Raw genomic sequence first — 57,671 nt, forward strand, 5'->3', positions numbered from 1 at the left:
CATCGTCCTCCCCATAAAGCCGGTCATTGCCGCTGCCGCCCAGAATCGTGTCATCGCCGCCCTTGCCGCGCAACAGATCGCTTGCACCTTCTCCATCAATCTTGTTGGCGCCCTCATCACCTGTCAGCGTATCGGAGGCCAGATTGGACCCAAAGACATGCTCAATACCGTCAAAGCTATCCCCATCCAGCGTATTGCCATTGCCCAGATTGATCCGCACACCGTCGCTGCTGCCCCAGTAAGAAATCGTATCTTGCCCTTCTCCACCCAGGAAAACGTCTACACCACCATCATCACGCAGGAAGTCATTGCCAGATCCGCCTTCCAGTCGGTCGTCTCCCAATCCGCCAAACAGCCGATCCGCACCGGCACCCCCCTCAAGGATATCGTCGCCATCATAGCCATACAGCGAGTCATTGCCTCCAGCTCCATCAAGGTGGTTGGTCAGGTCGTTGCCCGCCAGCCAGTCCCCCCCAGTATTGGAGCCCTGAAGGTGCTCAATGCTGTTGAAACTGTCGCCACTGGAATTGGCCCCCGTGGTGAGGTTGGCGCTTACCCCGGATCGATCTCCCCAGTAAGACACGGTGTCCTGTCCATTGCCGCCCACGAACACGTCCCGACCACTGACATCGCGCAGAAAATCATTGCCATCTCCGCCTTTGAGCGTGTCATTACCAGAGCGTCCATAGAGCCGATCATCGCCACCTGCCCCATGCAGAAGATTGTCCCCCGCATCGCCAAAGATCGTGTCATTGGCCAGGTTTGACCCATAGATGTTTTCAATGCTGTTGTACGTGTCTGAACTGTTGTTGGCCCCGGTTTCAAGATCTACGAACACCGCTGTCTGGTGCCCCCAATAAGCAGCCGTGTCGCGCCCATTGCCGCCCACAAAGTCGTCGCTGCCGCCATCATCGCGCAGATAGTCGTCGCCGTCGCCACCAACCATCTTATCGTCACCTGCGCCGCCAAAAATCCGGTCGTTGCCTGCTTTGCCTTCAAGGCGGTCATTCATGTCCCCGCCGATCAACGTGTCTTCACCAGTGCCGCCATTCAAATTGTCGCGCCCGCCGGACCCGCGGATGTAATCATCGCCGCCACTGCCGTAGATCACATCATCACCATTGCCACCGCTGAACACATCCGCAGAACTGTTCCCCATGACAACCTGCGCATGCTCAATGGTGATCTCGATAACCTCATATGGGTTCAGAGTGACCGTCAAATCAGAGACGCGATCCCCAAGTTCAAGCTGGGACACCTCAGTCAATGAGGCCGCAACATCTGTTTCCGTGGCAAAGTAGAAGTCGTCCATGCTACTCGGACGGCCAACACCGGGACGCAGATAGATATCTTCTGGTTTGGGCAGGTAGGTCAGCCACTGACTGCCGCTCAGCTTGAAAAACGACTCGTCATAGGCCTCTCCCAACACATCAATCAGTTCCGCGCGCTCAGCATCGTCCACTTTGCGGCGGGACAGCCTTGAAACGAGGTTACCGTCTTCATCATAGGCCGCATTGTCACTTTGGCCATCGGAGCTGTTGGCATCAATTCCAATCGTGCGCCCGCTCCAGCTCAGCGCGTGTGGCGCCAACAATGACAGATCAAGAGAGAACTCTTCCGCAAAGTTATCGCTATGTGAGGTCACATAGATCACACTGCGATACCCGTTGGTGTAGCCATTGACCTCCAACTCCGTTGGATCAAACCCGCCAAGGTCCACAGTGTACATCGGCGTGCTAGAGGCTCCGAGGCTCTCCGCCATCAGCTTCAGCGCCATGCCGGAGGGGGTTAATTCAATTGCCCCGGCGTCCCCACTGGCACCGGCAACGGCCGTCGTGGTGTTATGGCGGAGTGTCCAGAAATCAGCGCCATCCACGCCCAATTCCATCATATTTTGAAACTGCTCAACCACAACGCCAGCACCGCGAAGCCCCATCCAGGCCCAAGTGTTGGTTTCCACGTTCCACTCAGTCACCTGAATGTCGAGATTCTGAGGCATCATGGCTTCCCAGGTGGCAAACCGCAGATCCAGCGCCTTGATCTCAGACCGTGTTGCCACATCCGTCAGATCATAGCCCTCAACATTATCGTCATAATAGTAATGCGCAATGATCCCATCGATGCCGTTCGTCGTGGTGTCTTTCTGAAACCCATTGGTGATGTCGTGATCCGCATCAAGCTGCTCCAGCAACTCAAGATTGCCCTTGATCACACGCTGATGGAAATTGCTTAGGCCGACGTAGTATTTCTGCGCGCTCTGCCCATCCTGCCAGTCATCTGGCCGGAAGTCTGGATCCCAATGCTCCATAGCGGCGATCGCGTCAGCGTCGCTGATGGAGCCATAGCTGCCACCTTTGTAGTTGGAGGCGCCCCCCACCACGTTGGAGGTCTGCACCCAAATTTGCGGCTGATGACCATTTACCGTGACCGTGCCAAGCGCCTTGGCAATGTCATAAGCATTCTCACCATATTCAGTTTCATCAATTTCGGCCCAGAATTCATTGCCAATTTCATAACCAACAATCAGATCGGCCTTGTCGCCCATATAGGTGAGCATAAGTTCGGCCCAGTCCTGCACATCCCGGACATTGGCGTGCTGGTCGGTCAATGCAGGCAACACAAGAGTGGTGCGACTGTCGGTGTCCATCACCCAATCCAAATACGCTCTGAGATCTTCGCGCAACTGGTCGGAGCCACTTTCGCTGCGGTCCAGTTCGATGGTGTTCTCAGAGGCCGCACGTCCGCCGGGATAGCGCAATCGGGTCGCGCCCACCTCATCTACGGCATCAATATAAAGATCGTTAGGAACACCGTCTGTTTCGTTGGTCCGCCCCAGAAGGTTGGCCCCGAACATGTCCGCGCGCACCTCTACCGGTGCACTACTGTGATCCACAGTAATGGTAATAGGCATAAAACTGTCCTCAGAATCGTCAGTGGCGCGGCGTGCGGATGGTGATGTCCAGCTTCGTGGAAACGCATCCTGTGCTTCGCGACATCAGCACTTTTGCTCTGATGCGTTCAGTAGGAGAAATCTGTTTGTCTAACATAGCCTCGTCCCCACGATATGGCCCCCCACGGGCCGATACAAATCCCACATTCAGAGGTAAGTTACGTCTCTTAACGAACCAAAAACAAAGCATCAGCAACTTTACTTAAATATTATAGTAATTTGTTTTTAAATAACATTCCGCCTCAAACCCCAGTATTCATGCTGTTTTGAAGGCTGATCAAAAATTTCTCCGCTATGGGCCGATATTTTCCAAATTTTAAGAAGATGCACAGCGCCCAAAAGCTGCCACATTCTCGTCACTTGAGCGCCAAACCCAATGAAACAAGGCTGCAAAGCTGCCGCATTTGGCGCCGAGGAGGTGGTATCGATTCGCAAACAACCGACGAAGTTTCCTATCAACACAGGTCCGAATTGATCTTTGCCCGCCCGCCAAACGCACAATGAATGCACCAGTTCGCGCCGGCGCGCGCCTTGATTACCCTGCGATCAACGTACGCTGCACCGCCCGACCGGTCACGGATGTGAAGAACTCAGATCGGCTCACAAGCCAAAATCCGGCATCAGAAGTCGCCACCGCATCAGACAGCGGCACCAAACTGCCCGCTGCCAAAAGATCCTCCACAACCCCTATCCAGGCCAGAGTGGCACCTGCCCCAGTCAACGCCAGATGAAGCGCGAAACCATGGTCATTGACGGTCATTCTATCTGCTGACTGCAACTGTTCGTTGCCTGTCTGACTGCGCCATTCCTCCCAACCGATCCAGCGTTCTTCCGGATCGTCCTGCTCAATGATGGTTATCCCCCCCGTGGCATGGTCGTCCGATGTGTCTCGGAAGGTCTGTACCAAATCTGGGGATGCCACGGGACAGACAACCTCTGGCATAAGCAAGCGCCCCTCAAGACCGGACCACGGCCCTTTGCCAAAAAGGATCATGCAATCTGCGTCTTCATTCAGGATATCAGTATCCTTGACCAGAGTGACCACTTTCACCGGCAGGCCAAGCGCTTTGGAAAGCGCAGGCAGCTTCGAAGATAGCCAGTGGGTGCCAATTCCGGGGTATGTCGCAATCGTGAAGACAGATGCCTCAGAGCTTTGCCGCAATCTGTTTGATGTGCGTCGGATTGCATCAAAGGCATGCGACAGAGTCTCATACAGCTCATGGGCCGCGGCAGTCGGGATCAATCGCCCACGCTCTTTGACAAAGAGATCAACACCAAGATCACCCTCTAAGCGTTTGATTTGATAGCTTATTGCTGGCTGCTGCACATTTAACCTCTTAGCGGCCGCGGTATAGCTGCCAAGTAAAAAAGCTTCTTCAAAGGCACGCAGGCCTTTCAGGGTTGGTAGACTGTCTGCCATAAAATTTTTCAATCTCCTCCGTAATTTTTTCCTTATACCACTTACGTCATTTTCGAAATAACCAATTGATCCAAGACGCGTACATGAGATGAGGAGAGCCCATGCCCGCACCAATCGACACCATTCTCGAAGCGGCACGCAAGCACGCAGATGAGGTGATCAAACCCAATGTAAATGCTTGGAACGAAGCCGCCGTTTGGCCGCGCGATGCCTCTGACAAGGCCGCCGCGCTGGGTTTGACGGGCCTTTACGCCCCAGAAGACCTTGGCGGTCAGGGGCTGACTCTGGGTGACGGCATCCGGGTTTACGAAGAACTTGGCAAGGGAGATGGCGCTTATGCTTTCGCTCTGTCTATGCACAACATCTGCACCTTTGCCGGCTGCGGCTATGGCACAGATGCGTTCAAAGAAACATGGGCCCGCGAACTGACCTCTGGCCGCAAACTTGCGAACTTTGCCCTCACCGAACCCCAATCCGGTTCGGACGCGACCAATATGTACAGCCGTGCGGTGATCAATGACGATGGCACATGGACGATCAATGGCGCGAAGGCCTGGGTGTCTTTGGCTGGGGAAGCGGACATCTATTTCACCGTTGTGAAAACCACCGATGAACCCGGTCACCATGACATGGCCATGATTGCAATCCCGGCTGATGCAGCGGGCCTGAGCTTTGGCCCGCGCTATGACACGCCATCTTATGAGTTTTTGCCACTCTCTGAGATGTACATGAAAGACGTGGTGGTGTCGGAAGACAACATCATTCTCCCGGTTGGTCAGGGCCTGCAAGGCTCCCTGATGGCCATCGACATCGCACGGGTCTCCATTGCCTCAGGATGTTGTGGCCTGATGGAAGCCGCGCTGGACACGGCTTTGGCCTATGCCAAGAACCGCAAGATGTTTGGCGGCAAGAACCTTGATCTGGACGGCATCCAATGGATGCTTGGGGATGTGGCCACCGAATTGGAAGCCTCACGCCTTCTCTACCGCGCTGCGGCCAATGCTCTTGGCACACCTGAGGGCCCGGTTATGGCGGCCCATGCCAAACGCTTCGTGCCAGACGCCGCCGTGAAAGCGGCCAACACCTGCACACAGGTTCTTGGCGGCATGGGGCTGCTCAAACCCTATGGCATGGATCGCCTGTCGCGCCTCAGTCAGATGCTGCGCATTGTCGATGGCACGACCGAGATCAGCCGAGTTGTGATTGGCCGCAGTCTTCAAAAACGGGCAAAGTCCCTTCCAGATCTACCAGTTCCCAAGGGGTTCGGCGAAAGCTGACCCCCAACCGGGAAGCCCGGTACATCGAGAAAATCCGCATTGGTCATTTAGGGAGGAGCGACCATGCAAGAGAACTTTGACAAGTTCGAAAAGGCCACGGCCAATTTTGTGCCGCTGTCGCCAGTGTCATTTTTAAACCGCGCAGAAGCGCTGCATGGTCAGCGCACAGCTGTCATCTATGGTGATCTGCACCGCAGCTGGGCCGAGATGGCGACCCGCACGCGCGCCGTTGCGGCGGGGCTGAGGGCACAGGGTATTGCCCGGGGGGACACGGTCTCCGTACTGTGCCCCAATATTCCAGAGTTGTTTGAGCTGCATTTCGCGCTGCCAATGACCGGTGCGGTGATCAACACGCTCAACACGCGGTTAGAGCCAGAAACGATCGCCTATATTCTTGATCATGCCGATACAAAGGTTGTGATCGTGGATCGGGAGCTTATTCCTCTTCTGTCGCAAGCATTTGAGCTGCTTGGTCGCACGATCCCTGTGATCGAAATCAACGACCCCGCTGCGGCGCAGACGGCAACATTGGGCGGCCCTGACTACGAGACTTTGCTCGCGCATGGGGAAACCAACGCAGGCGCAGGCTGGCCGCAGGATGAATGGGATGCCATCGCGCTGAACTACACGTCAGGCACCTCCGGACGCCCCAAAGGCGTGGTTTACCACCACCGCGGCGCCTATCTCATGGCGCTGGGCACGGTGGCCGCATGGCAAATGCCGCATTATCCGGTCTATCTCTCGGTCGTGCCAATGTTTCACTGCAATGGCTGGGGGCACCCTTGGGTGATCGCCATGCTGGGGGGCACCATGGTGTTCACCCGCACACCCGCACCAGATCTGATTCTCAATGCCATCCGCACCCATGGCGTGACTCATTTTGGCGCAGCGCCGATTGTGTTGCAGATGCTGGCCGAGGCTGAAACAGGCGACAGTGCCCGCTTTGATCCGCCCATTCGCGTTTTGACAGCAGGTGCCCCACCGCCCCCTTCCGTATTGGAAAAAACCCGCGCCATGGGGTTTGACGTGATGCAGGTTTACGGCCTGACCGAAACCTACGGCCACATCTCCAAATGCCTCTGGCAGGAGGGCTGGGACGCGCTTGATCCCGGTCAACAGGCCGAATTGCAAGCCCAGCAGGGCATCGCGCTACCGATGGTTGAAGCGGTCTCTGTGATCGATACCGCCACGGGAAAGCCCGTGGAACGTGATGGCGCGACACAGGGGGAAATTGGCATCCGGGGCAATACGGTCATGAAAGGCTACTACAAAGACCCGGAGGCCACCGCCAAAAGCTTTGACAAAGGGTGGTTCTGGTCTGGTGACGCCGCCGTGGTGCATCCGGACGGCTACATGCAGATCCGCGACCGGCTGAAGGATGTGATCATATCGGGAGGGGAAAACATATCCTCTGTTGAAATTGAGGCTGTGCTCTATCGCCACCCTGCGGTGCAAGCAGCGGCGGTGGTTGCCATGCCACATGAGAAATGGGGCGAAACCCCCTGTGCCTTCATTGAGCTACGCCCTGAAACCGAGGCAACGGCCGAGGAGATTATCACCTTTTGCCGCGCCCATCTGGCGGGTTTCAAAGCGCCAAAGGCCGTCGTCTTTCAAGAACTGCCCAAGACTTCCACCGGAAAAATTCAGAAATTCGCGCTGCGTGATGCGGCCAAAACCATGGTACTCTAAATGGTCTACACGATCTCTCATTCCCGGCGCGTCCGCGCCACCCCTTTCACTGCCGGTGTCGAAGCCGCCGGTGTGAGCGCCTATACCGTCTACAACCGCATGCTCCTGCCCACGGTGTTTGACAGCGTGGAAAGCGACTATCGCCACCTAAAAGAACATGTGCAGGTCTGGGATGTGTCAGTGGAGCGTCAGATCGAACTGAACGGTCCTGATGCATCTCACCTGATGCAGCTGCTCACCCCGCGCGATCTGCGCAAGATGCAATCTGACCAGTGTTACTATGTCCCCATCACCGATGAAGACGGCAAGATGCTCAATGATCCTGTGGCGATCAAACACAGCGATACGCGCTGGTGGGTCTCCATCGCTGACAGTGATTTATTGTTGTGGATCAAGGGTCTTGCGGTGGGTCGCGGGCTGGACGTACGTGTGTTTGAACCCGATGTATCACCGCTTGCCATTCAAGGGCCCAAAGCCGAAACACTGATGGCCCGCGTTTTTGGGCCGCAGGTGCGCGATATTGGCTTCTTCCGCTACAAACGGCTTTTCTTTGGCAAAAGTGCTTTCATCGTGGCGCGCTCTGGCTATTCTAAGCAGGGGGGATTTGAAATCTATGTCGAAGGGGCCGAAAACGGCATGCCACTCTGGAACGCTCTGTTTGATGCGGGCCAAGATCTTCATGTGCGTCCGGGCTGCCCCAATCTCATCGAACGTATCGAAGGCGGATTGCTCAGCTATGGCAATGACATGAACATGGAAAATTCGCCTTTGGAATGCGGTCTTAGCAAATTCTGCAAACCAGCAGATGACATTGATCACATCGGCTTTGGGGCAATATCGCGCGAACGCAATACGGGTCCGCTGCGCCAGATCCGCGCCATTGCCGTGCAGGGCGCACCGCTACAGCCTGCACGCGCAGCATGGCCGCTGATGAAAGACGGCCAGCGAGTGGGCCAGATCACTTCGGCGACATGGTCGCCAGACTTTTCAACCAATGTTGCTATTGGAATGGTTGATGCGGGCCACTGGGAGGCTGGCACCGTGTTGATTGTTGAAACGCCTGAAGGGCCGCGGGAGGCCATCATAGAGGAGAAGTTCTGGATCTAACGCGCACAAGACCCGTGGCCTTGAACGCGTGAAAAGAAATACCCTAGGGAGGAACACATGGCCCAAAAGCCACCACTAATGGAATTGCCCATCAAAACAGCCGAAGGCGGCTTCTATGATGGCTTCAGCAAGGACGTGACCATCACGGCCAAGATCTTAATCGGTGCCCTGATCATCTGGGCCGTCGCATTTCCAGACAATGCCGCAAGCGTTCTCAGCACACTCAACAGCTTTCTTCTGGCCAGTTTCGCCAGTTGGTATATCTGGGTTGTTGCCTTTTTCATCATTGTCTGCGTCGTTCTTGCCATCCTGCCCTCTACCGGACGGTTGCGTATGGGGCTGCCTGATGACGAACCAGAGTTTTCAAGCTTTTCCTGGTTCTCGATGATGTTTGGTGCCGGGATCGGCATTGGCATGCTCACCTTTGCCACCGCAGAGCCGATGTACCACTTTGCCAACAACCCTGAAGTCATTAAGGGATTGGCAGAAGGCTCTTCCGCTGAAAACGTGCGCTACGCCTACAAATGGTCCTTCCTGCATTGGGGCTTTTCGGCCTGGGCTTGCTATGCACTCGTGGGCCTTTCGCTGGGCTATTTCTCCTATCGCCGCAACCTGCCGCTGACAATTCGTTCCGGCCTGTCCCCCCTGTTTGGGTCCAGCCTGTCTGGCCCATTGGGGCATGTCATCGACATCGTGGCCGTGGTGGCAACCGTGCTTGGTGTGGCGCAGACGCTTGGCTTTGGCGTTGAACAATTTGTGGCTGGCATGCACCGCATCGGTATTGGGGACTGGCTGCTCAATGATGACGGTAAGGCCACAACATCGGCCATCATCTTTGCCCTGCTGATCATCATGGGCGCGTCCACATTGTCCGCGCTTTCCGGTGTCGGCAAAGGCATCAAATGGCTCTCCAACATCAACATGGGCCTCAGCTTCTTCTTGCTGGCCTTCTTCTTGATCTTCGGCTCTGCCTTCTTTGGTCTCAAAGCGCTGTTTGTCGGCCTGTTTGACTACATCGTGGCCCTGCCAAGCCTATTGTTCACCGTGTGGCGGCCTGATGGCACCGAGGTCGGCGATGCGCTGGCGGGCTGGCAAGGCGGCTGGTCGGTCTTCTACTGGGCCTGGTGGATTGCCTTCGCACCATTCGTAGGTGTGTTCCTTGCGCGTATCTCTCGCGGACGCACCGTGCGTGAGTATGTGCTTGGCGCGATCATCATCCCATCCGTGATGTGTTTCTTCTGGTTCACAATCGTGGGTGGCACCGCCATTGACCTGACCTTGAACGGCACCGCCGGCGATGCCATTTCCGGCGCAGGCCAGCAGGCACAGCTCTTCGCCATGCTCGATGTGATCCTCTCCAGCGGTTTCGCATGGGTCATGGCGGTCATCGTGGTGGTTCTGCTGCTGACTTATCTGGTCACCTCCGCAGACAGCGCCGTTCTGATTGTGAACACCATCAACTCAGGCGGCGACGAAGGCCCCAAAGGGCGCCCGCATATCGTCTTCTGGGGTGTGGCGCTGGCGCTGGTTGTGGGCGCGCTTCTGATTATTGGAGGGCTGGGTGCAATCCAGACAGCCATGGTCATCGGTGCCCTGCCCTTCAGCCTTGTTATGGCTTTGATGGGCGTGGCACTCGTCAAGGGCATTTTACGTGACAGTCGTCGCGAAGCCCTTGGTGTACAAAGCGTGCATACTGAGTAAAAACTTGTTTCAGGTCGGGCCCTTCGGGGCCCGCCTACCCCTTCCAACTAAACGAACTGAGGCCGCATCACATGGCGCAACACCATCCCGCCTTTTCTTTTACCAATCTCACTGTCACCCAGGATCAAGAGGATGATGGTATCTGGGTCGCCACCCTCAATCGCGCGTCCAAACGCAATGCGCTGGACGCAGCGACCATTGAGGAGCTGATCGAGTTGTTTTCCAAGGCGCCACGTCTGGGTGCCAAGGCCATTGTGCTGGCAGCGGCAGGCGATCATTTCTGCGCAGGCCTCGATCTTATCGAACATCATGACGAAGACCGCAGCCCAGCCGACTTCATGCATGTCTGCCTGCGCTGGCATGAAGCCTTCAACAAAATGGAATACGGCGGCGTGCCGGTCATCGCTGCTCTGCATGGCGCAGTTGTCGGTGGCGGCCTCGAACTGGCCAGCTCCGCCCATGTCCGCGTGGCGGATGAAACCACCTATTTCGCCCTGCCAGAAGGCCAACGTGGCCTCTTTACTGGCGGCGGCGCCACCATTCGCGTCGCCGATCTCGTGGGCAAATCCCGCATGATCGACATGATGCTGACAGGCCGCGTCTATCAGGGGCAGGAAGCCATGGACGTGGGCTTGATGCAATATCTTGTGTCTGGCTCCAGCTTTGACAAAGCCATGGAACTTGCCCGCCGTGCCGCCGCCAACCTGCCACTGTCCAACTTCGCAATCTGCTCGGCCGTCAGCCATATGCAGAACATGTCGGCGCTGGATGCGGCCTATTGCGAAGCCGTGATTGCTGGCGTGGTCAACACCCAGCCTGACGCCCGCGCCCGTCTTGATGCCTTTGCCAAAAAGACCGCCGCACGGGTTCGGCCCAACGACTAAACGCGCCTTTGTCACAGCAGAAAGCACGCCATGACTTGCCATGACACCAGACCGTTCCTGCAAGCACCGCACGCGAGCCAAGGTCCCGCACATCGGTTTGTCTTTCTGCTGCTGCCAACCCATTCACCGGCGGATGTGAGCCTCGCCATAGAGACTCTGTCTGAGGCCAATGCCGCCGGTGCAAACCCGCCTTATACATGGCAAATTCTCAGCGAAGACGGCCTGCCCCTGCGCTCGCAAAGCGGCCTTTCTCTGGCTGTGGAAGGCGGTGTGGAAGAGATTGACCTCACCGCAACCATTTTCCTCTGCGGAGGCAATCGCATGGAGGCACCGGCTAGCCAGAAGCTGCTTAACCTGCTCCGCAAAGCCACTCGATATGGTGCCACTTTGGGCGCATTGGGCAGCGGCTGTGCCATTCTCGCGCAAGCGGGCCTGTTGCCCGACAAAAAGGTGGCCGCACATTGGGCCATTTCAACGTCGATACAGGAAACATTTCCTGATCTGGATGTGCGCCAACAGGTCTATGACACAAGCAGCAAATCTCTGACCTGCGCCGGTGGCCTTGCCACGGCTGACATGTTTCTCAATGTGATTGGCGCGCAACAGGGCACAAACTGCGCTCAGAAAACGGCTGCGGCCCTCGCCTGTTCCAGTATTCGTGATCAAAGCAACGCACAAACGCTCTCCGCCGCCTGTGAAATCGGTGCCAAGAGTGTTCATCTGGTCCAAGCAGTCGAGATCATGCGCGAGAACCTCGAACACCCTCTATCCCCCACTGTGATTGCCAAAACGGTCGGCGTCTCAAGTCGACAGTTGGAGCGCCTGTTTTCAAAACACCTCGGCATGTCGCCCAAAAGCTACAGCAACAAACTACGCCTCGAAAACGCAAGACGCCTCATCCAGCAAACCAAACTGAGTGTACTGGAAGTTGCCATCGCCAGCGGTTTCTCCAGCACATCGCATTTTTCCAAACAATACCGCAAACGTTTCGGGGCCACCCCAAGCAGCGAACGCGGCATACCATCTGCGTCTTAGCGGCAGCAAACTCAATCATCGGATCTGCAAGGACCGGCCTACCAGCTTTGCGCACTCAAGCGTAACCACATGTAATTCTTGAGATAATGGCGCACCTGAGAGGATTCGAACCTCTGGCCTCTGCCTTCGGAGGGCAGCGCTCTATCCAGCTGAGCTACAGGTGCCTAGGTGCGGGGTATAGCCAGTGTCGCTACGCCCCGCAATCGTAAAATGCCCACTTAGGCAAAGAGTTCATGCGCCAGTTCCAGCGCATCAACCAACACATCTACTTCATCGGTGGTGTTATAAAGGCCAAAGCTCGCACGGCAGGTGGCGGACACGCCAAGATGCTCCATCAAAGGCCCGGCACAATGATGCCCTGCCCGCACTGCGACGCCTTTCTTGTCCAGAATCGTTGAAATATCATGGGCATGCGCCGCACCGTCCAGTGTGAAGCTAAAGATCGCCGCCTTGTCCGCTGTGGTGCCCTGCACCTGCAGCCAGTTAAGGCCCGCGAGTTTCTGCACAGCATAATCGCGCAGTTTGGCCTCATGCGCGGCGATGTTTTCCATGCCGAGGTCCATCATATACTCAAGCGCAACGCCAAGCCCGATGGTCTGCACGATGCCGGGCGTGCCTGCCTCGAATTTCATCGGCGGATCGTTGTAGATCACAGCCTCCTTGCTGACTTCCTTGATCATGTCGCCGCCACCAATAAACGGCCGCATCTCAGCCATACGCGCGGCTTTGCAATAGATCGCGCCCGACCCGGAGGGTCCATAAAGCTTGTGGCCGGTAATGGCATAGAAATCACATCCGATGTCCTGCACATCCACAGGCGCATGTACCGAGCCCTGCGAGCCGTCCACCAGAACCGCAACACCTTTTTCATGGGCGGCTTTGGTGATGGTTTTCACATCCACCATTGTGCCCAGCACATTGGAGCACTGCGTGATCGCAACCAGTTTGGTTTTGGGTCCGATGGCGTCAATCACGGCTTGGGGATCCAGCGCGCCAGTGGCATCCACATCCACCCATTTGATCACCACGCCCTGACGCTCCCGCAGAAAATGCCACGGCACGATATTGGCGTGATGTTCCATCACCGACAGCACGATCTCATCGCCGGCTTCCATACGCGGCATCGCCCAGCCATAGGCCACCATATTGATGCCTTCGGTGGTGCCGGAATTCAGCACAATCTCATCTTCGCTCTTGGCATTCAGAAACTTGGCGATGATGCCACGCACGGCTTCATATTTGTCCGTTGCGAGGTTGGAAAGGTAATGCAGCCCGCGGTGCACATTGGCATATTCCTGTTCATAGGCCCGCGTGATGGCGTCGATCACCACTTTTGGCTTTTGCGCCGAGGCCCCATTGTCCAGATACACCAAAGGCTTCCCGTTAACCTCACGGCTGAGGATCGGAAAGTCCGCACGGATTTTATTTACGTCATACATCTCAGGAAGTTCCCAGAAAGAGCGACACCAGCAGGGACGCGAAGAAAGACAGACCAATCGCCAATGCCACCATCGTGGCAGCCAGCAGCATCAGAGATTTGGCAACGCTGCCAAACCCATGCAACACGTTTACGAATTGAAGGCTGATCCAGATGCCATAAAGGCTCATGCCCAACACGACAAAAGACGCGAGGTTTGAAGAGAAGACCGCCAAAAGTAGGATCCCCGCATGGACACCGGCCTGAAACATCTGCAGCCAGCCAAAACCCAAGAGCAATTCCTCAAAGCGCGCGCGCCCGCCAACGGCCTGACCGCCCCAGAAAAGCGCGGCAACCATCGCGGTCATACGGACCATCAGGATCGCGGCAAACAACAGCGGTGCCTGATCCAGCGGGGCAAAAAGCTGCGCCAGAATGGGGAAGAGCGAAATGGTGGCAAAGGTCAGAACGGTGTTGAGCAGCACGCCCAGTCCCAGAACCTGCCAGCCGATCTCACGCGGCAAGGGCCGCCCCATCACCACCAAAGCAGCTTCGCCGGGGTCCTTGAGCGTGAGCCAGAACAGAGCACTAAGTGGATGTGTCATGCAGTTGTCTTGCCCGCCTCAATCAAGCCGGAAATCCAGATCCGCAGAAAGAACACCAGCCACAACACCCCGACGATGCTGAGCGGCACGCCTTCGCCAATAAAGCCCTCAACAAGCCCAACCAGCAGATAAAGCGGACCGGTTGCCGCCATCGCCCAGAACAGCGCAATACGGGCACCAAAGGCAGTTTGCTTGCGTCCAAACGCCCTTAAAATCAGATGGCTGACAAAGGACAGCGCATAGGCAAAGAGCGGCAGAATGAACACCAAGGCAAAGAGACTGCCCCCAAGCAAGGGGTTCAGCTCCGTCTGCGTCAAATGGGCTTCACGCGCCAACGCAGGCCAGCGCGAGACAAAAATCACGATACAGGCCGCCATGAGGATCGCAAACGCGCGATCTTCCCGCTCCCCCATATCCAGCAGACCGCGCACCACAGACCGTGGTGCGCGATAGCTTGCCAAAATGTCCAGCGTGACAGACATCAGCCGCGACGACGCTCCAGCCAACCTTCCAGACGCGCCAGAACGGAGTCCTTCAGAGTTTCGCTTTCAATCTCATCCACCGCTTCTGCCACAAAGGACATCACCAGAAGATCGGTTGCGATGTCCTTTGGTACACCGCGCGCCCGCAGATAGAACAAAGCATCCTCATCAATTGCCCCAGATGTGGAGCCATGCGAACAGGCCACGTCATCGGCGTAGATTTCCAGCTCTGGCTTGGCGAGGAACTGGCTGTCTTCATCCAGCAGAAGCGATTGGCTGATCTGATAGCCATCGGTTTTCTGCGCGCCCGGCTTCACCAGGATTTTGCCCTGAAACACGCCAATGGCCCCGTTGCGCAGCACTTTCTTGAAGACCTGACGGCTTTCACAGTTCAGCGCATCATGGGTCACAAACACCGTGTCGTCATGATGGAAATCACCATCGCCAAGGCAGGCACCGGCCACATGCGCCACCGCATCGTCCCCGGTCAACTCCAGCACAGCTTCGTTGCGGGTCAGGCGACCGTTCACTGTCAGCGTGAAGGATTTGAACACGCTTTCGGTGCCCAGACGGCCAAAGATATGGGTCACTGCGCGCCGTTCATGATCACGCCCCTGCGCACGCACATGGTGGAACGCCGCACCATCGGCCACATCCACTTCCATGACCTTATTGAAGCGCGCCGCCGCCGGGCCGTTTTCCAGCACAGTCAGCTCTGCGCCCGCGTCCAGTTTGATCACATGGTGCAAGATCGCGTCAGAGGTCGTCTCTGCATGTTTGTAGATCAGGTTTACCGGCTTGCTCACCTTGCCAGTGACATGGATCACCAGACCATCGCTCGCATAAGCCGTATTCAACGCCGCCAGAGGGCGCTGCACCGGGTCCTGACCGTTCAGTTCCAGCTTGCCATAAAGGTCTTTGGCCCAGTGAATGTCTGCGCCCGCTGCGTCCTGCAACCGTTCGATCACAAGACCTTCCGCGCTCAGATCATCCGATTGCGCAGCGTCAAAAACACCATCCACAAAGACAACTTTGAGACGTTCAATCTCATCAAACAGTGGCGCTTCGCCAGTTTCAAAGGTCGCCGCCTCTGCAACGTCGCTCTGCACCAGCGTGTCCGGACGGGTGAACTTCCAGTATTCGTCACGACGCTCCGGCAGCCCCATGTCCTTGACGCGCGCCAGAGCCGCTTCGCGGGCTTCGGTGATCCACTGACCACCCGAAGGCACCGCCATCTCTGCGAGCCGCGCCACGGCGGCCTCCTGTTTCTTTGCCAAAGCTGACATTATGCCATCTCCGCCAGAATGTCGGCATAGCCGTTCTTTTCAACTTCCAGTGCCAGCTCCGGGCCACCGGTCTTGATGATGCGGCCATCGGCCATAATGTGCACCACGTCCGGTTTGATGTGATCCAGCAGACGCTGGTAGTGGGTGATGACAAGGAAACCACGGCCTTCGTCACGCAGCGCGTTCACACCCTCAGACACCAGTTTCATCGCATCCACATCCAGACCGGAGTCGGTCTCATCAAGGATGCACATCTTTGGGGCCAGCATGGCCATCTGCAGGATCTCGTTGCGCTTTTTCTCACCACCGGAGAAGCCCACGTTGACCGGACGCTTCAGCATGTCAGCGTCGATTTTCAGGGTCTTCGCCTTGGCACGCACCTCTTTGAGGAAATCCGCCGCAGAGAGCTCTTCTTCGCCGCGCGCTTTACGCTGTGCATTCACGGCGGTGCGCAGGAAGGTCATGTTGCCCACACCGGGAATTTCCACCGGATATTGAAAGGCCAGAAACAGACCAAGCGCCGCGCGCTCTTCCGCTTCCATCTCCAACAGGTCTTCACCGTCCAGCGTCGCTGCGCCGTCAGTGACCTCATAGCCGTCTTTGCCGGACAGAACATAAGACAGAGTGGATTTGCCAGAGCCGTTCGGGCCCATGATCGCATGCACCTTGCCCGCTTCCACTTTGAGATCCACACCTTTCAGGATCTGCTTGTCTTCATCTTCCAGTTTGACCTTCAGGCCTTTGATTTCCAACATTTTCTATTCCTTCGCGTTTCCTCAGGCGCGCACGCCCGGTCATATCTTGTTCGTGGCGCCCGTCGTCAGGCGCTCATATATGTGATCAGCATCATCACGCCCATTGCGACAATTCCGCAGACAGCGGAGGTCACAAAGACCGATCCGCCAATCAGACCTTCGGAGCTGCCAGAGCGCTTACGGCGCAGACCAAAGCCCACAGCAGAGCCAAGCGCGATCCCCGCGCCCACACCTGCGGATTGCTGCATCAGAGCGTGAATGGTTTCCATTTACTTTTCTTCCATCCTTCTGACCTTTGCTTTCAGAGTTGCTCGATTTTCCTGTTTCAATCGCACCAATGGTCGATGACCAAAAATCCAAGCAAGCAACAATGAAGGAAAAAGCCCCAAGAACCAAACAATCGGTTCGACAACCGAAATTCCAAAGAGCAAATCGATACCTGCTACGCCGAGCAACGCAAGAAAAGGTGCGGAAAACACTAGTTTTTTCAGCGCAAAGTTAGCTTCTTGCTGTAACATCTCGCGATGCTCGTTGATCAGGTCTTGCTCCATGGACATGCTTTACCCCACAGAGCCTTCCAGCGAGATCGCCACAAGCTGCTGTGCTTCCATGGCAAATTCCATCGGCAGCGCCTGAAGCACTTCCTTGGCAAAGCCATTCACGATCAGCGCCACGGCCTCTTCCTCGTCCATGCCGCGCTGACGGCAGTAGAACATCTGCTCATCATCCACCTTGGAGGTGGTCGCCTCATGCTCCACGCGGGAAGAGTTGTTCTTCACTTCAATATACGGCACCGTATGGGCCCCACATTTGTCGCCAATCAGCAGACTGTCACATTGCGTGTAATTCCGGCTGTTCTTGGCTTTCGGGTGCATGGACACGAGACCGCGATAGGTGTTCTGCGCCACACCTGCACTGATGCCTTTGGACACGATCCGCGACTTGGAGTTTTTGCCCAAGTGGATCATCTTGGTGCCGGTATCGGCCTGCTGGTGGTTGTTGGTGATGGCAATCGAATAGAACTCGCCCTGGCTGTCATTGCCACGCAACACGCAGGACGGATACTTCCAAGTCACCGCAGATCCGGTTTCCACCTGTGTCCACATGATCTTGGAGCGATCGCCCCGGCAATCCGCGCGTTTGGTCACAAAGTTGTAGATACCGCCTTTGCCGTTCTCATCACCGGGGAACCAGTTCTGAACGGTGGAGTATTTCACTTCGGCGTCTTCTTCGATGATGATTTCCACCACGGCGGCGTGCAGCTGGCTGGTGTCGCGCTGAGGCGCGGTGCACCCTTCCAGATAAGACACATAAGAGCCTTTGTCTGCGATGATCAGCGTGCGCTCAAACTGGCCGGTGTTTTCCGCGTTGATCCGGAAATAGGTGGACAGCTCCATCGGGCAGCGCACACCCGGCGGTACGTAAACAAACGAACCGTCAGAGAAGACAGCGCTGTTGAGCGTCGCATAGAAGTTGTCACTCACCGGCACAACAGAGCCGAGGTATTTCTTCACCAGCTCGGGATGCTCACGGATCGCCTCGGAGATCGAGCAGAAGATCACGCCCGCCTCTTTCAGCTCTTTCTGGAAGGTTGTGCCCACGGAAACGGAGTCAAACACCGCATCCACAGCCACCTTGCGGCCTTCCGCAGGCGCATCCTCGGCACCTTCAACACCCGCCAAAATCATCTGCTCTTTCAGAGGGATACCAAGCTTTTCGTAAGTTGCCAGAAGCTTGGGGTCCACCTCATCCAGAGACTTGGGCTTTTCTTCCATGCTCTTGGGGCGCGCATAGTAGTACTGATCCTGAAAATCCACCTCAGGATAGTCCAGCATCGCCCAATCGGGTTCTTCCTTGGTCAGCCAGCGCTGATACGCCTCCAGCCGCCATTCGGTCATCCATTCCGGCTCTTCATTCTTTTCGGAAATCAGGCGCACAATATCCGGCGTCAGCCCCTTGGGGGCATATTCCATCTCAATTTCGGTTTCCCAACCGTATTTGTATTTGCCGCCCATTTCGCGGACGGCATCCACGGTCTCCTGATCGACGCCTTCTTTTACTTGCGTCTGGTCGATTGCGGCCATGAGCTACTCCTGTATGTTCGCTAGGCTCACACGCTCTTATGCGGAGCGGGCAAGATGTTTCCCGTGAATGGACAGCCATTTGTCGGCAAATCCCATCACGTCCTGTTCTGTAGTTACGGGTCCAAGACTGACCCGGATCGCGCTTGCGGCTGTGGTTTCATCAAACCCCATTGCGGTCAAAACCTTGCTCGCCCGGACTTTGCCGGAGGAACAGGCTGACCCGGCAGACACCGCATAGCCTGCCAAATCCATTTGCATCACCTGCGTTTCCCCTTTCCAACCGGGGGTGGCAATGCAGCTTGTGTTGGGAAGACGCTTGGCGCCCTGTCCCACAAAGATGGTGTTGCCCGCGCCCTCTGCAAGGCGGGCTTCCAACATATCGCGCAATTGGGCGACACGGTCCCACACCCCATCAGCCAGATCGCGCGCCGCCGCCGTCGCCGCCGCGGCAAACCCTGCTGCGCCAATGATATTTTCGGTGCCAGCACGGCGGCCCATCTCTTGGCCACCGCCGCGCAGCTGCGCCGCAATATCGGTGCCACGCTTCACCACCAGCGCGCCAATGCCTTTGGGGCCGCCCAGCTTATGCGCTGAGATCAGCGCCATCTGCGCCCCGCTCCAGTTAAAGGCCACCGGCAGCTTGCCAAACGCCTGCGTCATGTCGCTCACCGCGATCCCTTCGGGCAGCTTTTGCACCACACCGGTTTCGGAGTTCGCCAATTGCACACAGCTCGCCGCAGGGGCGCTGATCACAATTGCGCCATCACGGCCCACCGCAAGATCCGGGGTCACCCAGGCCCCAACTGCATCGTGCTCCACATCTGCCGCATGCAGCTCGCGCCCACGCAATGCAAGCGCCGCAGACTCCGTCGCGCTGGAGGTGAAAATCACATCCGCCCCATCTGCGCCAAACGCGCTGGCGATCTCTGCGCGCGCCTTCTCAAGCAGGCTCTTGGCCGCACGCCCTTCCGCATGCACCGAAGACGGGTTGCCCGCCACATCCATGGCCGCAATCATCGCATCTCGGGCTTCCGGTCTCAGCGGCGTTGTCGCGTTATGATCAAGGTAGACGCGCATCACCCTTCTTCGTCGACAACGGCAAACAACGTTGGCACAGCCGGACAAGGCGCCAGATCATTCTGCACGATGTCAGACAGGCGGGTCTGATGCAAAAACACATAAACATGTGCAGACAGCCCCTCCCACAGACGGTTCGCCATGGATTGTGCCCGTGATCCGCTAGAGCCGCCACTTGCACCCGCGCCAGTGTGCAGCGCAGAGACGGTTTCATCAACGGCCGCCAGAATATCCGCCGTCCGAATCTCAGAGGCCGCTCGCGCCAAACGGTAGCCCCCCCCCGGTCCGCGCACCGATTCAACCAACCCCGCACGGCGCAGCTTCACAAAAAGCTGCTCAAGGTAGGGCAAGGAAATATCCTGTCGCTTGGCAATTTCATTCAGGCTCACGAGGTTCTCAGGGGGCTGAAGTGCAATATCAGCCAATGCAACGACCGCGTAGCGGCCTTTTGTTGACAGTTTCATCACACTCCCCTTCGAATTGATTGACCTCAGCCATCACTGTGCTTAAGTCGCTAAGACCCGTTTCACGCATCCGCAGGAAACGATTTAGAAGCGTTCTAAGATGACTGCGCAAATTCGTCAAGAATAGCAGGCCATCTTTTCAGGGAGAAAAGCGACAAACATGCCTGAGGTGATTTTTCCAGGACCAGAAGGCCGCCTCGAAGGCCGTTACCACCCACAAAAAGAGCGGGACGCGCCGATTGCCATCGTGCTGCATCCGCATCCGCAATTTGGCGGCACCATGAATAACAAGGTGGTCTACAACCTTCACTATGCGTTCTACAATATGGGGTTCACCGTTCTGCGGTTCAACTTCCGTGGCGTGGGCCGTTCACAAGGCGAGTATGATCAGGGCGTTGGTGAACTGTCTGATGCGGCATCCGCACTCGATTACCTGCAATCCATGAACAACAACTCCAAGCACTGCTGGGTTGCCGGTTTCTCCTTTGGGGCTTGGATTGGCATGCAGCTGCTGATGCGGCGTCCGGAAATCACGGGGTTCATCTCGATTGCGCCTCCGGCCAATATGTATGACTTCTCCTTCCTGGCCCCCTGCCCCAGCTCCGGTCTGATCCTCAACGGCACCAATGACCGTGTGGCCCCGCCAGCGGAGACCCACAATCTCGTCGGTAAGCTGCATGAGCAGAAGGGCATCACAATCACCCATACGGAGATTGAAGGTGCAGGTCACTTCTTTGAGACCGAAGAGCATATGGACCAGATGACAGGCCACGTCACCGACTACGTGAAACGCCGCCTGACGGAGAACAGCCGCTGATGAGCACATTGGAGGCGCTGGCCGCCAAGCTTGCCGAAGACACCATGAAAGCTCAGAAAGAGCTGGGTGACGAACGCCTGTTCGTCGAGGTGGGCAACATTCTGGCCGCGTCCTCTCAATCACTCGAAGAGGCCTATCTCACAGAGGTTCGCGTGCGCATGTCCGAAGAGAAGGCGCGCGCGTTTCTCATCAACAAAGTCAAAGCGGCCCGCGCCGCCAAAGCCGCCACAGACACCCCATGACAGATCGCCTTGATCGCCAACTGGCGTTTCTGACAGAAGCAGACAAGCTCAAATCCGTATATCGCGCCACGAAAGTGCTGGATGGCCACCGCAAAGAAGACAGCGGCAGCCACAGCTGGCACATCGCGCTCTATGCGCTCATCCTTCAGGAACATGCCAATCGCGACATCAACATCGACCGCGTCATTCGCATGCTGTTGATCCATGATCTGGTGGAAATTGACGTCGGCGACAGCCCAATCCACGGCGATCATGACATCGCTGCCATGGAAGCCGCAGAAAGCGCGGCAGCGGATCGGCTGTTTGGCCTGTTGCCGGAGGATCAAAGCCGGGATCTGCGCGCGCTCTGGGAAGAGTTTGAAGCGGCAGAAAGCGACGATGCCGTCTTTGCCAAATCCATCGACCGTGTGCAGCCGGTGATTGGCAATCTGGAAACTGATGGCGGCACTTGGCCGGAATACAATGTCACACGTGAACAGCTCGAAGACCGCGTCGGATGGAAAGTTGCCAAAGGCGCGCCTGCGATCTGGGACCATCTGAAAGCCCGCATCGCCACGTGGTTTGCCGCGCGCAGCTAGTTTTACTGCGCGCCCAAGCCATCTCTCAGCAACAAGCCCTCACCAACAACCATTACCAACACTGGGGCCAGCCATAGCCCCAGCGCCATGACAGCCCTGAACAGGGCAATCCGCCAAGGCGTACCGCATCATACATGCGATCCGCCGTAAAGCTGATTGCGGCCTGCACGGTTGCCTCTGACCAGTCATATTGCACAGCCAGCGCCGCGCTGTCCGCTTCCCCCACATCGCGCACGCACTGACGCAGCGCCTCATCCGCCGTCAGCCTAGCAAAATAGCTTGCCTCCGGCGTCGGGTCAGCCCCGCCCAGATGATAGGCCTGATCATGCACCACACAGCAGTCATGCCAAGGCGCTTGGTTTTCAAACACCTCATAAAACCCCGGAAACTGCAGCGCCAGCGCCTCCCAAGCGGCCGACATGCCGCCGGAACAGCCATCTGTTGTGAACGGCAGCAGTGACACGCCTGCTTCGGTGCGCGTGGCTTCCAGCCGGCTGTGCCGCCAAATCTCCACCTTCGCAGCCAGCGGCTGGGCCTCACGCGCCTCCGCAGACACCATCTGCACAGGCATCACAACGCCCAGACATGCCAGAAGGACAGCCAGATCAGCTTTCACTGTCATCACGCTCTGGCAAATCAAGACCAATCCGTCCGGCCAGTCCCAGCACAAGCCGCTCAACCCCGCTCAGCGTGCGTCGATCCGCCAGCACTTGACGCGCCAGCGCAGGTTCATCGGTGATCAGCCCATCCACGCCAAAGGACAACATGCCAGACATCGACAAGGCGTCATTCACAGTCCAGACATAGACTTTCTTGCCAACCTCCTGCGATGAGCGCACCAACCGCGTGGAGATGGTCGCGCTGTTCACCGCAAGGAAGTCTGCATCCAGCTTCCACATATTTCCCAGCGAGGCCGAGGCCAGCAGGCCAATGGTCCAATCCGGGCGCAGGGTGCGCATTTTCTGCACCGCATCATATTTCAGGGACATGATCTTCACCTGATCCTGCATCCCGGTTTCCTCAACAATGTCCACCACCCGCTGCTCCAGCATCTCGTCGTGGCCATAGTATTTCAGCTCAATGACAACGCCCGCCTTATCCTTCGCGGCCAGCAAAACGTCTTTCAAAAGCGGCGTGCGCTCCGCAGCATAAGCGGGGTCATACCAACTGCCGATGTCGATCTCTTCCAGATCCGTGAGCGTGGCATCCCAGATTTTCAGCGGGTTGCCTGCCACTTTCATAAAATCGCTGTCGTGGATCACCACAACCGCGCCATCACGCGTTTCCTGAACGTCGATTTCAACCCAATCCGTCTGATCTTCGATCGCCTTGAGCACAGAGGCCATGGTGTTTTCAGGGCGCGCGCCAGCGGCCCCGCGATGGGCGATCACCGCCACCGGCCGTGCGCTGTCAACAGCCATGACACCCGCAACACCCAAGCCACCCAGCACGCTGACACCCAGCGCAAGCATCACGCACATGATGAGCAGTACACGCGGCATCCGCGCCGCCTTCTGCACACCAGAGCGTGGCCAATCTGCCTCTTCCATAAAGCTCACCGCCAGCGCACCGGTTGTGAAAGCAGTCAAAAAGAGGTTCAAAAGCGCCCACACACCTGTCGACAAAAGCAAGAAAACCGCCACACCACGCAGGCCAAAGGGCATAAATTCAAGCCCCAGTTGCAACAGCATGCCAACTGCGGCCAGCAGCAACAGGCTGATCACCCCGCCCATCGCGGCCCAGATCACCAATTTGCTCAGAAACTGCACCCTGCGCCCCTGCATGCGCTGCTGACTTTCACGGATCGCCTCACGCGGAGACAGCCCGTCAAATACAACCAGCGGCACAGACAGCACCCACCCCAGACTGCGCCAGATCAGCAAAACAGTCAAAGCGGCCAAAGCCCCGCCAATCACCATCACCGCCTGCCGAAACTCCGGCGGATGCTGGCTGAGGTAATAGTTGATGTCATGCTCTGTCAGCCAATAGACAAACGCCGCACCGGCAATCGCCAGAAACGGCACCGCCATCACCAAGACGCGCAGCGCAAGCTGCACCCCAACCCCAAAAACCGCAGGCAACCGCGGCAAAACCAGAGACACACCGTCCCAGAGATCATGCGACTTGGCTTGATGATCGCGCAGCGCAACCGCCATCATCAAAGACACATCCAAAACCAGAAGCACAATAAACAGGCCAGCCATGGTCAACCCAGCGAGCAGCCCCACAGGCGACAGCAGAAACACGGCAATGTCAAAATCCGCCAGCGCAGGTTTGCCGGACAGTTTTAAGGCCACAAAAACCGTCAGCGCCATCAATGGCGCAAAGATCGAAGCCATAAGAATATTGAAGATCACATGCGTCTTCACAAATGGCAGTCGCAATCGCCAGGCCAGTTTGTAGTGCTGTAAAACGTCAGAAACAGTATGGGCCATAAGATCCTCAAAAATATACAGTTGGCACAACCCTACCGGCAGTTGACACCGGGGTCGAGCCATCACCCGCTCTCGCCTGCCCCGCGTCCCGAAAATCGCACCGCTCCAAAACGGGCAATCGGTTGTTAACCTCCCATCAGTAAGCCAACGTCAACCACAAGGACAACAATTCGGTATACAATCGCATACATTGCTTTCCTTTCTGTTGAATTTCCCTTAGGACACCCTCACTGACTCGGTGCACAGGAGACCCCCATGACCAAGATCAAAGTTGAAAACCCCATCGTCGAAATGGACGGCGATGAGATGACCCGCATCATGTGGCAGTTCATTAAAGAGAAGCTGATCCTGCCCTATCTTGACCTCGATCTGCTGTATTATGATCTGGGCATCGAGGAGCGTGACCGCACCGAAGATCAGATCACCATCGACGCCGCCGAGAAAACCAAAGAGGTCGGCGTGGCGGTGAAATGCGCCACCATTACCCCCGATGAGCAGCGCGTCGAAGAATTCGGCCTCAAGAAGATGTGGCGCAGCCCCAATGGCACCATCCGCAACATCCTTGGCGGCGTTGTCTTTCGCCAGCCGATCATCTGTCAAAACGTGCCCCGTCTTGTGCCCGGCTGGACCTCCCCCATCGTCGTGGGCCGCCACGCCTTTGGCGATCAGTACAAAGCCACCGATTTCACTTTCCCCGGCGCGGGCAAGCTGACCATGAAATTTGTCGGCGAAGACGGCACCGTGATCGAAAAAGAGGTCTATGACGCCCCATCCGCCGGTGTCTATCAAGCGATGTACAACCTCGACAGCTCGATCATCGACTTTGCACGCGCCTCGCTCAACTACGGCCTCAACCTTGGCTGGCCGGTCTATCTCTCCACCAAGAACACCATCCTGAAAGCCTACGACGGCCGCTTCAAGGATCTGTTCCAGAAGGTCTATGAGGAAGAGTTTGAAGAGAAATTCAAAGCCGCCGGCATCTGGTATGAGCACCGCCTGATCGACGACATGGTCGCCTGCGCCATGAAGTGGAACGGCAAATTTGTCTGGGCCTGCAAAAACTACGATGGCGATGTGCAGTCTGACACCGTTGCACAGGGCTTTGGCTCGCTCGGTCTGATGACCAGCCAACTGATGACGCCGGATGGCAAGATCGTGGAAGCGGAGGCCGCCCATGGCACCGTCACCCGCCACTATCGTCAGCACCAAAAAGGCGAAGCCACCTCGACCAACTCGATCGCCTCCATCTACGCATGGACCGGCGGTCTGAAGCACCGCGCCAAACTCGACAACAACGCCCCCCTGCGCACCTTTGCTGAGACACTGGAACATGTGATCATTCAAACCGTGGAGAGCGGCCATATGACCAAAGATCTGGCTTTGTTGGTTGGCCCGGATCAGGGCTGGCTCACCACCATGGGCTTCCTTGAAAAGGTCGATGAAAACCTCAACAAGGCGCTCGCGGGCTAAGCCCATAGTCCGAAGTCCATGCAGGGCGCCCTTCTCGGGCGCCTCGCTATTCCCCGACCAGCTCAAACTTCAGTCAAAGTCGCAGCTTTGAGCTATTCTCATAGCTGCTATGCGCCTCACGCACTGGACACCCTGCCCCTCGCTGTCGCACATGCTCCCTATGGTTAGCTTTCTGGACTCCCCCACCCCCGAACATCACAGCCTGTTTGAAGACATTCAGGGGCTGATCGTTGGCACGCTGCTGGTGTCGCTCGCGGTCACCTTTCTGCAAAACAGCAGCCTGTTCACCGGACAGATCGCTGGCTTGGCTCTGGTGGCCAGCAAAGCCCTCGGCGTGCCTTTTTCCGCGCTCTTCTTTCTATTCAACCTGCCCTTCTATGTCATCGCTTACGTTCGGATGGGGTTGGCCTTTACACTGAAAACCTTCCTTGCGGTGGGGCTCATGTCTCTGTGGACCTATCTGATCCCCAGTTTTCTGACCATTTCCCAACTGACCCCACTGGTCGCTGCCATCCTCGCTGGCGTGACCGCTGGCTCCGGTCTGATCGCCCTCTTTCGCCACGGCGCCACATTGGGCGGCGTTGGCATCGTGGCGGTCTGGCTGCAAGACACCAAAGGCATCAAAGCCGGATGGGTGCAACTTGGGTTTGATTTTTGCGTCTTCGCGCTCGCCTTGTCGTTTTTTGACATGCACGCAGTCGTCTTTTCGCTGATTGGTGCGGCAATCACCAATATCATGATTGCAACAAATCACCGGCGCGATCGCTATATCGCGCGCTGACTTTCAGGACGCCCAATGCCCAAAGCCTATCTGATCCTCATGATCGCCGTTGTGTTTGAAACCATCGGCACTGCCGCGCTTCAGGCCAGTCAGCAATTCACTAAACCGATCCCCTCCATCATTGTGGTGGTCGGCTATGGTCTGGCCTTTTACATGATGGCGCTCACCCTGAAGTTCTTGCCGGTGGGCATCACCTACGCGGTCTGGTCCGGGCTTGGCATCATCTCGATTTCCGTGATCGCCTATTTTGCTTTTGGTCAAAAGCTCGACTTGCCTGCCGTGCTCGGTCTGGGCCTCATTGTTGCCGGGATCCTCATCATCAACCTGTTTTCCAAAACCGCTGTGCACTAAAGCGCATTAAAGGGCTGGCCTTTTGCACCAACCCACGTTAGGGCGGGCCCGAACAGGAAAGGCTGCCCTTATGGATCTTCGCAATATCGCCATCATCGCCCACGTTGACCACGGCAAAACCACCCTCGTGGATGAGCTGCTGAAGCAATCCGGGGCATTCCGTGAAAACCAGGAAGTGGCCGAGCGCGCCATGGACAGCAACGATCTGGAGCGCGAACGCGGCATCACGATCTTTGCCAAGCCCACCTCCGTGGAGTGGAAAGGCACCCGCATCAACATCGTGGACACCCCCGGCCACGCCGACTTTGGCGGCGAAGTGGAGCGTATCCTGAGCATGGTGGACGGTGTGGTTCTGCTTGTGGACGCGGCCGAAGGCCCGATGCCACAAACCAAATTTGTGACCTCCAAAGCGCTCGCGCTGGGTTTGCGCCCCATTGTCGTTCTGAACAAAGTCGACAAGCCAGACGCCGAGCCGGATCGCGCGCTGGACGAGTGTTTTGACCTCTTTGCCTCGCTCGATGCAAACGACGATCAGCTCGACTTCCCGCACATGTACGCCTCTGGCCGCAATGGCTGGGCAGATGCAGAGCTTGATGGCCCGCGCAAAGACCTTCATGCGCTTTTCAACCTGATCGTGAACCACGTCCCTGCGCCCAAGCAGGTGACCCGTCAGGACGAAGACTTCCGCATGCTGGCCACCACGCTGGGCGCGGACCCCTTTGTGGGCCGCATCCTCACCGGTCGTGTGGAATCTGGCACTTTGAAAGTGGGCGCAACCGTTCAGGCGATCTCCCGCATCGGCCAGAAAATCGAACAGTTCCGCGTCACCAAAATTCAGGCCTTCCGCGGTCTGGCGCAGCAGGACATCGAAGAAGCCCAGGCAGGCGACATCGTCTCCATCGCGGGCATGGCGAAAGCCACCGTGGCCGACACCATCTGTGCGCTGGCCGTGGATGAGCCGCTTGAAGCGCAACCAATCGATCCGCCCACCATCACCGTGACCTTCGGCATCAACGACAGCCCTCTGGCTGGTCGCGACGGCAAAAAGGTACAGTCCCGTGTGATCCGGGATCGTCTCTACAAAGAAGCCGAGTCAAACGTCGCGATCAAAATCGCTGACACGCCCGGTGGTGAAGCCTTTGAGGTGTCTGGCCGTGGCGAACTTCAGATGGGCGTTCTGATCGAAAACATGCGCCGCGAAGGCTTTGAGCTGTCGATCTCCCGTCCGCAAGTGATCATGCGCGAAGAAAACGGCGTGCGCATGGAGCCGGTTGAAGAAGCCACCATCGACGTGGATGACGAATACTCTGGCGCGGTGATCGAAAAACTCACCGGCGCCCGCAAAGGCGAGCTGGTTGAAATGCGCCCAGCCGGTGCTGGCAAAACCCGCATCATCGCCCATGTGCCGTCCCGTGGCCTGATCGGCTACCACGGTGAATTCCTCACCGACACCCGCGGCACCGGCGTTCTGAACCGCGTGTTCCACGGTTGGACAGAATTCAAAGGCGCCATCCCGGGCCGTCGTGCAGGCGTGCTGATCTCCATGGAAAACGGCACCTCCGTGGCCTATGCGCTGTGGAACCTCGAAGATCGCGGCAAGATGATGATCGGCGCTCAGGCGGATGTCTATACTGGCATGATCATCGGCGAGCACTCCCGCGACAACGATCTCGAAGTGAACCCACTCAAAGGCAAAAAGCTCACCAACGTGCGCGCCTCCGGCTCTGACGACGCCGTGCGTCTGACCACGCCAATGGTGCTGTCTCTGGAAGAGGCCATCGCCTATATCAACGACGACGAACTGGTGGAGGTCACCCCCAACAACGTGCGTCTGCGCAAACGCTACCTCGACCCGCACGAGCGTAAGCGGATGGCCAAAACCTTCCAATAAATGAGAAAGCCCCGACATGCGTCGGGGCTTTTCTTTTTGCACATTTAAAACTTCCTGTTGAGCACAGCGAGAATTTCGCTGAACATCGAAATCACATCTTTTGGTCCGGTGATTGAGGTTGCGATGTTTGTTCGAATAGTCCTTTTCGTCCTTGGTCTTATGGCCGCCACCGTCTCAAGTGCTCAGGCACAGACCGAGGGCTTTGGACACGACCACAGCTTAGAACACTTATCGCCTATAGCCGAACCGCAGAAAGTGGGCGTTGGTATCCAGATCGATCAGGTCACATTTGTAGATCAGCAATCCGAAAATTTCGGCGTCGTCGGAACGCTTTTTCTAAAAGTCGACTACCCGGAATTCGCGTTTGATCCCGAAACCTACGGCTCAGAGTATAAATCATACAGCCTCGACGCCTTTCGCGCGCTTTTGCAGGATCAGGGAGTGCTGGCACCCTATTTTATCTTGCGCAATCAGCAAGGCCGCCGCTTCACCCAACAAACCTCCGTGCTGGTGAAAAGCACAGGGCGCATCACCTATGCGGAACGCTTCACCGCGACACTGCAAGCGCCGCATTTCAATTTCAGACGCTATCCCTTTGATACACAAGAATTCTATATTGAGGTCTCGTCCCTTTTGCCCAGCGAATTTGTTGAATTCTATCCACTCGAAGAAGAAACCGGCATGGGCGATCTGCTTGGCGAAGAAGAATGGATCCTCCGTAACCCCAGCAGTGCCGCCTCAATTGTGCCCGGTATTGCGCAACGTGACACCTCTATGGTCGCGCTGCGGTTTGAAGGCACACGCCATGTGCAATACTATATTCTCCGCATCATTCTGCCTTTGGTGATCATCCTCTTCGTCACCTGGGCCACCTTCTTTCTCGAAGAATACCGCCGCCGGATTGATATGGCCTCAGCCAATCTGCTGGTCTTCGTGGCCTTCAACTTCGCCATCTCCACCATGCTGCCCAAACTCGGCTATCTGACGTTCATGGATTCGCTTCTCGTAGGCATGTTTGTCATCACAGGATCCACCGTGCTCGTGAACATCCTGCTGCGCCGCATGAAAACCACAGGGCGTGAGGCTCTGGCGCGTAAGATAGACACCTATTTGGTGATCTGGGTCTATCCCATCCTCCATGCCGTGTTCTTATTCTGGGCCGTGAAGTTCTTCCTGCTCTAACCTTTAGAGCAACGCCTCAAAACGCTCGATCTCAAAGCTGCCGTCTTTGTGGAACCGGCAGAAAGACCCAGCCGGGATCGCCTCCCAACCATCCTCTGCCGCCACCAGCGGCTCACTGACCACTGCGCGGCCTTTGCGGCTATCACTTTCACGATGATAGATCGTGGGTGCCCGCTCATCGGACGCATAGCGCACCGCATAAAGCGTCTCGCCATCCGAAAAAGCCGCCGCAAGCCGCATATGAGGCGTTGTACCCCGCTCCCGGCTCATGCGCTGTAAAATGCCAACGGCAATCTGCATGGCCTCTTTCGGATTGTCCTGAAGACCTTCCGTAAGCCCAAGCAGGAACAGCACTTCACTGTCCGTGGCGCCCTTGCGCTCCTGATACAGGCTATCGGGGATCAGCATATCCGCGCGACGGCGGAAAAGTTCAAAGCCGCCCACCTGCCCATTGTGCATGAAAGACCAGTTGCGCACCGCAAAAGGATGGCAATTGTTGCGACTGGTCGCCGTACCTGTTGAGGCCCGCACATGGGCCAGAAACAATCCGGATTTCACCTGCGCTGTGATCGATCGCAAATTGGGATCAGACCAGGCTGGGTGGGTATCGCGATAGATCCCCGGCTCGGGGCGACTGTCATACCACGCCAGACCAACGCCATCGCCGTTGGTCTGGGTTTTGCATTCCGTCGCCTGAATGCTTTGCTGGATCAGAGAATGATCTGGCCGTGTGACAACATCTTCAAGATAACAAGGTGCCCCAATATAGGCGGCCCAACGACACATGCGGCCTCACTCCTCTGGTCTTAGTCGGTGGTTTCCACCACCATCAATTCGCGCTCACTTGCGCCACGCGCATGGTTCAGCGCCTCTTGGTATTCCGGGCTGTGGTAACAGGCCACGGCAGTATCCACATCGGGGAATTTCGCCACCACATTGCGGGGGCGTTCCTTGCCTTCCAGCTGCACAAATTTGCCGCCACGGGCAATGAACTCACCGCCATGTTTGGCAATGGCTGGCCCAGCAAGTTCAGCATATTTTCCATAAGCGTCCGCGTCTGTCACGGTCACATGTGCAATCCAAAGGGCACCCATCTGGCTCTCCAATTCTGTTGTCCTGCGCGACACTCTAAACGAAGTGCCGCACAGGCCAAGCATTATTGACCAAATGGTCAGCCTGCGATCACCGCTTCGGCAGCCGCAAAGGCTTCCTCTGCTTTGGAGGCATCTTTGGCACCGCCCTGCGCCATATCCGGACGGCCACCGCCGCCCTTGCCACCCAAGGCCCCCACGGCCGCGCGCACCAGATCCACGGCGCTCAGGTCGCCTTTCAGATCATCGGTCACGCCCGCAGCCACAGCCACTTTGCCATCTGTGTCCGCAATCAAGAGCACCGCACCGCTTTCCAGACGCGCCTTATGCTCGTCAATCAGCGGCGGCAGGTCTTTGCCAGACACGCCAGAGAGCACCTGTGCAAAGAATTTCACACCGTTGATCTCTTTGGCTTCCGGGCCCGCGCCCTGACCAGCACCGCCAGACATCGCCAGTTCACGGCGCAGGGTCGCCACCTCGTTTTGCAGCGCTTTACGCTCATCCAGAAGCGCTTTCACACGGTCCACGATGTCAGCAGGCTGTGCCTTCAATGTGCCGGCCACTTCGGCCACCCGTTTGGCTTCACGCTCCAGATGGGCAAAGGCCACTTCACCGGTCAGCGCTTCGATCCGGCGCACACCCGCAGAGGACGCGCTGTCAGACAGCAGCACAAACACACCGATGTCGCCGGTCTGTTTCACATGGGTGCCGCCGCAAAGCTCCAGCGAGTAGGTGTCGCCGTTCAGCCCTTTGCCGGTCAGCGCCTGCCCCATAGAGACCACACGCACCTCATCGCCATATTTCTCGCCAAACAGAGCCTGTGCGCCCATTTCGCGCGCATCATCGGGCGTCATGATCCGGGTTTCTACAGCCGTGTTCTGGCGAATATAGGCATTCACCTCAAGGCCAACCTTGCTCAGTTCCTCTGCGCTCAACGCCTTGTTGTGGCTGAAGTCAAAGCGCAGACGATCATCAGCATTCAAAGAGCCGCGCTGCGCCACATGCTCGCCAAGCGCATTGCGCAGCGCCTCATGCAGCAAGTGTGTCGCCGAGTGGTTGGCACGGATAGACGTGCGACGGCTGTGATCGACGATCATCGCCACCGGATCCCCTTTGGAAACCCCGCCACGCGCCACGGTCACCTTATGGGCAATCAACTTGCCGTCGGCAAACTTCTGAACATCAGAGACATGCGCGAGGTGATCGCGGTTTTCCAGACGCTCCACCAGACCATGGTCCGCCACCTGACCGCCGCTTTCGGCATAAAACGGCGTCTGGTTCATCACCAGCCAGCCCTCTTCGCCTTCCGCCAGCGCATCCACCAGCGCCCCGTCTTTCAGGATCGCCTGCACCTGACCTTCGGCGGTCTCGGTGTCATATCCTAGGAACTCAGACGCGCCATTGTCCTCAGCAATATCAAACCAAATCGCATCTTCGGCCACATCACCGGAGCCCACATGCGCCGCACGCGCCTTGGCCTTCTGCTCTGCCATCGCCGCATCAAACCCGTCGGTATCCACCGCGCGGCCCTTTTCGCGCAGCGCATCCTGCGTCAGATCCAGCGGGAAGCCATAGGTGTCATACAGTTTGAAGGCCGCCGCACCAGAGAGCGGCGCACCGTCGTCCAGCCCGTCCAGCTCATCATCCAGCAGCTTCAGACCACGGTCCAGCGTCGCTTTGAACTTGGTCTCTTCCTGCTTCAGCGTCTCTTCGATCAGCGCCTGTGCCTGACCCAGCTCTGGATAGGCTTGGCCCATCTGCTGCACCAGCGATGGCACCAGCTGATGCATCACAGGATCTTTTGCCCCGAGCAGGTGCGCATGGCGCATCGCGCGGCGCATGATGCGGCGCAGCACATAGCCACGGCCATCGTTGGACGGCATCACACCATCCGCCATCAGGAAGGAGGTGGAGCGCAGATGGTCCGCAATCACGCGGTGGTGCACATTCTGCTCGCCATAAGGATCAGTCGAGGTCACATTGGCGGAGGCCTCAATCAGCGCTTTGAACAGATCGGTGTCATAGTTGTCGTGGCTGCCCTGCAGCAACGCGCCGATCCGCTCCAGCCCCATGCCGGTGTCGATCGACTGCATGTCCAGCGCTTTCATCGAGCCGTCTTCAAACTGCTCGTTCTGCATAAACACCACGTTCCAGATCTCGATGAACCGGTCACCATCTTCCTCAGGGGAGCCGGGAGGGCCGCCCCAGATGTGCTCGCCGTGGTCATAGAAGATCTCGGTGCAGGGGCCACAAGGGCCAGTTGGCCCCATCTGCCAGAAGTTGTCGTGTGTCGGAATACGGATGATCCGATCCTCAGCCACGCCCATTTTCTTCCAGATCTCAAAGGCTTCATCGTCTGTATGATAGACAGTGGTGTAAAGCTTATCCTTCGGAATTTCGAATTCCTTGGTGATCAGCTCCCAGGCAAAGGGGATCGCCTCTTCCTTGAAGTAGTCCCCAAAGGAGAAGTTGCCGAGCATTTCAAAGAAGGTGTGGTGGCGTGCGGTGTAGCCCACATTGTCCAGATCGTTGTGCTTGCCGCCGGCGCGCACACATTTCTGCGACGTGGTCGCGCGTTGATAGTCGCGCTTTTCCACCCCGGTGAAGAGGTTTTTAAACTGCACCATCCCCGAGTTGGTGAACATCAGCGTCGGGTCATTGCGCGGCACCAATGGGCTTGAGGCCACAATCTCATGGCCCTGTTTGGCGAAGTAATTCAAAAAGGTCGACCGAATGTCGTTTAAGCTGGCCATGGGGGTCTCTCAACCTGTGCGTTTTGATATCGCAGCGGGTTTATAACCCCCACGCCCGCCTGTCCACATGTCAAAGCCCGCTTGGCAGCATTGGCCTCATATCTGGTCGATTTTCCGCATCACATCCCCGCTGCGCACAACACCGTCCTGTTCGATGCTGCACAAAATACTGCGCAGGCGGTATTTGCGATGCTCTGGTGCACGCACCCAGTCATAGACATCCGCACCATAGCGGGCCTTCCATTTCACGCAGCCATCATTGAACACTTCAGAGACCCGCAACACAGCCGTGCCGACCGACAAAAGCTGCCCCTCTGGCAAGTTTGCCTCGGTCATATCCAGATCAGCGGCAAAGGTATCACCGGGGTGCAACACATCTTCATCGGACGTCCACACCAAATCCAGCACCCGTTTGGGGATCACACAGACCTGAATGCCCGGATGCGGCTCCCCCGCTTCGGTGCGCATCCAGGGCTGCGTCATCCAGCGCTCCCCCGGAATACCCGCGGCCTTGGTCAGGGTGATTTCATCGACAAACCTGCGCGTGTTGCGCTCCGGGCGCAGACACAGATGCGAAATGGCCGCCCCATCCTTGGGAGCGGCCAATACATGCGGCAAAGCCCGCATTAAGTCTTCACGTGACGGGATCACTCTTCCAAAAGCTCCTCATCCCCCGGGGGCATGTCAAAATCCAGACCATGGGCCGCGCGGATCTTATCTTCGATTTCAAGCGCCATGCGGGTATTTTCACGCAGGAAGGTTTTCGCGTTTTCACGCCCCTGCCCGATCCGCTCATCGCCATAGCTGAACCAGCTGCCGGATTTGTCCACCACGCCGGCTTTCACGCCCAGATCCAGCAGTTCCCCCATTTTGGAGATGCCTTCACCATACATGATGTCAAATTCCACCTGCTTGAACGGTGGCGCCACCTTGTTTTTCACCACTTTCACGCGGGTTGCGTTGCCAACGATTTCGTCACGGTCTTTCAGGGCCCCAATGCGGCGGATGTCCAGACGCACAGAGCTGTAGAATTTCAATGCGTTACCGCCGGTTGTTGTTTCCGGACTGCCAAACATCACGCCGATTTTCATCCGGATCTGGTTGATGAAAATCACCATACAGTTGGAGCGCGCAATCGAGCCGGTCAGCTTGCGCATTGCCTGACTCATCAGACGCGCCTGCACGCCCACATTGCTGTCCCCCATGTCGCCTTCAAGCTCTGACTTTGGTGTCAGCGCGGCAACGGAGTCGACCACAACCATGTTCACAGCCCCCGAACGCACCAGCGTATCGGTGATCTCAAGCGCCTGCTCCCCGGTGTCTGGCTGTGAAATCAGCAGTTCATCAAGGTTCACGCCCAGCTTCTTGGCGTATTGCGGATCCAGCGCATGCTCCGCATCCACAAAGGCGCACACGCCACCCTTTTTCTGCTCTTCTGCAATACAGTGCAGCGTGAGCGTGGTTTTACCGGAGCTTTCCGGGCCATAGATTTCAATAATCCGCCCCTTGGGCAGACCACCGATGCCCAGAGCAATGTCGAGGCTCAGAGAGCCGGTAGAGGTCGCCTCAATCTCTTGCGCGGGGTTGTCCGCGCCCAGTTTCATGATCGAGCCCTTGCCGAACTGCCGCTCGATCTGTGCCAGCGCGCTGTCGAGCGCCTTTTGTTTGTCCGGGGATGAGGATTTCTTGGAGGTCATTGTCAAAAGATCTGCCGTTGCCATTTGCTTGCTTCCTTATTCCACACCCGCACGCGGGCGGCAATCACTGCCTGTGTTCACCTCTTGTTCCCACTCCTTATGAGATCAAAACAAGAACAAATCAATAGAAAAGAATGAGAACATCTTCCTCTTGAGTGGGTTAACAAGTAGTTTACGAAGTAATAATAGCTTTAGCTAAAACCATATGAGGCTGCGCAGATGCTTGTTTTCTGGAAGAAAAAACTGGTGTTTCTTTCCGTGCCCAAAACAGGCACCACCGCCATCGAGGCCGCATTGGCCCCTGTGGCGGATATGGTGATTTCGAATCCCCCCGAGTTGAAACACGCGCCGGTCTATCGCTACAATCGGTTCTTCCGCCCGATGTTTGAACGTGCCTGCAACGTTGACGATATGGAACTGATGGCGGTAATGCGCGAACCGATCAGCTGGTTGGCAAGCTGGTATCGGTATCGTCAGCGCGACGCCATGCGCGGACATCGCAATGCCACCCACCATGTAAGCTTCGAAGAATTTGTCTTAGAATACATGAAAGGCGACAAGAAAGCCGCCTTCGCCAATGTCGGCAGTCAGGCCAAATTTTTGGAACCACGCCCCAATGGCGTGAAGGTCACCCATCTCTTCCCCTATGAGGATCAGCCCCGCCTGATCCGCTTTCTGGAAGAGCGACTGGAGCAGCCCATCAACCTCGCACAGCACAACCGCTCCCCTCAAATGGATCTGGAATTGTCGCTGGACACACAGCGCAAACTGCGCCGCAAATTCAGCGCCGATTTTGACCTGCACGAAAGTCTGCTCTAAGCGCGCCGCCTTGGGAGGCGCGCAACGCATTCACTGCCCCGTCTTAGGCTTTACCAACCCGGGCCTGCACCGCCTCGGTCAGATCCCCAAGCGAGAAAGGCTTAGGCAGGAAGCTTGAATTCTCAATCTGTGCCTGATCATCGGAGAAACTGTCCTCCGCATAACCGGAGACAAAGATCACCGGCACCTCGGGATAAACGTCTCTGGCCTGACGGATCCAGCTTGGGCCATCAATTCCGGGCATGATCACATCGCTGACAAACACATCAACCCGCGGTTTTTCCGACGCCAGAAGCTCGAGCGCATCTTCCCCCGATGCCGCCTCCAGCACCGTAAAGCCCCGCATTTTCAATGCACGCGCCGCAAAAGAGCGCACCGGTGCCTCATCTTCCACCAAAAGCACCACACCGCTGTGTTCCACCGCAGGCAAATCCGGGCGCGCCACTGTTTCAGGTGCCGCAACAAAGGCTTCCGCTGCGCCATGGGCCGGGAACATCAGCGTGAATGTGGTGCCCACACCCTCTGTGCTGTCCACAAAAATATAGCCACCGGTCTGTTTGATGATGCCATAGGCCGTGCTGAGGCCAAGGCCTGTGCCCTCCCCGGTGCGCTTGGTGGTAAAGAAAGGTTCAAACACCTTCTGAATCTTGTCCGGCGCAATACCGATCCCTTCGTCACGCACGGCAACAGAAACATATTTGCCCACCGGCACCACCACACGGTCCCGCTCCAGCGGTTCAGACAATTCCACGCCTTCGGTGATGATCTGAATTTCGCCCCCCTCCGGCATCGCGTCGCGCGCGTTCACCACAAGGTTCATCAACACCTGTTCCAACTGGCGTTTGTCCGCGCGAATGGCCGGCAGCACCGGATCATTATTAAGATTAAGCGACACACGCTCGCCCACCAGCCGATTGAGAAGATGAGTCAAATCCGCCAACGTATTGCGCAGATCCAGCACCTCTGGGCGCAGGTTCTGTTTGCGCGAGAACGCCAGCAACTGCCCCACCAGCGCGGCGGCGCGGTTGGCGTTCTGATTGATCTGGATAAGATCAGCATAGTCGCCATCGCCCTGGTCATGACGCAGCAACAACAAATCACAATGACCGGAAATGGCGGTCAGCAGATTGTTGAAATCATGCGCAACACCGCCTGCCAACTGTCCAATCGCCTGCATCTTCTGGCTTTGCACAAACTGTGCCTCCAGCGACTTCAGCTCCGTGGCATCGCTCAAAACCGCAATCAATGCCGCGCCGCTGCCCTCAACCACACGGTTGAGGCTGACCTGCACGATCACCTCTTTGTCTTCCCGTTTCAGACGCAGGAATTCGCTGAGATTGGCCGTCTTCCCATCCGCTGCATCCACCAGCCAATCGCGAATCGACCGGCCCAGCCCCTCCATCAGATCGCTCATCACCGTTTCGGCGGAGAGCTCCTGTTGCAAGAGATTGCGCGCGGCCCGGTTGGCCAGAATGACGCGCCCCTCCGGCTCAAGCTTGAGAAGCGCCACGGGCAGCTCATCAAACTGCACTTCGCCATCGCGCACAGCCTGCGTTTCCGTTGGCAGAATATAGACCTCGCGCCGCCCGGCCGTGGTATCATATTCTGCCACAAGGCACTGTTGCTCCCCTGTCGCCGTATGCACCAGATTGGCATTCTTAAGATCATCGGCGCCCGCACCGAAGATATCCACCAAAGTCTTTTTCCGCTCCCCCAGCAATTGCCGCGCGGCCGCATTCATAAACAAAATCGTTCCAGAACGCCCAACGGTCAGCATGGGCAAACGGGTATTCCCAGCGCTGGCGGAAGTATCAGAAACCACCTGAACTTTTTGAACTTCCCAGACCAGAATCCCTGCCTCAACCACTTGAGCTTTGAGCTTCACCGTGCTGTTTCGAAGGTTAATTTCTTCCTCGAAACGCCCAGACGTCTTACAGGCCTCAATGGCATCTGCCACTTTGGTTTCTGCATCCAGCACCTGCCCGGCCAGCACATCGATCATAAGGTCATGGGCACCGTCACCTGCGTCATGCGCAGCCTTGTTGGCGTAAAGCAAACGCCCATCACCATCGGTGGCAAACACCTTGTCATCCGCCTGCTCCTGCAGACGCTGCAACAGGTCCAGCACAGCGCGACGCCCCGCCGCTTTCTTGAGGGCAAATAAAACTGTGGCAGCCCAAGCGCCCCCCAAAAGGCCACTGGCCAAAATCATGGCAAGCCGCAGCATGCCCTGGTCCAGAACCAAAGCCGTGACCGCCATGGCAATGGCTGCCACGGCAAGTATTCCTGCGTGATGAGAGGGCGCTATTTGTAAGCGGGGCAAGGGCCGTGCGGCCTCGGACGGATGGGTCACGTCTGCACCTTTTAATCTTCTTCGCGAGTAGTTTACGTAGAATTATCTTAATTGCGCATTAACGAATGCTGAAAAGTGCTTTGGTTTTTCACGCGCGCCGCAAAACAGCGCCAAAAAAACCATCACCGCCATCATCAAATCCGTAACTGCGCTGCCATTCCAGCGTAAACTCCGGGTGACGCTGCATAAACGCGTCAATCTGATCCGTGTTCTCCGCCCGCAAAAACGAACATGTGGCATAACACAGCGCGCCGCCCTTTTTGACCAAAGCCTGTGACGCATCCAAGATCTCTGCCTGCACCGCAACCAGATCCCGCAACGCCTCTTCCGTAAAGCGCCATTTGGCATCCGGCGTGCGCCGCCATGTACCGCTGCCAGAACAAGGTGCGTCACACAACACCAGATCAAAAGGTGCCGCCTCAACGGGTGCATTCAGCAAACCTATCTTTGCCCCTGCCCGTTTGGAGCGTGGAGCAATATCCTGCATGCGATTGGCATCCACATCATGCGCAAAATACGTCGCGCGCGGAACGCGCCCCGCCATGGCCAAAGATTTACCACCGCCCCCGGCGCAATAATCCAGCACCTTCATCCCGTCACGCAAAGGCAAAGCCGCCACCATGGCCTGACTTGCCCCATCCTGAAGCTCTACCAGACCCTCCAGAAAGGCCTTGGATTGTTTGATCCGCCGCGCCCCTTCCAAAACGTTGAGAGCTGTCTCCACCATCGCCATGGGTGCGGTGAGAATACCCTCGGATTCAAGCGCGTGTTGCGCATGCGTCACCGACGTCTTTGCCAAATTGACACGCAGCACAATGGGCGCACGGTGCCGCATGCCTTCTGCGGTGCGCTCAAACGCCGCCCCCAGACTCTCCTGTAACGGGTCAATGAGCCAATCCGGCAGATCAAGCGGTGCCTCGCCCGCTGGGGCAATGGCTTCACCGGCTTGCAATACCGCCGGCGCATAAGCTGCACCGCTAAACACCTCCTCCAAGGTCTCCCCCTTGGCGCGCAGCACCCCCAACATCAAAGCGCGGCCATCCGACCCGCGGCCCAGAAAGCCCGCAGAGTTGCGCTGGCGCAGCGCGTCAAACACATGGTCGCGAATGGCAGCTCGGTCCTTTGATCCCGCAAAGCGGCTCTTGCGCGCCCAATTGGTCAGAGCGCGCTCCGCAACCGTGCCCGCCTGCACCTGATCCAAAATCTCAATTGCCGCCTGAACGCGTGCTGCTGGTGTCATCGGACCTTCCCCTGAGTGTGCACCAGCCGCACCTACCGCACCTTGCCACGCCTCCGCAAGCGAGACAGTACTGCCCAAAAAACACGCAGACGCACCAAAACCAGCTGAATATGCTCCGATACTCTCTCGTCGAGCGGGAAAACACCCATCTGCCGCAAGGAAAAGCACCAGACATAAGAGTTCCTTAAGTGTGCGTCCGGAAACATTCAGGCCAGACCTTATAAAACCAAGAGATACGTTTGTTATGCCTGCCTTCCTGACTAAGATTTCTGCCCGTATCACGGCACTTGCTGTCGTTGCGCTGGCCCTCTCCATCACTCTGACAGTTTTGATGCAGAACCATATGCGCAACACTGCTGAGAGCATGTATAACAAAGGTCTTTTGGAACTGACCGAAGTTGCGACCTCTCTTCTGGTCAACCTTGAGGCTGGAGTACAGGACGGCAAATACACTCTGGAAGCGGCTCAGGAAATGGCACGCGACCAGCTGGAAGCCCTCTCTTACGGCCAATCTGGATACATGTACGCGTTTGATCTCGACTTCAAAATGCGTGCCCACCCGCATCGCCCTCAGTGGATCGGAGAAAGCCAGCAAGCGCTGGAGGACGTCAACGGCGTTAAAATTTTTGAGGAAATGAAAAAGGTCGCCGTCGAAAACGGCAGCGGCACCATCGTATATCATTTCCAGAAACCAGACAGCGATATTCAGGAGGCCAAGGTAGGCTTTGCCTATCTGTATGAGCCTTGGGGCTGGATCATTGGGACGGGCGCATACCTTTCCGATATCGAAGCGGAGATGGCAAAAATCCGCAACAAGGCTCTGATGATCCTTGGCGGCATCTTGGTGGTGCTGGCAATGTCGGCCTTTTTCATCACGCGCAGCGTCACAGGACCGATGGGCGCGCTGCGCACACGTATGGATAATCTGGCCAAAGGAGATACCGCCTCTGACATCCCATTCACCGACGCCAAGAACGAATTGGGGGATATGGCCCGCACCCTGGATGTTTTCAAAGATGCGCTGGTGCGTCAAAAGGAGCTGGAGGAGCATCAAAAAGCCGCTGCGGCCGAGCAGAACTCGGTGGTACAAACGCTCTCTGAACACCTCTCGACCCTGTCCAAGGGCGATCTGACCGCCAAAATCGACACAACTTTCCCAACCGCCTACGAAAAGCTGCGCACGGACTTCAACGACCTGTTGACCAACCTTAGCGAGACCCTCAGCGACGTTGTGGATGCTGCAAAGTCAATCAACAGCGGCGCTACAGAGATCAGCCATGCCTCTGATGAGCTGTCCCAACGCACCGAAGGCCAGGCCGCAACACTCGAAGAAACCGCTGCCGCGCTCAACGATCTCACCACCTCCGTGAAAGCCGCGGCCGACGGCGCACGCAACGTGGAAACCACTATGCAGGAGGCCAAACAGGAGGCCGAAGAAAGCGGCGAAGTGGTGCGCAACGCTGTTGATGCCATGACCGAAATTGAGAACAGTTCTTCGCATATTTCACAGATTATCTCCGTGATTGATGACATCGCCTTCCAAACCAACCTTCTGGCCCTAAACGCAGGCGTGGAAGCCGCCCGCGCGGGCGATGCGGGCCGGGGCTTTGCGGTTGTGGCCTCTGAAGTGCGCAAACTCGCACAAAGCTCCTCTGAGGCCGCCAATGAGATCAAAACCCTGATCAGCGATTCCTCAAAACACGTAGAACGTGGGGTTGTGCTTGTGGGGCAGACCGGCAAAGCGCTGACCAAAATCGTCGACCGCGTGGTGCATATCTCTCAGATGGTCTCTGACATTGCCGAGGGAGCAGCTGAACAGTCCCTTGGCCTCGGAGAGATCAATTCCGGCGTGACCCAGCTTGATCAGGTGACCCAGAAAAACGCTGCCATGGTCGAAGAGGCCACCGCCGCCACCCACCTGCTGAAATCGGATGCCACCAGCATGACGGATCTGGTCAATCACTTCACTCTGGACAAACGCACAGCTGCCAAGCCAACCAACGCCACCGCCCCTGAGGTTTCCGAGCAGGACTGGCATGAGGACAAGGCAAAGGACAGCAGCGCCGAACAAAAGGCACAGCCTGCGCCAAAACAACCAACGGTGCAAAAATCTGTGCCAATCGTCACTGATAGCAATGCTGCAGAGGAGCTTTGGACAGACTTCTAAGCGCGACATTCAAAGCAAAAGGGCTGACCCACATGGGCCAGCCCTTTTTTCCGTAACGCGGCACCGCCAAAGGCGCCAAGTATTCAGCCAATACGATAATTTGGCGCTTCCCGCGTGATCTGCACGTCATGCACATGGCTCTCTTTGAGCCCCGCCCCGGTGATTTTCACAAATTTGCTGTTCTTGCGCATCTCTTCAACCGTGGCATTGCCGGTGTAGCCCATCGCCGCGCGCAGACCACCCACCAGTTGGTGCACCACAGTGCCAGCTGGACCCTTGTAAGGCACCTGCCCCTCAATGCCTTCCGGCACCAGCTTGTCGCTGGCCGCGTCCTTCTGGAAGTAGCGATCCGCCGAACCACGCGCCATGGCGCCAAGGCTGCCCATACCGCGATATGATTTGAACGACCGGCCCTGATAAAGGATCACCTCGCCGGGGCTTTCATCGGTGCCCGCAATCATCGAGCCAACCATGGCACAGCTGGCACCGGCCGCAATCGCTTTGGCAAAGTCGCCGGAGAATTTGATGCCGCCATCCGCAATCACCGGCACATCACCGGCGGCGGTCGCACAGTCATCAATCGCGGTCAGCTGGGGCACACCCACACCGGCCACCATGCGTGTGGTACAGATCGAGCCCGGCCCGATGCCCACTTTCACCGCATCCGCACCCGCATCAATCAAAGCACGTGTGGCCTCACCGGTGGCAACGTTACCCGCAATCACCTGCACGGCAGTGCTCTGCGCTTTGATGCGCTTCACCGCCTCAATCACGCCTGCGGAGTGCCCATGCGCCGTGTCGACAACAACAATATCAACCCCTGCGTCAATCAGCATCTCAGAGCGCGCAAAGCCGCTGTCGCCCACAGAGGACGCCGCCGCAACCCGCAAACGGCCCAGATCATCTTTACAGGCGGTTGGGTTCAACACAGCCTGCTCGGTGTCCTTCAGCGTCAAAAGACCGGTCAGCTTGCCCTGCCCATCATGCACCAGAAGTTTTTCAATGCGCCGCGCGCGCATCAGGCTCTTGGCTTCTTCCAGATCCGCAGGCTCTGCCAGCATGGCCAGATCATTGGATGTCATCATGGCATGAACCGGCGTATCATCCGCTTGCGCAAACCGCATGTCACGGTTGGTCACGATGCCCACCACGCGCCCTTGCTCATCCACCACGGGGAATCCGGTAAAGCGATAGCGCTCGATCAACGCTTTGGCATCTGCCAGCGTCTGATTGGGGGTCAGCGTGACCGGGTTATAGACAATCCCGCTCTCAAAGCGTTTCACACGACGCACTTCGCGCGCCTGCTCATCCGCAGTCAGGTTCTTGTGGATCACACCCATGCCACCGGCCTGCGCCATGGCAATAGCCATCCGGCTTTCGGTCACCGTATCCATCGCCGAACTCAGCAGCGGAATGTTGAGATCAATGGATTTTGTGACCTTGGTGCGCGTATCCGCCGTTGCCGGCAACACCGACGACGCCGCCGGCACCAGTAGAACATCATCAAAAGTGAGGGCCTCACGAATCTCCATCGCACATCTCCAGTTGCGGGTCATCATTTGGCACGTCCCTATCGCACGGCCTTGACCTGCGGAAAACCCCTAATCCGCCCGCTGCGAAGCGCAGGGGCAAAAACTTCGCCAAACACACAGCCAGACGGGGCAAAACCCACCGCAACAGGCGGCGCTGTGGCTGCGCAGCCCCTGCGGCAAAATCTCCTTCATGCCGCCCCTGTGTTAATCCATGCCGCTCTTTGGCTTTAACTCCCCAGACAGACAGCTATGTTGAGCCCCAAGCGAACAGACCCGAGGCAGACTGATGAGCAGTGACCCACTTGTGATCTTCACCCCTTCCGGAAAACGTGGAAATTTCCCGGTTGGCACCCCCATTCTGACCGCCGCGCGCCAGCTTGGCGTAGATCTGGACTCGGTCTGTGGCGGGCGTGGCATCTGCTCCAAATGTCAGGTCACGCCTTCTTATGGTGAATTCCCCAAACATGGCGTCACCGTCTCCGAAGACGCGCTCTCCGACTGGAACGCGGTTGAGCAGCGCTATGATGACAAACGTGGCCTCACCAAGGGGCGCCGCCTTGGCTGTCAGGCCACCGTGCAGGGCGATGTGGTCATCGATGTGCCCGCCGAAAGCCAGGTCCACAAACAGGTGGTGCGCAAACGTGCCGAAGTGCGGGACATCACCCTCAACAGCACCGTACAGCTGGCCTATGTCGAGGTGGAAGAACCCGACATGCACAAACCCTCTGGTGATCTTGAACGGCTCATCACCGCGCTCAAGGCCAGCACGGGGTTTGCAGAAATAGAGATAGACACCCACCTACTGCGCCCATTGCAGCCGATTTTGCGCAAAGGTGGATGGAAAGTCACCGCCGCGCTGCATCAGGATCACAAGGCACAGACCCCGCGCATCATCGCGCTTTGGCCGGGCTATTTTGAAGGCCCGCTTTATGGCCTCGCCGTTGATCTGGGCTCCACCACCATCGCAGGCCACCTCTGCAATCTTGCCACAGGCGAAGTGGTTGCCTCTTCGGGCCTCATGAACCCTCAGATCCGCTTTGGCGAAGACCTCATGAGCCGCGTCAGCTATGCCATGATGAACAAAGGCGGCGATCTGGAAATGACAGAGGCCGTGCGCGAAGGTCTCAACCAACTTGTGATCGACATCGCAAAAGACGCCGAGGTCGACCCTGCGCATATCCTCGATGCAGTTTTTGTGATGAACCCGGTCATGCACCACCTGTTCCTTGGCATTGATCCGTTTGAACTGGGTCAGGCCCCCTTTGCGCTGGCCACCTCCGATGCGCTCTCACTTGCAGTTTCTGATCTGGGCCTCACCATTGCGCCGGGCACCCGCGCCTATCTGCTGCCCTGTATCGCAGGTCACGTGGGGGCGGATGCCGCAGGCGTTGCGCTCTCCGAGGCACCGGACAAATCCGAAGACCTCGCCCTTGTGGTCGATGTGGGCACCAATGCCGAGATCCTGCTCGGCGACAAAAACGGCGTGCTCGCCTGTTCTTCGCCCACCGGCCCCGCCTTTGAGGGCGCACAGATCAGCGCGGGCCAACGCGCCGCCCCCGGTGCCATTGAACGCGTGGAAATTGATCCCGTCACCAAAGAGCCCCGCTTCCGCGTCATCGGCTGTGAGCTCTGGTCTGATGAAGACGGCTTTGCTGCGGCTGTTGCAGGCACCGGCATCACCGGCATCTGCGGCTCCGGCATCATCGAAGTGATCGCCGAGATGCGCATCGCAGGCATCGTGGATGCCTCTGGCCTGATCGGCTCCGCGGAACAGACCGGCTCCGCCCGCTGCTTCCTTGATGGGCGCACCAATTCCTACACCCTCTGGGAGGGCGACGCCGATCAGAAGCCCATCACCGTGACCAACGGCGATATCCGCGCCATTCAGATGGCCAAGGCCGCGCTGTATTCCGGCGCGCGCCTGCTGATGGACAAGCGCGGTGTGACAGAGGTGGATCGTGTGGTGCTGGCCGGGGCCTTTGGCGCACATATCTCCGCCAAACACGCCATGGTGTTGGGCATGATCCCTGATTGTCCGCTGGAAAAAGTCACCTCCGCCGGCAACGCAGCAGGAACAGGCGCACGCATCGCCTTGCTCAACAAAGACGCCCGCAACAGCATCGAAACGCTCGTGCGCAAGATCGAGAAAATCGAAACCGCCGTCGAGCCGCGCTTTCAGGAGCATTTTGTCAACGCCTCTGCCCTGCCCAACTCCGCAGATCCCTTCCCGATCCTGCGCGAGGTCGTGACCCTGCCAGAGGTCAGCTTCAACACCGGCGGCGGCGACAGTGATGCATCTGGCGGTCGCCGCAGACGACGCCGGGGCTAACACAGGCACCTACATCCCTGCGGCAAGCCTAATGGCCGCGGGGATAGCAAGGTATCTCATTCCAGAATTGTCCCGCACCCCCTTCAGCCCTAGGATTGCGGCGCTTGAGGGAGTGGACTGAATGGCGCGCAAACTGATCATCTGTCTGGACGGCACGGGCAACGAAGTCGAGAAAAACGAAAGCAACATTCTCCGTATTTATAAATGCCTCAAACATGACAATCAGCAACTGGTCTACTACGAGCCCGGTGTTGGCACACTCTCCACCAGACCTTTCGCGCGCGGCTATTTTTCAAAAATCAAACTGCTTTTAGGGCTGGCCGCAGGCCTTGGCCTGCATCAGAATGTCCTGCATGCCTATGCTTTTCTCTGTGAGAATTACCAAGACGGCGATCAGCTTTATTTCTTTGGCTATTCCCGCGGGGCTTATACCGCGCGTGTGCTGGCAGGTTTTATCAATGATTTTGGGCTGGTTGCCCCGCATGAGCTGCATCTGGTCGGTCCGGTCTTCAAAGCCTGGCGCAAACTGCACACAGACAGCACCTCAAAAGACTATGCGACATTGCGTATCTCCGAACAGTTCTTTCATATGCGCCACCCTTCCATCCGCTTTCTTGGCCTCTGGGACACGGTCAGTTCCATGATCCGCATCCGCCTGCGATGGGGCAGCCTGATCGAATTTGGCAGCCATTCGAGCGTCGATGAAAATCCCAGCGTCAAGGCGGTGCGCCATGTACTCGCCATCGACGAAACCCGCCGCTTCTTTCGACATCAGTTCTGGAAACCCGGACAAAAATACTATGGCAACCGCTTCAAAAAGAAATCAGATCCACCAGATCAAGATGTCAAACAGGTCTGGTTTGCCGGCACCCACACAGATGTGGCTGGCTCAGTCCCCGAAACAGAGGCTGGATTGGCCAAAATCACCATGCAATGGATGCGAGAGGAGTTGGACGCGCTCGACAGTGACAGCGCTCTTGTGTTCCGAGATATTTTCTACAACCGCTATGTGCTGGGCAAAGAGGATGAGGTCACCAAACGCATGGGGCTCGCAATCTCGCCTCCCGATGCCAAAGCGCCGCTTCACAGCCAGATGAAATTGCATAAATTCTGGCCCCTTCTGGAGATCTTTCCCCGTCGTGCCAGCCGTAGCCGGTATCCCGACCAAAAAGACTGGCTTGGATATTATCTCCCTCTCGCCCAGCCGCGCTACATTGCGGCGGGCTCACACATCCATCCCACTGTGGCGGAACGCCAATCCGACCCAGCCACCCCCTATGATCCGCCCAACTTGCCGTGATCTCAATAAAACGCACGCCCTTTAATTGGCACCTAAAATATTCCCCAGAGACCCACTTGACCTTCCCTCTGGTTAAAAGTAGCTCTTCAGCCCAGAGCGCGGGTATGGTGAAATGGTATCATGCGAGCTTCCCAAGCTTAAGGTGAGGGTTCGATTCCCTCTACCCGCTCCACCTCCTCCAAAAATACCGGATTTCCAAAGCGACGCGGCGCGCAGCGCGATGTTGCGTAAGGTCATGTTTGCCGCATAGCTGACGTGAAGGTAAAGTTTCAGGCAAATTGCCTAATCAATGAGCCTTCCATGTCAATCGTCACCTATGAAACCCGCGGCAAAACTGCCCTGCTGACCCTCAACAACGGGGAAAACCGCCAGAACCCCGCCTTTGCTCAGGCCATGCTCGCGGCCCTGCAACAAGCGGAAGAGGACAAGTCCATCCGCTCCGTGGTGATCACCTCAAGTGATGAGAAGAACTGGTCGCAGGGCGTGGATCTCAACTGGTTGATGGCCGCCAAACAGGCGGGCAATCTCGATGATATGCGCGGCTTCATGAATGACATGAACGAAGTCTTTGCTCGGCTGCTCACTTTCCCGATGCCGGTGATTGCCGCCATCACCGGACACGCCTTTGGCAATGGCGCCATGCTGGCCTGTGCCTGTGATTTCCGCTTCATGCGCGCCGATCGCGGCTATTTCTGTTTCCCCGAAGTGGACATCAATATCCCCTTCCTGCCCTCCATGATTGCCTATGTGCGCAAGGCCATTCCAGAATACCGCTTCAATGAGCTGAAACTCACCGGGCGTCGCGCAACCGCAACCGAGTTGGAAGCAGATCATGTGCTGACGGCGGCTCCTGATGCCGAGGCCACCTTGGAGGCCGCGCTGGCGTTCGCCGCCACCTTCTCCAAAGGGCGTGGCATTTTTGGCGAACACAAACGCCGGATGTACAAAGACATTCTGGACACAATGGCGCGCGATGATGCGCCGCTCATTGCCGAACTCAAGCTGACGGTCTGACCTCAGCTCTGAAAGCTGCGAATATACGTCAGAAGCGCCTTTGTGGATGCAGAGGCCGCTTCTGGCGCCTGCCCACTGGCCACAGCCTCAAGCAGACCTCCGGCCAGCTCCTTGCCCAGCTCCACCCCCCATTGGTCAAAGGAGTTGATGCCATAAATCACCCCTTCCACAAACACCCGATGCTCATAAAGCGCCACAAGCTGTCCCAGAACAAAAGGCGTCAGCCTTGGGTAAACCAATGTCGTGGACGGGCGGTTGCCGCTGAAAACCCGGTGCTTCGCCAATTGATCCAAAGCATCCCCTGACAGACCTTTGTCCGCCAGTTGCGCCCGCGCCTCCGCCTCACTGCGCCCTTTCAAAAGCGCCTCAGACTGCGCCAGACAATTTGCCACCAGCGCGCGGTGATGCTCCCCAAGGGCAGGTTCATGCCCCTCCGCCCCCACAAGGAACTCACAGGGCACAACCTGTTGTCCCTGATGGATCAACTGATAAAACGCATGTTGCCCATTGGTGCCCGGCTCGCCCCAAACCACAGGCCCCGCGACACGGTCAAGCGGGCGGCCATCCATCGCCACGCCCTTGCCGTTGCTCTCCATTTCCAGCTGCTGCAAATAGGCCGGAAGCCGCGCCAGCCGCTGCTCATATGGCAGAACCGCCCGCGTGCCATGGCCACAGACCTGCTGGTTCCAGATCCCGACCAGCGCCAGCATCACTGGCAGATTGTCGGCAAAATCAGCGCTCTGAAAATGCAGGTCCATCGCCTGCCCGCCTTCCAGAAAGCCCTCAAAGGCCGTCGGCCCAATCGCCAGCATCAGTGAAAATCCAATCGGGCCCCAGACCGAATAGCGGCCCCCGACCCAATCCTCAAAACCAAAGACCCGCTCCGCCGGAATGCCAAACTCCGCACAGCGCGCCTCAGCCGTAGAGATCGCCACAAACCGGTCCAGTGCCTCTGCACCCCCGGCCCAAGCCAGGGCTGTGCGCGCATTCATCATGGTTTCCTGCGTGGTGAAGGTCTTGGAGGCGACAATCACCAAAGTGGTGTCCGGATCCAGCCCCTCCAACGTATCGGTCGCATCCGCGCCATCCACATTGGAAATGAAATGGCATTTGGGCCCGTCGTGATAAGGGGCCAGCGCCAACACCGCCATCAGGGGGCCAAGATCTGATCCGCCAATGCCAATATTGACCACATCGGTGATGCGCCGCCCATCGCCCGGATAGCTGCCATCGCGCACCGCTGCGGCAAACCGTGCCATGCGGGCGCGGGTTTCGCGGATCTCAGGCAGAACATCCTGCCCCTCCACCAACACCGGCGTCTCCCCCAGATTGCGCAGCGCCGTATGCAGCACCGCGCGCCCTTCGGTCTGATTGATCTTTTCGCCTGCAAACATGGCAGCGCGTTTTTCCACCAGCCCCGCCGCCTCCGCCAGCGCAATCAGAGCTGTCCGCCCTGCGGTATCGATGGATGTCTTACTGTAATCAAACCGCAGCCCCTCTGCGGTGATGGCAAACCCCGTGGCCCGCTCTGCATCCTGCGCAAACAAATCGGCAATCTCGCGCGATTGCGCTGCGGTGCGCATCCCATCCAAGGTGGTCCACATCACTCGTTACTCCGTCCAATGCACGTCTGCGCCAGAACACACTGCCTTAACAGGCGCTTCTGTCGCTTTCAAATTCTGTGCGGCGTTCAGCGCCTCGCGTTTGTCCGCACCCTTAATCAAAATATGCTTTCGCATGGCCCCATCTAACACACGTGCAGAGAGGGTAATACGAATATCTGGCAAATCCTCCCGGCGCACCGGTATCAAGATCGGCGCATCCGCAGCCAAAGCATCTTCCAAGCCATCGGATCCCGGAAACAGCGAGGCCGTATGCATATCTGCCCCCATGCCAAGCAGCGCCACATCCAACGGCAAAGCCCCGGCAATCACGCTCTCAAGCTCGGCAAGCACCGCTTCTGGCGCCTGTGCAGGCGCATAAAGCGGCAGATACCGCGCCGCAACCGCCCGATTGGTCAACAACCGCGCCTTCACCAGAGCGGAATTGGAGCGGTCATGATCTTCCGGCACCCAGCGCTCATCGGTCAGCACCACATCCACCCGGTCCCAGTCCAGATCCACGGCACTCAGAACGTCAAAGATCGGCCCCGGCGTGGTGCCACCGGGCACCGCCAGCACAACCCGGTCTTTCTGATGCAGCGCTTCGGCCAGATCGTCGGCAATCACATTGGCCACATCAATGGCCATCATTTCTGTATCCGGGTAGGTGTTGAAATTCATTTGTCCAATCCTCTCCATTCACGCCCATCCCGGCGCATCATCACAACCGCATCATCCGGCCCATCGGCGAAGGCATCATAGGGTTTGGGCACATCCCCGCGCGCTTCCCAGCCATGGATGATCGGATCTGTCCAGGCCCAGGCCGCCTCGACCTCATCATCGCGCATAAACAGCGTCTGATTGCCCCGGATCACATCCATGATCAGCCGCTCATAGGCATCAGAAGAGCCCTGCACCTTGGGCCCCAGCGCTTCGGCAAAGCTCATATCCAGCGGCACATCCACAAGCCGCATGCCACCGGGGCCCGGCTCCTTGATGGTCACATTCAGTGTGATACCTTCATTGGGTTGCAGCTGAATGTTGAGTTCATTGCGATGCCGCCCGGCTTCGGGACCAAAAATCGAATGGGGCGTGTCTTTGAACACCACCGTGATTTCACTGTCGCGCGCACTCAAGCGCTTGCCGGTGCGCAGATAAAACGGCGTACCCGCCCATCGCCAGTTGTTGACCTGACACTTCAGCGCCACGAAGCTTTCTGTCTTGGAACGTGGATTGTCCACGTCCTCACGATAGGCCGCCGCGCCATCCGCCGCCGTATATTGGCCACGCACAATGTGATGGGGCTGCACCGCATCCAGCGCGCGAATGACCTTGAGCTTTTCATCGCGCACCGCGTCGGGCTCAAACTGCGCGGGCGGCTCCATGGCAATCAGGCACAAAAGCTGCATCAGATGATTTTGCACCATATCCCGCATGGCGCCGGACTTTTCATAATAATCTCCGCGCCCGGCCACCCCCACGGTTTCGGCCACGGTGATCTGAATGTGATCAATATATTGCGCATTCCACAGCGGCTCAAAAAGCATATTGCCAAAGCGCACCGCCATCAGGTTCTGCACCGTCTCCTTGCCCAGATAGTGGTCAATGCGGTAAATCTGGCTCTCGTCAAAATGCTGCGCCAATTCCCGGTTCAGCGCCTGCGCCGTCTCCAGATCATGACCAAAGGGTTTCTCCACCACTATCCGCGTCTCAGGCCCCACAAGACCATGACGTTCAAGTCCACGCGCCAGATCTGAATACACCCCCGGCCCAACGGAAAAATAGAAAGCGCGCACCGCCCCCGGTGACAATTCCGCCGCCAGCGCAGACCAGCCTGTCTCTCCACGCGCATCAACAGAGACATAATGCACATGCTCACAAAAGGCGCGCACCGTCTCCGCATCAGAGGCGATGTCGCCCACAAACTCCAGCAGGGCCTCTGCCACCAATGCGCGGTAGGCTTGCGTGGTAAGGTCAGAGCGCGCCGCGCCGATCAATTTACTGCCATCAGGCACCTGCCCAGAACAGAACCGTTTGAACAAAGCTGGCAGAATCTTGCGCCGTGCCAGATCACCCGTGCCGCCAAAAATCACCAGATCAAATGTTTCCACCGGAATAATACGAGACACCATCCGTATAAGCCCTTTGCCCTCTAAGCCTTGTGCTGCCTAAGCTCTCCGTATCGCGCCGGATGCCATCAGTATTCCGTTAGCGCTACCGAAGCCCTAACACCGCAACCATATCATCGCAACCATGCATCACAACTGTGTCAGAAGATAAACACAAACCTTGGCCATGGCGGTAAACTTTCGGTATGACCGCTGAGGTACCCAAAAATCGGCAGTCTCATGAAAGATCACGCAAATCTCGGCAAGTTTGAAAACCCCTTTGTCACCGCAAAGGGGGAGACACGCGCCCATGTCAAACTCAGTGATCCGCAGACGCTCTGGTTCAACACTGGCACGCTCTGCAACATTCAGTGTGAGAACTGCTATATTCTCTCCTCGCCCACCAATGACGCGCTGCTTTACATCACCGCCGATGAGGTCAGCGACTACCTTGATCAATTGGACGCGCGCGCCTGGAATGTGGGCGAAATCGCCTTCACTGGCGGCGAGCCGTTCATGAACCCCGAGATGATCGAGATCACCCGCCGCGCGCTGGAGCGTGGCTATGAGGTGCTGATCCTCACCAACGCGATGCAGCCGCTTATGCGCAAGCGCGTTCAGCAGGGCCTGCTGGAGCTGCGTGAAACCTACCGTGACAAACTCACCTTCCGCATTTCCATCGATCATTGGAATCCTGACAACCATAATGCCGAACGTGGCGCAGGATCTTTTGCCAAAATGCTGGAAGGCATGCAGTGGCTGCGCGATGAAGGCTTTCAGATGAAAGTCGCGGGCCGCACGCTCTGGGGGGAAACCGATGCGGACTCCCGCGCAGGCTACGCCGCCCTGTTTGAGGCCCACAACTTTCCCATTGATGCGCATAACCCCGGCCAGACCATCCTGTTTCCCGAAATGGACGAAACCGTGGAAGTGCCTGAAATCACAACCGAATGTTGGGGAATTCTGAACAAATCTCCCAATGAGGTCATGTGCGCCAGCTCCCGCATGGTCGTGCGCCGCAAAGGCTCTGATCATGCCTCCGTCGTGGCCTGCACCCTTTTGCCTTATGTGGAAGAGTTTGATCTTGGCCCCACGCTTAAAGACGCGGAAAAACCGGTGCTTCTCAACCACCCGCATTGCGCCAAATTCTGCGTTCTGGGCGGCGCGAGCTGCTCCGCCTGAGGACAGGAATTACTTTTGCTGAGCTGCGCTTCTTGCCTTGAGCGCAGCGGCAATATCACTAGCAGTGATTGAGGTGTCATCGACAAATCGATATACTATTTTGCCCTTTTCATTCCTCAATTTCTTAATCTTATAAACAGCATACTCCACGATAGCTGGAGTAGTGCCGCCTTCAAATTTATTGAAGCTCGACGCAGTCACCTCAACTTCGATTGTTCCCTTTACGGTCTCTACCGGAAAGGACGTACCGATTGTTGCAGCGGTCCCATAAAAAATCTCAGCACTTTCTGCAGTCAGTGATCGCGTGATCTTGAGATAACGTAATTTTGCTTCTGGATTGAGAGCGTCTTCCAGTTGCCATTGCACCTTGTATTCATCACCGTCTTCACCATTTAAGTCCCTATGCAGTTCTGTCTTTGGTTCCTTAGTTTTATTTTCTGAAAAAACATTGAGCTGCAAATAGGCATTTTGGGCAATCTCAGACGCGATGGCCGCCTCCTTTCCCGCCGCACGACCTGTGGCCTTCACACCAATGTTTGTTATCCCCCCAGCTGCAAAACTGGTTCCACTCCCTACGGCGCGACAACAGCTCTTTGGATCTGATCCTGTTTCCAGCTCACTAATCGTACCAGACTTCATATCCCAAAGGTAAAATGAAGACAGGCTGTGCAAGCCCGAATTTACAACACCAGCATTGGTCAAAGCATAATTGGCGTCCACCGTCGCTCTACAACCGCAAACACATCCAAGCCCTAAAACAAGATAAAACACAGAAAACTTCATTTCAAAAACCTCAAAGCAATCAAACGATACCAATCGTTGCATATTGGGCCCAATGAAGCAATTTTAGCAATACACGCACATCACCCCACGTCCCTTCAATGTACGCTCTTGCTCATTCTCTCAAATTCACCATGCCCATTGCACCCCACATGTCGCCTCTGATATAAGCGTGTTAACAACATATGGACCGCCAATAAGAAGCGAGATCGGGACTTGAGCGACACGCCGGAAACCCCTGAAAACGAAGACGAAAACACGCATGAGCGGATGATCCACGACGGTCCTTCTGTGACCATCGAGGAGGAAATGCGCGCCAGCTATCTCGACTACGCCATGAGCGTGATCGTCAGCCGCGCCATTCCGGACCTGCGGGATGGCCTCAAACCGGTGCACCGCCGCATTCTTTATGCAATGCATGAAACCGGCAACACCCATGAGAAAGCCTACCGCAAATCGGCGCGTCCGGTTGGCGATGTGATGGGTAAATACCACCCCCACGGTGATGGCGCGATCTATGACGCGCTTGTGCGGATGGCACAGGATTTCTCCATGTCGCTGCCGCTTCTGGATGGTCAGGGCAACTTCGGCTCCATGGACGGCGACAACCCGGCGGCCATGCGTTACACCGAAGTGCGCATGGACAAACCGGCGGCTGCACTGCTGGCCGATATCGACAAAGAAACCGTTGATTTCCAAGACAACTATGATGGCAAAGACCAGGAGCCAACCGTGCTCCCTGCGCGCTTCCCCAACATGCTTGTCAACGGCGCGGGCGGTATTGCCGTTGGTATGGCCACCAACATTCCGCCGCACAATCTGGGCGAAGTGATCGACGCCACGCTGGCGCTGATCGAAGAGCCGGATCTGACCTCTGAGCAGCTCATTGACTATGTGCCCGGCCCTGATTTCCCAACCGGCGGTATCCTGCTGGGCCGGTCTGGCGCGCGCAAAGCCTATCTTGAAGGCCGCGGCAGCGTTGTGATCCGTTCCAAAACCCGCGTCGAGGAAATCCGCAAAGATCGCTATGCCATCATCATCGACGAGATCCCCTATCAGGTGAACAAGGCGTCGATGATCGAAAAAATCGCCGAAGCCGCGCGGGATAAGCGCATCGAGGGCATTGCCCATGTGCAGGATGAGTCCGACCGGGACGGCGTGCGCGTGGTGGTGGAGCTGAAACGCGACGCCACCGCCGAAGTGGTGCTCAATCAGCTCTTCCGCTTCACCCCAATGCAAACGCATTTTGGCTGCAATATGCTGGCTCTGAACGGTGGGCGCCCTGAGCAGCTCACTCTGCGCCGCTTCCTGACCTCCTTCATCGACTTCCGCGAAGATGTGGTCGCGCGCCGCACAGCCCATCTGTTGCGCAAAGCGCGTGAACGCAGCCACATCCTCTGTGGTCTGGCCGTGGCCGTGACCAACGTTGATGAAGTTGTGGCAACCATCCGCAGCTCTGCAGATGCCGCAGAAGCCCGTCAAAAGCTGATGACGCGCCGCTGGCCTGCTGCTGAAATCGCCGGCTACATCCGTCTCATCGACGATCCGACCCACACCATGAACGAGGATGGCACCTACAACCTGTCCGAAACACAGGCCCGCGCCATTCTGGAGCTGCGTCTGCAACGCCTCACCCAGATTGGTGTGAAAGAGGTCACCGACGAGCTCGAAGAACTCGCTGCCAAGATCAAGGAATACCTTGAAATCCTCGGCTCGCGTGAGCGCATCATGGGCATCATCAGCGATGAGCTGCGCGAAGTGCGTGACAATTTCGCCGTTGAGCGCCGCACCGAAATCGTCGACTGGTCTGGCGACATGGACGACGAAGACCTGATCGAGCGTGAAGACATGGTCGTGACGGTCACCTCCGGTGGCTACATCAAACGCACCCCGCTGGCCGACTTCCGCGCCCAGAAACGCGGGGGCAAGGGCATCTCGGGCATGCAGACCAAAGAAGAGGATGTCGTCACCACCCTCTTTGTGGCCAACACCCATACGCAGCTCTTGTTCTTTACCACCGATGGCATGGCCTATAAGCTCAAGACCTGGCGCCTGCCGCTGGGTGGGCGCACCGCCAAAGGCAAGGCCATCGTGAACATCCTGCCAATTCCACAGGGCGTTTCTGTCGCGGCCATCATGCCGGTGGATCGCCCCGAGGATGAATGGGACGATCTACAAATCATGTTTGCGACTTCTGCGGGCACTGTGCGCCGCAACCGCCTGTCTGATTTCACCAATGTGAAAGCCAACGGCAAGATCGCCATGAAGTTTGAGGATGACCACGCCGACACCAAGCTGATCAACGCCCGCATCTGTACCGAAGAGGACGATGTGATGCTGGTCACCAACTCGGGCCGGGCGATCCGCTTCCCCACCACCGAAGTGCGCGTGTTCAACTCCCGCGCCTCCACCGGTGTGCGCGGCATCAAGCTCAACGGCGATGATGAAGTGGTTTCGATGTCCATCATCCGCCACTTCCGTGCCGAAAGCGAAGAGCGGGCAGCCTATCTCAAGATGCGCCGCGCGGTTGCTGGCCTGACTGACGACGGTGGCGACGACGAAGACGCCCCAGCAGGGGAACTCTCGCAAGAGCGCTACGCCGAAATGTCGGCCGCCGAGAACATGATCCTTACGATCACCAAAGGCGGCGCAGGCAAACTCAGCTCCAGCCATGACTATCCGGTCCGTGGACGCGGTGGTCAGGGTGTGGCCGCGATGGACAAAGCCATGCGCGGTGGTGCACTGGTGGCCTCCTTCCCAGTCGAGCTAGGCGATCAGATCATGCTGGCCACCTCCACCGGACAGTCGATCCGCGTGCCTGTGGATGGCATCTCTTTCCGCTCCCGCAATGCGGGCGGCGTGCGGGTGTTCAACACCGGCAAGAACGAAGAAGTGGTCTCCGTCGCTTGGATTGCCGAGCAGGATGAAGACGACACAGCCGAGAGCTGACGTTTCGTAAAGCGCACAAACAGGGGGAGAAATCCCCCTGTTTTTCGCCGATCTGGCACGGTTTCAAAAAACAATTTGACTTAAAAACGCATAATGAATTCCTATGTAAGGCATAGGAAAGTGTGAATTGTTGACAGTATTAACGAAACAACAATCACCCACGACCCAGCACTTTCATCGCTAGGAATAAGGCCGTTTTTCTTTGTGCCGCTCAATTTCGGGCGGTCTGAAAGGCGGTTTGCACTGACCGAAATTTTCCACCTACCACAAGACACCACTCACTTAGTTTTTTATTTAAATGGTATGGTTCTCATGATGAACGCCCACGACCTGAATTGGGACGACCTGCGCGTCCTGTCAGCCGTCATTGACACAAAAAGCCTCTCTGGGGCCGCAAAAAACCTTGGGATTGACCCGGCCACCGTCTCTCGCCGTATGACCCGCCTCACCGAGACCCTCGGCCTACCTGTCTACAGCAAGCATGTTGATGGCTGGCGCCCCAATCCGGATATGGCACAGTTCCTGGATCTTGTGGCCGGATTTCACACGCAACTGGACAAAGCCCTTAGCGAGCTACACGCAACGTCGCTTAACCCGTCTGGCCCCATCAGCGTGGAGGCACCCGCCTGCATTGTCACCGGCATCCTGTTGCCAAACTTCAAAAATCTGACCACCTCGGCCCCAGAACTTAACGTCACTCTGCACCGTTCCGCCGCCACCACAGGATTGGGCAAGAATGATATCATCATCACCTCAGTCCAACCCGAACAAGGCCG

Annotated in this window: 48 protein-coding genes and 2 tRNA genes (2 of these 50 running past the window's edge); 23 read left to right on the forward strand and 27 right to left on the reverse strand. The window is 57.2% G+C overall.

Annotated elements, in window-relative coordinates; genetic code table 11:
* Positions 1–2,911: the 5' portion of a calcium-binding protein gene (locus J7382_RS05910; RefSeq protein WP_209067963.1), read on the reverse strand. Its footprint begins 602 nt before the window's first position; the window shows 2,911 of its 3,513 coding nt (coding positions 1–2,911); the start codon lies at positions 2,909–2,911; the stop codon falls past the left edge of the window.
* A 574-nt stretch (positions 2,912–3,485) separates the two neighbouring features.
* Positions 3,486–4,370, reverse strand: coding sequence for a LysR family transcriptional regulator (locus J7382_RS05915; RefSeq protein WP_209067964.1), 885 nt, complete (start codon positions 4,368–4,370; stop codon positions 3,486–3,488).
* A 101-nt stretch (positions 4,371–4,471) separates the two neighbouring features.
* Here J7382_RS05915 and J7382_RS05920 point away from each other — a divergent pair, with 101 nt between their 5' ends.
* From J7382_RS05920 to J7382_RS05945, 6 genes are all read left to right on the forward strand, one after another.
* Positions 4,472–5,647 (forward strand): acyl-CoA dehydrogenase family protein, encoded by a 1,176-nt coding sequence (locus tag J7382_RS05920; protein WP_209067965.1) that lies wholly within the window; start codon positions 4,472–4,474, stop codon positions 5,645–5,647.
* Between the two features lie 63 nt (positions 5,648–5,710).
* Positions 5,711–7,336 carry an AMP-binding protein gene (locus J7382_RS05925; RefSeq protein ID WP_209067966.1) on the forward strand — a complete coding sequence of 542 codons (1,626 nt, stop codon included), beginning with the start codon at positions 5,711–5,713 and terminating at the stop codon, positions 7,334–7,336.
* Positions 7,337–8,443 carry a dimethylsulfoniopropionate demethylase gene (locus tag J7382_RS05930; RefSeq protein WP_209067967.1) on the forward strand — a complete coding sequence of 369 codons (1,107 nt, stop codon included), beginning with the start codon at positions 7,337–7,339 and terminating at the stop codon, positions 8,441–8,443. It begins immediately after the preceding gene.
* 57 nt (positions 8,444–8,500) lie between these two features.
* Positions 8,501–10,144 carry a BCCT family transporter gene (locus J7382_RS05935; protein ID WP_209067969.1) on the forward strand — a complete coding sequence of 548 codons (1,644 nt, stop codon included), beginning with the start codon at positions 8,501–8,503 and terminating at the stop codon, positions 10,142–10,144.
* Between the two features lie 71 nt (positions 10,145–10,215).
* Positions 10,216–11,028 (forward strand): crotonase/enoyl-CoA hydratase family protein, encoded by an 813-nt coding sequence (locus J7382_RS05940; protein ID WP_209067971.1) that lies wholly within the window; start codon positions 10,216–10,218, stop codon positions 11,026–11,028.
* 30 nt (positions 11,029–11,058) lie between these two features.
* On the forward strand, positions 11,059–12,063 hold the full coding sequence (locus J7382_RS05945; RefSeq protein WP_209067973.1) for a GlxA family transcriptional regulator: 1,005 nt from the start codon (positions 11,059–11,061) through the stop codon (positions 12,061–12,063).
* 87 nt (positions 12,064–12,150) lie between these two features.
* On the opposite strand, the gene J7382_RS05950 is transcribed toward J7382_RS05945, so the two are convergent.
* The 11 genes from J7382_RS05950 to J7382_RS06000 form a co-directional block, all read right to left on the reverse strand.
* Positions 12,151–12,227: transfer RNA gene (locus tag J7382_RS05950), tRNA-Arg, on the reverse strand.
* Positions 12,228–12,281: 54 nt separating this feature from the next.
* Positions 12,282–13,502 carry a cysteine desulfurase gene (locus J7382_RS05955; protein WP_209067974.1) on the reverse strand — a complete coding sequence of 407 codons (1,221 nt, stop codon included), beginning with the start codon at positions 13,500–13,502 and terminating at the stop codon, positions 12,282–12,284.
* A 1-nt stretch (position 13,503) separates the two neighbouring features.
* Positions 13,504–14,085 (reverse strand): hypothetical protein, encoded by a 582-nt coding sequence (locus J7382_RS05960; protein WP_209067975.1) that lies wholly within the window; start codon positions 14,083–14,085, stop codon positions 13,504–13,506.
* The gene (locus tag J7382_RS05965) at positions 14,082–14,567 is read right to left on the reverse strand and encodes a YIP1 family protein (protein ID WP_209067976.1); all 486 of its coding nucleotides are present in this window, start codon (positions 14,565–14,567) and stop codon (positions 14,082–14,084) included. Before J7382_RS05965 ends, J7382_RS05960 begins: the two co-directional genes overlap by 4 nt.
* A complete protein-coding gene (gene sufD, locus J7382_RS05970; protein WP_209067977.1) occupies positions 14,567–15,853 on the reverse strand; it encodes a Fe-S cluster assembly protein SufD in 1,287 nt (428 codons plus the stop codon). Before sufD ends, J7382_RS05965 begins: the two co-directional genes overlap by 1 nt.
* Entirely contained in the window at positions 15,853–16,608 is a 756-nt protein-coding gene (gene sufC, locus J7382_RS05975) for a Fe-S cluster assembly ATPase SufC (RefSeq protein WP_209067978.1), read from the reverse strand. The genes sufD and sufC overlap by 1 nt, the downstream gene beginning before the upstream one ends.
* Before the next feature lie 65 nt (positions 16,609–16,673).
* Positions 16,674–16,877, reverse strand: a complete 204-nt coding sequence (locus tag J7382_RS05980; RefSeq protein ID WP_209067979.1) for a hypothetical protein — start codon at positions 16,875–16,877, stop codon at positions 16,674–16,676.
* Complete coding sequence (locus tag J7382_RS05985; protein ID WP_209067981.1) at positions 16,878–17,165, reverse strand: hypothetical protein; 288 nt, start codon at positions 17,163–17,165, stop codon at positions 16,878–16,880. It lies immediately after the preceding gene.
* A 3-nt stretch (positions 17,166–17,168) separates the two neighbouring features.
* Positions 17,169–18,692 (reverse strand): Fe-S cluster assembly protein SufB, encoded by a 1,524-nt coding sequence (gene sufB / locus J7382_RS05990; RefSeq protein ID WP_209067983.1) that lies wholly within the window; start codon positions 18,690–18,692, stop codon positions 17,169–17,171.
* 36 nt (positions 18,693–18,728) lie between these two features.
* A complete protein-coding gene (locus tag J7382_RS05995; RefSeq protein ID WP_209067985.1) occupies positions 18,729–19,772 on the reverse strand; it encodes a cysteine desulfurase family protein in 1,044 nt (347 codons plus the stop codon).
* Entirely contained in the window at positions 19,769–20,233 is a 465-nt protein-coding gene (locus tag J7382_RS06000) for an Rrf2 family transcriptional regulator (protein WP_209067987.1), read from the reverse strand. The genes J7382_RS05995 and J7382_RS06000 overlap by 4 nt, the downstream gene beginning before the upstream one ends.
* A 160-nt stretch (positions 20,234–20,393) precedes the next feature.
* Here J7382_RS06000 and J7382_RS06005 point away from each other — a divergent pair, with 160 nt between their 5' ends.
* Genes J7382_RS06005 through J7382_RS06015 form a run of 3 tightly spaced genes read left to right on the forward strand, consistent with a single transcriptional unit; the run spans position 20,394 to position 21,870 of the window.
* Positions 20,394–21,050: an alpha/beta hydrolase gene (locus tag J7382_RS06005; RefSeq protein ID WP_058240859.1), complete on the forward strand. Its 657-nt coding sequence runs from the start codon at positions 20,394–20,396 to the stop codon at positions 21,048–21,050.
* Positions 21,050–21,292, forward strand: coding sequence for a hypothetical protein (locus J7382_RS06010; RefSeq protein WP_209067989.1), 243 nt, complete (start codon positions 21,050–21,052; stop codon positions 21,290–21,292). The genes J7382_RS06005 and J7382_RS06010 overlap by 1 nt, the downstream gene beginning before the upstream one ends.
* On the forward strand, positions 21,289–21,870 hold the full coding sequence (locus J7382_RS06015; protein ID WP_209067991.1) for an HD domain-containing protein: 582 nt from the start codon (positions 21,289–21,291) through the stop codon (positions 21,868–21,870). The genes J7382_RS06010 and J7382_RS06015 overlap by 4 nt, the downstream gene beginning before the upstream one ends.
* A 52-nt stretch (positions 21,871–21,922) precedes the next feature.
* Here J7382_RS06015 and J7382_RS06020 read toward each other — a convergent pair whose 3' ends face one another.
* Positions 21,923–22,492, reverse strand: a complete 570-nt coding sequence (locus tag J7382_RS06020; RefSeq protein WP_247744862.1) for a hypothetical protein — start codon at positions 22,490–22,492, stop codon at positions 21,923–21,925.
* The gene (locus J7382_RS06025; protein ID WP_209067993.1) at positions 22,476–24,305 is read right to left on the reverse strand and encodes a glycerophosphodiester phosphodiesterase family protein; all 1,830 of its coding nucleotides are present in this window, start codon (positions 24,303–24,305) and stop codon (positions 22,476–22,478) included. Before J7382_RS06025 ends, J7382_RS06020 begins: the two co-directional genes overlap by 17 nt.
* Positions 24,306–24,560: 255 nt before the next feature.
* Between J7382_RS06025 and J7382_RS06030 the strand changes: the two genes are divergently transcribed.
* From J7382_RS06030 to J7382_RS06050, 5 genes are all read left to right on the forward strand, one after another.
* The gene (locus J7382_RS06030; RefSeq protein WP_209067995.1) at positions 24,561–25,775 is read left to right on the forward strand and encodes an NADP-dependent isocitrate dehydrogenase; all 1,215 of its coding nucleotides are present in this window, start codon (positions 24,561–24,563) and stop codon (positions 25,773–25,775) included.
* A gap of 151 nt (positions 25,776–25,926) precedes the next feature.
* On the forward strand, positions 25,927–26,556 hold the full coding sequence (locus tag J7382_RS06035) for a YitT family protein (protein ID WP_247744863.1): 630 nt from the start codon (positions 25,927–25,929) through the stop codon (positions 26,554–26,556).
* A gap of 15 nt (positions 26,557–26,571) precedes the next feature.
* The gene (locus tag J7382_RS06040) at positions 26,572–26,907 is read left to right on the forward strand and encodes an SMR family transporter (RefSeq protein ID WP_209067997.1); all 336 of its coding nucleotides are present in this window, start codon (positions 26,572–26,574) and stop codon (positions 26,905–26,907) included.
* 70 nt (positions 26,908–26,977) lie between these two features.
* On the forward strand, positions 26,978–28,798 hold the full coding sequence (typA, locus tag J7382_RS06045; RefSeq protein WP_209067999.1) for a translational GTPase TypA: 1,821 nt from the start codon (positions 26,978–26,980) through the stop codon (positions 28,796–28,798).
* Between the two features lie 57 nt (positions 28,799–28,855).
* Positions 28,856–29,980 (forward strand): hypothetical protein, encoded by a 1,125-nt coding sequence (locus J7382_RS06050; protein ID WP_209068001.1) that lies wholly within the window; start codon positions 28,856–28,858, stop codon positions 29,978–29,980.
* A 3-nt stretch (positions 29,981–29,983) separates the two neighbouring features.
* On the opposite strand, the gene J7382_RS06055 is transcribed toward J7382_RS06050, so the two are convergent.
* The 5 genes from J7382_RS06055 to recA all read right to left on the reverse strand — a co-directional run bounded on the left by J7382_RS06055 (position 29,984) and on the right by recA (position 35,545).
* A complete protein-coding gene (locus tag J7382_RS06055; RefSeq protein WP_209068003.1) occupies positions 29,984–30,766 on the reverse strand; it encodes a class II glutamine amidotransferase in 783 nt (260 codons plus the stop codon).
* A 20-nt stretch (positions 30,767–30,786) separates the two neighbouring features.
* On the reverse strand, positions 30,787–31,074 hold the full coding sequence (locus J7382_RS06060) for a DUF1330 domain-containing protein (protein ID WP_058240869.1): 288 nt from the start codon (positions 31,072–31,074) through the stop codon (positions 30,787–30,789).
* A gap of 77 nt (positions 31,075–31,151) precedes the next feature.
* Positions 31,152–33,824 carry an alanine--tRNA ligase gene (gene alaS, locus J7382_RS06065; RefSeq protein ID WP_209068005.1) on the reverse strand — a complete coding sequence of 891 codons (2,673 nt, stop codon included), beginning with the start codon at positions 33,822–33,824 and terminating at the stop codon, positions 31,152–31,154.
* A 96-nt stretch (positions 33,825–33,920) separates the two neighbouring features.
* Positions 33,921–34,475 carry a hypothetical protein gene (locus J7382_RS06070; RefSeq protein WP_348540009.1) on the reverse strand — a complete coding sequence of 185 codons (555 nt, stop codon included), beginning with the start codon at positions 34,473–34,475 and terminating at the stop codon, positions 33,921–33,923.
* Positions 34,472–35,545: a recombinase RecA gene (gene recA / locus J7382_RS06075; RefSeq protein WP_058240872.1), complete on the reverse strand. Its 1,074-nt coding sequence runs from the start codon at positions 35,543–35,545 to the stop codon at positions 34,472–34,474. The genes J7382_RS06070 and recA overlap by 4 nt, the downstream gene beginning before the upstream one ends.
* Before the next feature lie 195 nt (positions 35,546–35,740).
* On the opposite strand from recA, the gene J7382_RS06080 reads away from it, so the two are divergent.
* A complete protein-coding gene (locus J7382_RS06080) occupies positions 35,741–36,340 on the forward strand; it encodes a sulfotransferase family 2 domain-containing protein (protein ID WP_209068007.1) in 600 nt (199 codons plus the stop codon).
* A gap of 43 nt (positions 36,341–36,383) precedes the next feature.
* Here the strand turns inward: J7382_RS06080 and J7382_RS06085 are convergent, their stop codons facing one another.
* Together J7382_RS06085 and J7382_RS06090 are read right to left on the reverse strand one after the other, a co-directional pair.
* Positions 36,384–38,615: an ATP-binding protein gene (locus tag J7382_RS06085; RefSeq protein ID WP_348540010.1), complete on the reverse strand. Its 2,232-nt coding sequence runs from the start codon at positions 38,613–38,615 to the stop codon at positions 36,384–36,386.
* Between the two features lie 166 nt (positions 38,616–38,781).
* Positions 38,782–39,933 carry an RsmB/NOP family class I SAM-dependent RNA methyltransferase gene (locus tag J7382_RS06090; protein WP_209068009.1) on the reverse strand — a complete coding sequence of 384 codons (1,152 nt, stop codon included), beginning with the start codon at positions 39,931–39,933 and terminating at the stop codon, positions 38,782–38,784.
* Positions 39,934–40,177: 244 nt separating this feature from the next.
* Here J7382_RS06090 and J7382_RS06095 point away from each other — a divergent pair, with 244 nt between their 5' ends.
* Entirely contained in the window at positions 40,178–42,100 is a 1,923-nt protein-coding gene (locus tag J7382_RS06095; RefSeq protein WP_209068011.1) for a methyl-accepting chemotaxis protein, read from the forward strand.
* A gap of 83 nt (positions 42,101–42,183) precedes the next feature.
* Here J7382_RS06095 and guaB read toward each other — a convergent pair whose 3' ends face one another.
* A complete protein-coding gene (gene guaB / locus J7382_RS06100) occupies positions 42,184–43,632 on the reverse strand; it encodes an IMP dehydrogenase (RefSeq protein WP_209068013.1) in 1,449 nt (482 codons plus the stop codon).
* 286 nt (positions 43,633–43,918) lie between these two features.
* Here guaB and J7382_RS06105 point away from each other — a divergent pair, with 286 nt between their 5' ends.
* The 4 genes from J7382_RS06105 to J7382_RS06120 all read left to right on the forward strand — a co-directional run bounded on the left by J7382_RS06105 (position 43,919) and on the right by J7382_RS06120 (position 48,275).
* The gene (locus J7382_RS06105) at positions 43,919–45,961 is read left to right on the forward strand and encodes an ASKHA domain-containing protein (protein WP_209068015.1); all 2,043 of its coding nucleotides are present in this window, start codon (positions 43,919–43,921) and stop codon (positions 45,959–45,961) included.
* 121 nt (positions 45,962–46,082) lie between these two features.
* A complete protein-coding gene (locus J7382_RS06110) occupies positions 46,083–47,261 on the forward strand; it encodes a DUF2235 domain-containing protein (protein ID WP_209068017.1) in 1,179 nt (392 codons plus the stop codon).
* 98 nt (positions 47,262–47,359) lie between these two features.
* Positions 47,360–47,433, forward strand: a tRNA-Gly gene (locus tag J7382_RS06115).
* 128 nt (positions 47,434–47,561) lie between these two features.
* Positions 47,562–48,275, forward strand: a complete 714-nt coding sequence (locus tag J7382_RS06120; RefSeq protein WP_209068018.1) for an enoyl-CoA hydratase/isomerase family protein — start codon at positions 47,562–47,564, stop codon at positions 48,273–48,275.
* A gap of 2 nt (positions 48,276–48,277) precedes the next feature.
* Here the strand turns inward: J7382_RS06120 and pgi are convergent, their stop codons facing one another.
* Genes pgi through zwf form a run of 3 tightly spaced genes read right to left on the reverse strand, consistent with a single transcriptional unit; the run spans position 48,278 to position 52,008 of the window.
* Positions 48,278–49,879: a glucose-6-phosphate isomerase gene (gene pgi, locus J7382_RS06125; RefSeq protein WP_209068019.1), complete on the reverse strand. Its 1,602-nt coding sequence runs from the start codon at positions 49,877–49,879 to the stop codon at positions 48,278–48,280.
* Between the two features lie 6 nt (positions 49,880–49,885).
* On the reverse strand, positions 49,886–50,557 hold the full coding sequence (pgl, locus tag J7382_RS06130) for a 6-phosphogluconolactonase (protein ID WP_209068020.1): 672 nt from the start codon (positions 50,555–50,557) through the stop codon (positions 49,886–49,888).
* Positions 50,554–52,008, reverse strand: a complete 1,455-nt coding sequence (gene zwf, locus J7382_RS06135) for a glucose-6-phosphate dehydrogenase (RefSeq protein ID WP_209068021.1) — start codon at positions 52,006–52,008, stop codon at positions 50,554–50,556. The genes pgl and zwf overlap by 4 nt, the downstream gene beginning before the upstream one ends.
* Before the next feature lie 216 nt (positions 52,009–52,224).
* Between zwf and J7382_RS06140 the strand changes: the two genes are divergently transcribed.
* A complete protein-coding gene (locus J7382_RS06140; RefSeq protein WP_209068022.1) occupies positions 52,225–53,166 on the forward strand; it encodes a radical SAM protein in 942 nt (313 codons plus the stop codon).
* Positions 53,167–53,175: 9 nt separating this feature from the next.
* On the opposite strand, the gene J7382_RS06145 is transcribed toward J7382_RS06140, so the two are convergent.
* Positions 53,176–53,991 carry a hypothetical protein gene (locus tag J7382_RS06145; protein WP_209068023.1) on the reverse strand — a complete coding sequence of 272 codons (816 nt, stop codon included), beginning with the start codon at positions 53,989–53,991 and terminating at the stop codon, positions 53,176–53,178.
* A gap of 171 nt (positions 53,992–54,162) precedes the next feature.
* On the opposite strand from J7382_RS06145, the gene gyrA reads away from it, so the two are divergent.
* Both gyrA and J7382_RS06155 read left to right on the forward strand, forming a co-directional pair.
* Positions 54,163–56,895, forward strand: coding sequence for a DNA gyrase subunit A (gene gyrA / locus J7382_RS06150; RefSeq protein WP_209068024.1), 2,733 nt, complete (start codon positions 54,163–54,165; stop codon positions 56,893–56,895).
* Between the two features lie 315 nt (positions 56,896–57,210).
* Positions 57,211–57,671: the 5' portion of a LysR family transcriptional regulator gene (locus J7382_RS06155; protein WP_209068025.1), read on the forward strand. The gene runs 421 nt beyond the window's last position; only the first 461 of its 882 coding nucleotides appear in the window; it begins with the start codon at positions 57,211–57,213; its stop codon lies beyond the right edge, outside the window.

The organism is Shimia sp. R11_0, from assembly GCF_017744035.1.
Lineage (GTDB): Bacteria > Pseudomonadota > Alphaproteobacteria > Rhodobacterales > Rhodobacteraceae > Shimia > Shimia marina.

What these genes read in the sequence shown, in the direction of transcription:
- J7382_RS05915 (WP_209067964.1), bottom strand. Translation starts at nt 4,370, where the DNA reads ATGGCAGACAGTCTACCAACCCTGAAAGGCCTGCGTGCCTTTGAAGAA.
- J7382_RS05920 (WP_209067965.1), top strand. Translation starts at nt 4,472, where the DNA reads ATGCCCGCACCAATCGACACCATTCTCGAAGCGGCACGCAAGCACGCA.
- J7382_RS05925 (WP_209067966.1), top strand. Translation starts at nt 5,711, where the DNA reads ATGCAAGAGAACTTTGACAAGTTCGAAAAGGCCACGGCCAATTTTGTG.
- J7382_RS05930 (WP_209067967.1), top strand. Translation starts at nt 7,337, where the DNA reads ATGGTCTACACGATCTCTCATTCCCGGCGCGTCCGCGCCACCCCTTTC.
- J7382_RS05935 (WP_209067969.1), top strand. Translation starts at nt 8,501, where the DNA reads ATGGCCCAAAAGCCACCACTAATGGAATTGCCCATCAAAACAGCCGAA.
- J7382_RS05940 (WP_209067971.1), top strand. Translation starts at nt 10,216, where the DNA reads ATGGCGCAACACCATCCCGCCTTTTCTTTTACCAATCTCACTGTCACC.
- J7382_RS05945 (WP_209067973.1), top strand. Translation starts at nt 11,059, where the DNA reads ATGACTTGCCATGACACCAGACCGTTCCTGCAAGCACCGCACGCGAGC.
- J7382_RS05955 (WP_209067974.1), bottom strand. Translation starts at nt 13,502, where the DNA reads ATGTATGACGTAAATAAAATCCGTGCGGACTTTCCGATCCTCAGCCGT.
- J7382_RS05960 (WP_209067975.1), bottom strand. Translation starts at nt 14,085, where the DNA reads ATGACACATCCACTTAGTGCTCTGTTCTGGCTCACGCTCAAGGACCCC.
- J7382_RS05965 (WP_209067976.1), bottom strand. Translation starts at nt 14,567, where the DNA reads ATGTCTGTCACGCTGGACATTTTGGCAAGCTATCGCGCACCACGGTCT.
- sufD (WP_209067977.1), bottom strand. Translation starts at nt 15,853, where the DNA reads ATGTCAGCTTTGGCAAAGAAACAGGAGGCCGCCGTGGCGCGGCTCGCA.
- sufC (WP_209067978.1), bottom strand. Translation starts at nt 16,608, where the DNA reads ATGTTGGAAATCAAAGGCCTGAAGGTCAAACTGGAAGATGAAGACAAG.
- J7382_RS05980 (WP_209067979.1), bottom strand. Translation starts at nt 16,877, where the DNA reads ATGGAAACCATTCACGCTCTGATGCAGCAATCCGCAGGTGTGGGCGCG.
- J7382_RS05985 (WP_209067981.1), bottom strand. Translation starts at nt 17,165, where the DNA reads ATGTCCATGGAGCAAGACCTGATCAACGAGCATCGCGAGATGTTACAG.
- sufB (WP_209067983.1), bottom strand. Translation starts at nt 18,692, where the DNA reads ATGGCCGCAATCGACCAGACGCAAGTAAAAGAAGGCGTCGATCAGGAG.
- J7382_RS06000 (WP_209067987.1), bottom strand. Translation starts at nt 20,233, where the DNA reads ATGAAACTGTCAACAAAAGGCCGCTACGCGGTCGTTGCATTGGCTGAT.
- J7382_RS06005 (WP_058240859.1), top strand. Translation starts at nt 20,394, where the DNA reads ATGCCTGAGGTGATTTTTCCAGGACCAGAAGGCCGCCTCGAAGGCCGT.
- J7382_RS06010 (WP_209067989.1), top strand. Translation starts at nt 21,050, where the DNA reads ATGAGCACATTGGAGGCGCTGGCCGCCAAGCTTGCCGAAGACACCATG.
- J7382_RS06015 (WP_209067991.1), top strand. Translation starts at nt 21,289, where the DNA reads ATGACAGATCGCCTTGATCGCCAACTGGCGTTTCTGACAGAAGCAGAC.
- J7382_RS06020 (WP_247744862.1), bottom strand. Translation starts at nt 22,492, where the DNA reads ATGACAGTGAAAGCTGATCTGGCTGTCCTTCTGGCATGTCTGGGCGTT.
- J7382_RS06025 (WP_209067993.1), bottom strand. Translation starts at nt 24,305, where the DNA reads ATGGCCCATACTGTTTCTGACGTTTTACAGCACTACAAACTGGCCTGG.
- J7382_RS06030 (WP_209067995.1), top strand. Translation starts at nt 24,561, where the DNA reads ATGACCAAGATCAAAGTTGAAAACCCCATCGTCGAAATGGACGGCGAT.
- J7382_RS06035 (WP_247744863.1), top strand. Translation starts at nt 25,927, where the DNA reads ATGCTCCCTATGGTTAGCTTTCTGGACTCCCCCACCCCCGAACATCAC.
- J7382_RS06040 (WP_209067997.1), top strand. Translation starts at nt 26,572, where the DNA reads ATGCCCAAAGCCTATCTGATCCTCATGATCGCCGTTGTGTTTGAAACC.
- typA (WP_209067999.1), top strand. Translation starts at nt 26,978, where the DNA reads ATGGATCTTCGCAATATCGCCATCATCGCCCACGTTGACCACGGCAAA.
- J7382_RS06055 (WP_209068003.1), bottom strand. Translation starts at nt 30,766, where the DNA reads ATGTGTCGTTGGGCCGCCTATATTGGGGCACCTTGTTATCTTGAAGAT.
- J7382_RS06060 (WP_058240869.1), bottom strand. Translation starts at nt 31,074, where the DNA reads ATGGGTGCCCTTTGGATTGCACATGTGACCGTGACAGACGCGGACGCT.
- alaS (WP_209068005.1), bottom strand. Translation starts at nt 33,824, where the DNA reads ATGGCCAGCTTAAACGACATTCGGTCGACCTTTTTGAATTACTTCGCC.
- recA (WP_058240872.1), bottom strand. Translation starts at nt 35,545, where the DNA reads ATGGCAACGGCAGATCTTTTGACAATGACCTCCAAGAAATCCTCATCC.
- J7382_RS06080 (WP_209068007.1), top strand. Translation starts at nt 35,741, where the DNA reads ATGCTTGTTTTCTGGAAGAAAAAACTGGTGTTTCTTTCCGTGCCCAAA.
- J7382_RS06090 (WP_209068009.1), bottom strand. Translation starts at nt 39,933, where the DNA reads ATGACACCAGCAGCACGCGTTCAGGCGGCAATTGAGATTTTGGATCAG.
- J7382_RS06095 (WP_209068011.1), top strand. Translation starts at nt 40,178, where the DNA reads ATGCCTGCCTTCCTGACTAAGATTTCTGCCCGTATCACGGCACTTGCT.
- guaB (WP_209068013.1), bottom strand. Translation starts at nt 43,632, where the DNA reads ATGGAGATTCGTGAGGCCCTCACTTTTGATGATGTTCTACTGGTGCCG.
- J7382_RS06105 (WP_209068015.1), top strand. Translation starts at nt 43,919, where the DNA reads ATGAGCAGTGACCCACTTGTGATCTTCACCCCTTCCGGAAAACGTGGA.
- J7382_RS06110 (WP_209068017.1), top strand. Translation starts at nt 46,083, where the DNA reads ATGGCGCGCAAACTGATCATCTGTCTGGACGGCACGGGCAACGAAGTC.
- J7382_RS06120 (WP_209068018.1), top strand. Translation starts at nt 47,562, where the DNA reads ATGTCAATCGTCACCTATGAAACCCGCGGCAAAACTGCCCTGCTGACC.
- pgi (WP_209068019.1), bottom strand. Translation starts at nt 49,879, where the DNA reads ATGTGGACCACCTTGGATGGGATGCGCACCGCAGCGCAATCGCGCGAG.
- pgl (WP_209068020.1), bottom strand. Translation starts at nt 50,557, where the DNA reads ATGAATTTCAACACCTACCCGGATACAGAAATGATGGCCATTGATGTG.
- zwf (WP_209068021.1), bottom strand. Translation starts at nt 52,008, where the DNA reads ATGGTGTCTCGTATTATTCCGGTGGAAACATTTGATCTGGTGATTTTT.
- J7382_RS06140 (WP_209068022.1), top strand. Translation starts at nt 52,225, where the DNA reads ATGAAAGATCACGCAAATCTCGGCAAGTTTGAAAACCCCTTTGTCACC.
- J7382_RS06145 (WP_209068023.1), bottom strand. Translation starts at nt 53,991, where the DNA reads ATGCAACGATTGGTATCGTTTGATTGCTTTGAGGTTTTTGAAATGAAG.